Annotated in this window: 55 protein-coding genes (2 of these 55 only partly in view); 32 read left to right on the plus strand and 23 right to left on the minus strand. The window is 49.4% G+C overall.

The features are described 5' to 3' along the window. Both MHH82_RS07030 and MHH82_RS07035 read left to right on the plus strand, forming a co-directional pair. A protein-coding gene (locus MHH82_RS07030; RefSeq protein ID WP_251499305.1) for an N-acetylmannosamine-6-phosphate 2-epimerase crosses the window boundary here: on the plus strand, positions 1–366 show its 3' portion. The gene continues 342 nt to the left of window position 1, outside the view; the window shows 366 of its 708 coding nt (coding positions 343–708); the start codon falls outside the window, past its left edge; it ends in the stop codon at positions 364–366. Positions 367–537: 171 nt separating this feature from the next. Beyond that, positions 538–2,457 carry a DUF4855 domain-containing protein gene (locus tag MHH82_RS07035; protein WP_340964665.1) on the plus strand — a complete coding sequence of 640 codons (1,920 nt, stop codon included), beginning with the start codon at positions 538–540 and terminating at the stop codon, positions 2,455–2,457. A gap of 176 nt (positions 2,458–2,633) precedes the next feature. On the opposite strand, the gene MHH82_RS07040 is transcribed toward MHH82_RS07035, so the two are convergent. The 5 genes from MHH82_RS07040 to MHH82_RS07060 all read right to left on the minus strand — a co-directional run bounded on the left by MHH82_RS07040 (position 2,634) and on the right by MHH82_RS07060 (position 8,350). Next, a complete protein-coding gene (locus MHH82_RS07040; protein WP_036662501.1) occupies positions 2,634–3,728 on the minus strand; it encodes an ArsR/SmtB family transcription factor in 1,095 nt (364 codons plus the stop codon). 12 nt (positions 3,729–3,740) lie between these two features. After that, positions 3,741–5,006 carry an MFS transporter gene (locus MHH82_RS07045; RefSeq protein ID WP_340964668.1) on the minus strand — a complete coding sequence of 422 codons (1,266 nt, stop codon included), beginning with the start codon at positions 5,004–5,006 and terminating at the stop codon, positions 3,741–3,743. 167 nt (positions 5,007–5,173) lie between these two features. Further along, on the minus strand, positions 5,174–6,355 hold the full coding sequence (locus MHH82_RS07050; RefSeq protein ID WP_015733907.1) for a MalY/PatB family protein: 1,182 nt from the start codon (positions 6,353–6,355) through the stop codon (positions 5,174–5,176). Between the two features lie 33 nt (positions 6,356–6,388). Next, positions 6,389–7,312, minus strand: a complete 924-nt coding sequence (locus MHH82_RS07055; RefSeq protein WP_015733908.1) for an AEC family transporter — start codon at positions 7,310–7,312, stop codon at positions 6,389–6,391. Between the two features lie 318 nt (positions 7,313–7,630). Further along, positions 7,631–8,350, minus strand: coding sequence for a 3-ketoacyl-ACP reductase (locus tag MHH82_RS07060; RefSeq protein ID WP_015733909.1), 720 nt, complete (start codon positions 8,348–8,350; stop codon positions 7,631–7,633). A gap of 172 nt (positions 8,351–8,522) precedes the next feature. Between MHH82_RS07060 and MHH82_RS07065 the strand changes: the two genes are divergently transcribed. Then, entirely contained in the window at positions 8,523–10,631 is a 2,109-nt protein-coding gene (locus tag MHH82_RS07065) for a class I SAM-dependent methyltransferase (RefSeq protein WP_340964675.1), read from the plus strand. A gap of 181 nt (positions 10,632–10,812) precedes the next feature. Here MHH82_RS07065 and MHH82_RS07070 read toward each other — a convergent pair whose 3' ends face one another. The 4 genes from MHH82_RS07070 to MHH82_RS07085 form a co-directional block, all read right to left on the minus strand. Next, positions 10,813–11,535 carry a peptidylprolyl isomerase gene (locus tag MHH82_RS07070; protein WP_036662507.1) on the minus strand — a complete coding sequence of 241 codons (723 nt, stop codon included), beginning with the start codon at positions 11,533–11,535 and terminating at the stop codon, positions 10,813–10,815. 271 nt (positions 11,536–11,806) lie between these two features. Beyond that, on the minus strand, positions 11,807–12,199 hold the full coding sequence (locus tag MHH82_RS07075) for a hypothetical protein (protein WP_340964678.1): 393 nt from the start codon (positions 12,197–12,199) through the stop codon (positions 11,807–11,809). 96 nt (positions 12,200–12,295) lie between these two features. After that, a complete protein-coding gene (locus MHH82_RS07080) occupies positions 12,296–12,472 on the minus strand; it encodes a hypothetical protein (RefSeq protein ID WP_015733913.1) in 177 nt (58 codons plus the stop codon). 281 nt (positions 12,473–12,753) lie between these two features. Beyond that, on the minus strand, positions 12,754–13,452 hold the full coding sequence (locus tag MHH82_RS07085; RefSeq protein ID WP_145038698.1) for a hypothetical protein: 699 nt from the start codon (positions 13,450–13,452) through the stop codon (positions 12,754–12,756). A gap of 341 nt (positions 13,453–13,793) precedes the next feature. Here MHH82_RS07085 and MHH82_RS07090 point away from each other — a divergent pair, with 341 nt between their 5' ends. The 3 genes from MHH82_RS07090 to MHH82_RS07100 all read left to right on the plus strand — a co-directional run bounded on the left by MHH82_RS07090 (position 13,794) and on the right by MHH82_RS07100 (position 19,485). After that, positions 13,794–15,245 (plus strand): SulP family inorganic anion transporter, encoded by a 1,452-nt coding sequence (locus tag MHH82_RS07090; RefSeq protein ID WP_340964683.1) that lies wholly within the window; start codon positions 13,794–13,796, stop codon positions 15,243–15,245. Positions 15,246–15,527: 282 nt separating this feature from the next. Next, positions 15,528–17,441, plus strand: a complete 1,914-nt coding sequence (locus tag MHH82_RS07095) for a sensor histidine kinase (RefSeq protein ID WP_015733916.1) — start codon at positions 15,528–15,530, stop codon at positions 17,439–17,441. A 154-nt stretch (positions 17,442–17,595) separates the two neighbouring features. Next, on the plus strand, positions 17,596–19,485 hold the full coding sequence (locus MHH82_RS07100; RefSeq protein WP_015733917.1) for a sensor histidine kinase: 1,890 nt from the start codon (positions 17,596–17,598) through the stop codon (positions 19,483–19,485). A gap of 91 nt (positions 19,486–19,576) precedes the next feature. Here the strand turns inward: MHH82_RS07100 and MHH82_RS07105 are convergent, their stop codons facing one another. Both MHH82_RS07105 and MHH82_RS07110 read right to left on the minus strand, forming a co-directional pair. Continuing rightward, positions 19,577–19,816 (minus strand): NHLP leader peptide family RiPP precursor, encoded by a 240-nt coding sequence (locus tag MHH82_RS07105; RefSeq protein WP_015733918.1) that lies wholly within the window; start codon positions 19,814–19,816, stop codon positions 19,577–19,579. Between the two features lie 72 nt (positions 19,817–19,888). Beyond that, positions 19,889–20,842, minus strand: coding sequence for a hypothetical protein (locus tag MHH82_RS07110; protein WP_015733919.1), 954 nt, complete (start codon positions 20,840–20,842; stop codon positions 19,889–19,891). A 235-nt stretch (positions 20,843–21,077) separates the two neighbouring features. On the opposite strand from MHH82_RS07110, the gene MHH82_RS07115 reads away from it, so the two are divergent. Then, the gene (locus tag MHH82_RS07115) at positions 21,078–21,755 is read left to right on the plus strand and encodes a general stress protein (RefSeq protein ID WP_009591703.1); all 678 of its coding nucleotides are present in this window, start codon (positions 21,078–21,080) and stop codon (positions 21,753–21,755) included. A gap of 103 nt (positions 21,756–21,858) precedes the next feature. Then, entirely contained in the window at positions 21,859–22,137 is a 279-nt protein-coding gene (locus MHH82_RS07120; RefSeq protein WP_186326487.1) for a hypothetical protein, read from the plus strand. Between the two features lie 292 nt (positions 22,138–22,429). On the opposite strand, the gene MHH82_RS07125 is transcribed toward MHH82_RS07120, so the two are convergent. Beyond that, the gene (locus MHH82_RS07125; RefSeq protein WP_036662518.1) at positions 22,430–23,539 is read right to left on the minus strand and encodes a GNAT family N-acetyltransferase; all 1,110 of its coding nucleotides are present in this window, start codon (positions 23,537–23,539) and stop codon (positions 22,430–22,432) included. 212 nt (positions 23,540–23,751) lie between these two features. On the opposite strand from MHH82_RS07125, the gene MHH82_RS07130 reads away from it, so the two are divergent. From MHH82_RS07130 to MHH82_RS07140, 3 genes are all read left to right on the plus strand, one after another. After that, entirely contained in the window at positions 23,752–25,200 is a 1,449-nt protein-coding gene (locus MHH82_RS07130) for a potassium/proton antiporter (protein ID WP_176502489.1), read from the plus strand. A gap of 205 nt (positions 25,201–25,405) precedes the next feature. Continuing rightward, entirely contained in the window at positions 25,406–25,879 is a 474-nt protein-coding gene (locus MHH82_RS07135; protein WP_015733923.1) for a Dps family protein, read from the plus strand. A 196-nt stretch (positions 25,880–26,075) separates the two neighbouring features. Then, positions 26,076–26,981, plus strand: coding sequence for an EcsC family protein (locus tag MHH82_RS07140; RefSeq protein ID WP_340964696.1), 906 nt, complete (start codon positions 26,076–26,078; stop codon positions 26,979–26,981). A 112-nt stretch (positions 26,982–27,093) separates the two neighbouring features. On the opposite strand, the gene queF is transcribed toward MHH82_RS07140, so the two are convergent. The 6 genes from queF to MHH82_RS07170 all read right to left on the minus strand — a co-directional run bounded on the left by queF (position 27,094) and on the right by MHH82_RS07170 (position 31,101). After that, on the minus strand, positions 27,094–27,591 hold the full coding sequence (gene queF, locus MHH82_RS07145; protein ID WP_009591586.1) for a preQ(1) synthase: 498 nt from the start codon (positions 27,589–27,591) through the stop codon (positions 27,094–27,096). 68 nt (positions 27,592–27,659) lie between these two features. Then, entirely contained in the window at positions 27,660–28,397 is a 738-nt protein-coding gene (gene queE / locus MHH82_RS07150; protein WP_049788788.1) for a 7-carboxy-7-deazaguanine synthase QueE, read from the minus strand. Between the two features lie 49 nt (positions 28,398–28,446). Next, entirely contained in the window at positions 28,447–28,938 is a 492-nt protein-coding gene (gene queD, locus MHH82_RS07155) for a 6-carboxytetrahydropterin synthase QueD (RefSeq protein ID WP_340964700.1), read from the minus strand. Further along, positions 28,935–29,612 (minus strand): 7-cyano-7-deazaguanine synthase QueC, encoded by a 678-nt coding sequence (gene queC / locus MHH82_RS07160; protein ID WP_340964702.1) that lies wholly within the window; start codon positions 29,610–29,612, stop codon positions 28,935–28,937. Before queC ends, queD begins: the two co-directional genes overlap by 4 nt. A gap of 277 nt (positions 29,613–29,889) precedes the next feature. Then, positions 29,890–30,594, minus strand: coding sequence for an AIM24 family protein (locus MHH82_RS07165; RefSeq protein WP_009591651.1), 705 nt, complete (start codon positions 30,592–30,594; stop codon positions 29,890–29,892). 54 nt (positions 30,595–30,648) lie between these two features. Continuing rightward, on the minus strand, positions 30,649–31,101 hold the full coding sequence (locus MHH82_RS07170; RefSeq protein ID WP_015733928.1) for a cell division protein ZapB: 453 nt from the start codon (positions 31,099–31,101) through the stop codon (positions 30,649–30,651). A gap of 221 nt (positions 31,102–31,322) precedes the next feature. Between MHH82_RS07170 and MHH82_RS07175 the strand changes: the two genes are divergently transcribed. The 6 genes from MHH82_RS07175 to MHH82_RS07200 all read left to right on the plus strand — a co-directional run bounded on the left by MHH82_RS07175 (position 31,323) and on the right by MHH82_RS07200 (position 39,118). Then, positions 31,323–31,481, plus strand: coding sequence for a hypothetical protein (locus MHH82_RS07175; RefSeq protein WP_009591751.1), 159 nt, complete (start codon positions 31,323–31,325; stop codon positions 31,479–31,481). Positions 31,482–31,741: 260 nt separating this feature from the next. Further along, entirely contained in the window at positions 31,742–32,467 is a 726-nt protein-coding gene (locus tag MHH82_RS07180; RefSeq protein ID WP_340969846.1) for a hypothetical protein, read from the plus strand. Between the two features lie 185 nt (positions 32,468–32,652). After that, positions 32,653–33,384 carry a hypothetical protein gene (locus MHH82_RS07185; RefSeq protein WP_340964707.1) on the plus strand — a complete coding sequence of 244 codons (732 nt, stop codon included), beginning with the start codon at positions 32,653–32,655 and terminating at the stop codon, positions 33,382–33,384. A 114-nt stretch (positions 33,385–33,498) separates the two neighbouring features. Further along, positions 33,499–33,897 (plus strand): helix-turn-helix transcriptional regulator, encoded by a 399-nt coding sequence (locus MHH82_RS07190; RefSeq protein ID WP_015733931.1) that lies wholly within the window; start codon positions 33,499–33,501, stop codon positions 33,895–33,897. 324 nt (positions 33,898–34,221) lie between these two features. Then, positions 34,222–35,424, plus strand: coding sequence for an S-layer homology domain-containing protein (locus MHH82_RS07195; protein WP_340964713.1), 1,203 nt, complete (start codon positions 34,222–34,224; stop codon positions 35,422–35,424). Positions 35,425–36,301: 877 nt separating this feature from the next. Further along, positions 36,302–39,118, plus strand: coding sequence for a DUF5704 domain-containing protein (locus MHH82_RS07200; protein WP_340964716.1), 2,817 nt, complete (start codon positions 36,302–36,304; stop codon positions 39,116–39,118). Positions 39,119–39,169: 51 nt separating this feature from the next. Here the strand turns inward: MHH82_RS07200 and MHH82_RS07205 are convergent, their stop codons facing one another. After that, positions 39,170–40,273, minus strand: coding sequence for a YheC/YheD family endospore coat-associated protein (locus tag MHH82_RS07205; RefSeq protein WP_251499255.1), 1,104 nt, complete (start codon positions 40,271–40,273; stop codon positions 39,170–39,172). A 283-nt stretch (positions 40,274–40,556) separates the two neighbouring features. Between MHH82_RS07205 and MHH82_RS07210 the strand changes: the two genes are divergently transcribed. From MHH82_RS07210 to MHH82_RS07275, 14 genes are all read left to right on the plus strand, one after another. After that, a complete protein-coding gene (locus tag MHH82_RS07210) occupies positions 40,557–41,702 on the plus strand; it encodes a glycosyltransferase family 4 protein (protein WP_015733935.1) in 1,146 nt (381 codons plus the stop codon). Positions 41,703–41,774: 72 nt separating this feature from the next. After that, a complete protein-coding gene (locus MHH82_RS07215) occupies positions 41,775–42,356 on the plus strand; it encodes a WIAG-tail domain (RefSeq protein WP_251499250.1) in 582 nt (193 codons plus the stop codon). Positions 42,357–42,710: 354 nt separating this feature from the next. Next, on the plus strand, positions 42,711–43,415 hold the full coding sequence (locus MHH82_RS07220; protein WP_015733938.1) for a glycosyltransferase family 2 protein: 705 nt from the start codon (positions 42,711–42,713) through the stop codon (positions 43,413–43,415). 84 nt (positions 43,416–43,499) lie between these two features. Then, on the plus strand, positions 43,500–43,856 hold the full coding sequence (locus tag MHH82_RS07225; RefSeq protein ID WP_015733939.1) for a hypothetical protein: 357 nt from the start codon (positions 43,500–43,502) through the stop codon (positions 43,854–43,856). Between the two features lie 29 nt (positions 43,857–43,885). Continuing rightward, positions 43,886–44,206 carry a hypothetical protein gene (locus tag MHH82_RS07230; RefSeq protein ID WP_235201757.1) on the plus strand — a complete coding sequence of 107 codons (321 nt, stop codon included), beginning with the start codon at positions 43,886–43,888 and terminating at the stop codon, positions 44,204–44,206. Beyond that, positions 44,203–44,505 carry a hypothetical protein gene (locus MHH82_RS07235; RefSeq protein ID WP_340964729.1) on the plus strand — a complete coding sequence of 101 codons (303 nt, stop codon included), beginning with the start codon at positions 44,203–44,205 and terminating at the stop codon, positions 44,503–44,505. The genes MHH82_RS07230 and MHH82_RS07235 overlap by 4 nt, the downstream gene beginning before the upstream one ends. 20 nt (positions 44,506–44,525) lie before the next feature. Then, entirely contained in the window at positions 44,526–44,822 is a 297-nt protein-coding gene (locus MHH82_RS07240; protein WP_015733941.1) for a hypothetical protein, read from the plus strand. Positions 44,823–45,012: 190 nt separating this feature from the next. Then, positions 45,013–46,098, plus strand: coding sequence for an aminoglycoside phosphotransferase family protein (locus MHH82_RS07245; protein WP_015733942.1), 1,086 nt, complete (start codon positions 45,013–45,015; stop codon positions 46,096–46,098). A 238-nt stretch (positions 46,099–46,336) separates the two neighbouring features. Further along, positions 46,337–47,518 carry a phosphotransferase gene (locus MHH82_RS07250; protein WP_340964732.1) on the plus strand — a complete coding sequence of 394 codons (1,182 nt, stop codon included), beginning with the start codon at positions 46,337–46,339 and terminating at the stop codon, positions 47,516–47,518. Positions 47,519–47,612: 94 nt separating this feature from the next. After that, positions 47,613–49,325 carry an HAD-IIIC family phosphatase gene (locus MHH82_RS07255; RefSeq protein WP_340964735.1) on the plus strand — a complete coding sequence of 571 codons (1,713 nt, stop codon included), beginning with the start codon at positions 47,613–47,615 and terminating at the stop codon, positions 49,323–49,325. Continuing rightward, positions 49,322–49,552, plus strand: a complete 231-nt coding sequence (locus tag MHH82_RS07260; RefSeq protein WP_015733945.1) for an acyl carrier protein — start codon at positions 49,322–49,324, stop codon at positions 49,550–49,552. The genes MHH82_RS07255 and MHH82_RS07260 overlap by 4 nt, the downstream gene beginning before the upstream one ends. Then, positions 49,549–50,136 (plus strand): GNAT family N-acetyltransferase, encoded by a 588-nt coding sequence (locus MHH82_RS07265; RefSeq protein WP_340964742.1) that lies wholly within the window; start codon positions 49,549–49,551, stop codon positions 50,134–50,136. The genes MHH82_RS07260 and MHH82_RS07265 overlap by 4 nt, the downstream gene beginning before the upstream one ends. Positions 50,137–50,381: 245 nt before the next feature. Further along, positions 50,382–51,758, plus strand: coding sequence for a nucleotide sugar dehydrogenase (locus MHH82_RS07270; protein ID WP_340964744.1), 1,377 nt, complete (start codon positions 50,382–50,384; stop codon positions 51,756–51,758). Further along, complete coding sequence (locus MHH82_RS07275; protein ID WP_340964747.1) at positions 51,751–53,271, plus strand: glycosyltransferase; 1,521 nt, start codon at positions 51,751–51,753, stop codon at positions 53,269–53,271. Before MHH82_RS07270 ends, MHH82_RS07275 begins: the two co-directional genes overlap by 8 nt. A gap of 48 nt (positions 53,272–53,319) precedes the next feature. On the opposite strand, the gene MHH82_RS07280 is transcribed toward MHH82_RS07275, so the two are convergent. The 4 genes from MHH82_RS07280 to MHH82_RS07295 form a co-directional block, all read right to left on the minus strand. Beyond that, the gene (locus tag MHH82_RS07280) at positions 53,320–54,267 is read right to left on the minus strand and encodes a phosphotransferase (RefSeq protein ID WP_015733948.1); all 948 of its coding nucleotides are present in this window, start codon (positions 54,265–54,267) and stop codon (positions 53,320–53,322) included. A 47-nt stretch (positions 54,268–54,314) separates the two neighbouring features. After that, positions 54,315–55,331: a glycosyltransferase gene (locus tag MHH82_RS07285; RefSeq protein ID WP_340964750.1), complete on the minus strand. Its 1,017-nt coding sequence runs from the start codon at positions 55,329–55,331 to the stop codon at positions 54,315–54,317. Positions 55,332–55,446: 115 nt separating this feature from the next. Further along, positions 55,447–56,361, minus strand: coding sequence for a right-handed parallel beta-helix repeat-containing protein (locus tag MHH82_RS07290; RefSeq protein ID WP_015733950.1), 915 nt, complete (start codon positions 56,359–56,361; stop codon positions 55,447–55,449). Positions 56,362–56,613: 252 nt separating this feature from the next. Then, on the minus strand, positions 56,614–57,015 hold the full coding sequence (locus MHH82_RS07295; RefSeq protein ID WP_041621942.1) for a CHRD domain-containing protein: 402 nt from the start codon (positions 57,013–57,015) through the stop codon (positions 56,614–56,616). A 185-nt stretch (positions 57,016–57,200) separates the two neighbouring features. Here MHH82_RS07295 and MHH82_RS07300 point away from each other — a divergent pair, with 185 nt between their 5' ends. After that, positions 57,201–57,671: the 5' portion of a glycosyltransferase family 2 protein gene (locus tag MHH82_RS07300; protein WP_041622119.1), read on the plus strand. It continues 336 nt past the right edge of the window; the window shows 471 of its 807 coding nt (coding positions 1–471); it begins with the start codon at positions 57,201–57,203; its stop codon lies beyond the right edge, outside the window.

Raw genomic sequence — 57,671 nt, forward strand, 5'->3', positions numbered from 1 at the left:
GATGAGCTGATTCGTCGGGGAATCCATGTGATGGCGGATGTTTCCACCTTGGAGGAAGGACTGTATGCGGCCGATTTGGGCGTTCATTATATTTCCACAACGCTGTCCGGGTATACAGCCTATAGTCCGGAAACGACAAAGCCCGATATCGGGCTGGTCGCAAGGCTGGTTCAGGAAACGCGGCTGCCGGTTATAGCCGAAGGCAGGTTTGCCAGCGCGGACGACATGATTCAGGCTCTGAATGCCGGCGCCCGGTTTGTCGTGGTAGGCAGCGCCATTACGCGTCCCCAGGATATAACCGAACGATATCGGAAATCGATTGAAGCGCAGGTGGATCTGAACGAAGGAAAGGGCAGGGGGGTTTGAATATAGGATTGGAGGCATGAAGGCAGACCATGACTGGAAGGGGGTGAGATGACGAAACCATGGCAATGGAGCGAGTTACGGCGTCGGCCCACGATTGCTGGAGTTCGTAAAGCTGAAGTCCGGTGAAAACCGGCGAAGATCAGGAAGCATGATAAGAGGAGGTTAATTTATATGCGTTCTATGAAACAACGGGTATCGTTAGCCATGATTGTGGCCATGATGTTCTCGATCATTCCTTTCGCTTATGCTGATGAGGCTCAATCGGAGGTGCGAAACCTGGCAAGAAATGCAACCTACTCGTGGTCGGAGGCCCCGGAAGCCAATTATCCCGACCCTGGCCATAAACTGAACGACGGAATACATGGAACGCGGAATGTACTGGATCCCGCATGGGTCGGTCATATACGCAAGAAGACGCGTGAGGTCGTATTTGATCTTGGCGAGGCCAAATCCATCTCGGGCATCAACGCGCGTTTTCTGCAGGATTGGCCTGGCTCGGCGATTCTGTTTCCGCTAACGGTTTCGATGTATGTCTCGGACGATAATGTTCATTGGGCGAACTTGACGAATAAAGCGACCCAGACGTTATGGGTGGACGGTCCGCCCGTAGACGAAACGTACGCTTGGGATAGCCAGACCGATGGCGTGCCGGGCTTCGAAGATGGGGAGTTCGCTTACGCGCGTTATGTGAAGGTAAGCTTCACCATGCATACAAGGGCCTGGACCTTCATCGACGAAATCGAGATCATGGGGACTGATGGCAAAGCCGCTGGGGCGGTGCAGCTTCCGCCGCAAGAATTTAAATATTTACAGCCGGGAGAGGCTACGGCCGGCATTCATGATTTGTCCCTTCTATACAATGGTCATTATGCCAATGGGGATGGAGACTGGAGCAAAGAGGAGATCATTCCTCAGATCAGCTACGTGGACCAGAACGGGGAGCCGGTGGATTGGTTTTTTGACGGCGTGCTTACGCTTGGGTTGATATCCCCGGATGGTCGCGACTTTGGCGGCGGCGCGAACCTGCAGGACTGGAAGTGGTACCTCGACAAGACTTTTGATGCGGACGGCGAGATGCACCAGCTCAATGAAGCCACCAAGGAGGTGGGAGCCAAGCTGGGGCAGCCTGACCATAAAACCAAGGTCGTCGTGATGATCCCGGATACGGGCGAGTATCTGACCGACTTCGGTGACGTGGACGGAGATGGAATCTCCGAAAATTTTAACGCCGGGGCCGTTGGTGAGGAGTCGGCCATGGCGAACAGGCAAAAGGCGATCCGCTGGTGGATGGACGAAGTGCTGCAGCGGTGGGAGGCTAACCATTATTCCAATCTGGAGCTTGTCGGTTTATACTGGCTGTCCGAACAGGTAAGCACGAGCGCTTCCGGTCCGGATATGCTGAAATACGTAAACGGCCAAATTCACGTCGAAGGCTTAAAGTCCTTCTGGATTCCTCATTTCTTGGCCTATAAGAGTTATATGTGGGAAGAGGTCGGATTCGACGCGGTCGCGTTCCAGCCGAACTATTTCTTTGAAGACATGAGCAGCGAGCGCCTGGACGATGCCGCATACACGGCCAAACGATTCGGGATGGGCGTCGAGATCGAGTTTGACGGACGGATGCTGACCGACGAAGTATTCCGCAACCGGTATAAGGAGTACCTGGATGGCGGCGTGAAGTATGGTTATATGAACGATACCTTCAAAGCGTATTACAAAGGCTCCGGGCCTGTGTTAAGAGATGCAGCGGCAAGCCAGGATCCGGATATCCGGATTATGTATGACTGGTTGTATCAGTTTGTTACAGGAACGTACCAGCTGGAGAATACAAGCTCCCTGCACCTGAAACGTCTGGTCGATCAGTTGGAGCAAGGAGGCGGGTTTGCGAACCATGGGGCTGCCCGCTCGCTTACGGCGCACCTGGATTCGGTCATCCGCTTCGAAGAGAAGGGGAACAAGCAGCAGGCGGCCCACCACATGGACGGCTTTATGAAATTGCTTGAGAGCCATAAGGAGAGCGGGGCGGTATCCGGCAAAGCCTATCCCATGCTGAAGGCAAACGGCGAATATTTGGCGAAGCGTTTGCAGTAGCATACAGACGGAAAAGAGTTCGCTCAACAGCTATTTGCGTTTGGCGAAGCGACTAACGGCTGTGGAAGAGAAAGAGTTGCATAAGAAGGGTGAGCCAAAGGAGAGACCTTGGCTCACCCTTCTTTTTCCTTATGCGGAGAGGATAAATCCCGTACCGGGCATGCAAGGACGACTGCTCATTCCTGCTGCAATAAGCTGGATCGCAGCTGTTCCAGGTAAGTCTCGACAGCCGTCCGATTCATTCGGTAGTAGATGCGGTTTGCCCGCTTTTCCATCATGACAAACCCCTGGTGTATAAGTGCGTTCATATGATGCGAGATGGTAGCCGTGGTTAGATTCAGCCGGTCGGCCAGTTCCGAACCGTATGCCGGCTCACGGTAAATCGACTTCAGAATTGCAAATTTGCTGGCATCGCTCAGCATTTTCAACGTTTTGCATATCTTCTCGTCGGAGATGACCCGGCTAACCGCTTCTTGAAGAGCTTCAAAGAGAATGCCGATATAAAGCGTTTCTATTGAATTCTCGTTTTGTTGTGGATGGAGCGTGACCATATTGAAACCCATGATTTGCGGAACGATTCGGATTTCCTTATCATCCATGAGGTGGATTTGGAATCGGTTATTGATGTACTCCAGCGGTTCGGTTTGAACCACCTGATGGTATCTTTCCGCAAAGCGCTCCAGCAGAGGTTCTAGCAAGGGCAATTGTTCCTCGTACAGGGTCACGGCCTGTTCAAGGATGCTCTGCAATTCCTGCATGTACATATCAAAGTTCTGATATAAGAGATGTAGTGTCCATTTCTCCTGAACGTCCAGTTCGAGTCCGTCAATCATGTTGGTCAGATCGGCATCGGTATGAGTCGATGGGCATACGTGGCTTTCGGCATCCCCCATAAATAATCGGAAGAGAGACTCCGCGTATTTGCGCCGCCGTTCATCCTGCATGACAGGGGATAGCCGAAGAATATTCGCATTCGTACCCGCTGAGCGGAGATATTCATCCAATAGCAGCTTGGCGCAGCACCACCCCGCTTGTCCCCGGCTTTCGAAGAAAAAAGCCATGCGATCAGGCGCTGCTTCCAGTTGGCCGTAAACCAGCTCACCTATCTCGATGATGGGGTCGAAGGTTCGCAATAGGTCCGGCGAGTCCAGATTATATTTCATCGTGAGTTCATTCTTCACGGACCGGGTGTCTTCATGATTCGTATACCGATAGAGCAATTCGATGCATTCACGGAGAATATCCGGCCTTGCCAATACCGTTATGTTCATGGGATTACTCCTTTACAGCTGGCGTAATGTGTTTATGAAGAGCATACCAACAAACAATATAATTGTAAAAATACCAGTAGCGACAAATAGCTGTTCAAGGGTTATAAACGTCATCGCGGTGGCGACGATCAGCGAACCGAGCGGAATGGTTGAGCTTGCGATCGCGTTAAAAATAGCACCGGCGCGAGACAAGTAGGATTCCTCAATGTGTTCCATGAAGGATACCCCGATCACTGTTTCCACGAAGGAAGCAAAAAAACCGAATATCAGCATGGTAGAAGCCAACATGACATAGGTCAGCATGACTTGTCCGGAATAGTGCGATATCCAGAACCATACCAGATAACAGATTCCAATGAACGTCCCGCCAGTGATGAACAGAATGCGTGCAGAGAAATGTTTTCTTAAGTAAGGGAACAAGAAGGCACCGATGCCAAGACCGATCGTTGAGGAAATGCCAGCAACGGACAACCCCTTGGCGGACAGTCCTAACACTCCCGTCGTGTATGGAGCCATCATGGAGTTAATGGGAATCAGAAAGATGCCCATGATGCCGCCTAATATGCAGACGGCGAATACGACTTTTGCCTTTTTTAGATAGATGAATCCCTCGGCCAGCGCATGGAGATAGCCTTTCAAATCCAGCCGAATCGGGCTCCGCTGCCATGTTTCCTTGCTGTTGATGCCCAGAATGAAGAGGGCGGACAGTAAAAAGGTGACGGCGTCGATCAAAATAGCCACCCCAAGGCCGAATAATCCGATGATGGCTGCGGCAGCGCCAAGACCGGCTAACTCCACGATTTTCTTGATGGTTGAATTTAAGGATATGCCATGGGTATATAAGGCTTTATCAAGCACTTGGGGAATGATGGCTAACCCGGCGGGAATGCGAAGGGATTCCAGTGTGGAATTCATGAACGTAAGCACAAGCAGAATCCAGGGCTGAAGCAGATCAAGCATAAGCAGGACGGCAGTGACGCCTACAATCACTCCTCGTCCGATATCCGCAAGGATCATGATGGTTTTCTTGTGAAGTCTTTCAACGATGGCGCCTGCAAAGGGCTGAAACAGGATGGAAGGGAGTGCATTGATGCCGAAAATAACGGCTACCCATGAGGCGGAACCGGTAAGCTGGTATACCAACAAGGAAAAAGCAATCATGTCGATGGAATCGCCGAACCGGTTCACGGCATTGGCCATCATTAACTTCAGATACTCCTTTTGGGATGACAGATCCCGATAACGAATATCTCGAGCGTTTTCTTGTATCACCATCATCTAACCACCTTTCTAGATAGAAGTAAAACATAATTGTTAGATGATGGTCAATAATAATTTTAGATACTTATCTAATAAAAGAGCCGTTATCGTAAAATAAAAAAATAAACGGAGTCAGCCATGGGCTTGACTCCGTTTATCATTTCATTCCGGGATCTTGTATGTTTTTAAGCCTTCCGCCATTCCCCGACAGCTTTGTTCAGGCGGGACAACGCCTCCTGAACGGTGGCGCGCGTGCAGGCCAGGTTCATGCGCATGAAGCCTTCGCCTTCCTTGCCGAAGGCGGCGCCGCTGTTCAATCCGAGCTTCGCCTCTTGAACGAGGAAGCGGTTTAGCTCTTCGTGGGACATGTCCATGCCGCGGAAATCAATCCACAACAGGTAGGTGGCTTCCGGCATAACCACCTTCAGCTCGGGCAGATGTTCCTGTGCATATTGGGCTACCAGCTCCATGTTCCCGCGGATGTAAACCAGAAGCTCATCCAGCCACGGTTCGCCCTCACGGTAAGCAGCCTCGGTGGCGGCCGCACCCATCGGCGTGATGGAGCCGATGGCGTAACGGTTCAATATTTTGCGGAACTTGCTGCGCAGCTGCGCATTCGGGATGATGATGTTCGCCGTGTTCAGGCCGGCGATATTAAACGTCTTGCTAGGAGCGGTACAGATGATGGAACGCTCAGCGGCATCCTCGGACAGCGCGGCGAACGGCGTATGCGCGCCGGGTTCAAACACCAGATCCGCATGGATTTCATCCGATACGACAAGCACGTCGTATTGCTGGCAGAGGGAAGCCAGACGATCCAGCTCCGCTCGGCTCCACACCCGGCCCACCGGGTTGTGCGGACTGCACAGAATGATCATTTTGACATGGCCGGTAGAAAAGCTCTTCTCCAGGTCCTCGAAATCCATCGTGTAATCCCCCTCTTCGCTAAGAAGAAGCGGATTATGCACCAGCTCACGGCCATGGTCCTGAACGACGCTGTAGAACGGCGGATAGACCGGCGTCTGGATGACGACTTGATCGCCCGGCTCGGTGAACGCATCCACGATAAGGCTGAGAGCCGGGACGACGCCCGGACAGAACTGAATCCACTCCTGCTGAATGCTCCAGCTGTGGCGTTTCTTCATCCAATCGCTAATCGCTTCGCGGTAAGAGTCGGACGGGAACGTATAGCCGAACACGCCATGCTCCACCCGTTTATGAAGCGCCTCTACAACGGCGGATGGTGCGGCAAAATCCATGTCGGCCACCCACATCGGAAGCGCGTCCGGCACGCCGAAGACGGTGGGGACATTGTCCCATTTCTGACAGTTGGTGCAGGTGCGGTCAATCGCAAGATCAAAATTCATATGTAATTCCTCCTAGCTGAGTAGAGTTGGTCTTTAGGCTATGAATTTGGCCAGCGTGATCAGGCCGGTAATCGTAATTACGTTTAGTATGGTCGATATAAGGACAGTTTGTGCAGCAAAATCAGGCTCATTCTGATATTCTTCCGCCAGGATGGACGAATTGACGCCGACGGGCATGCCGGAAGCGATGATGAGCGCTTGAGCCGGAACGCCTTTTAGCCCGAGCAGCAGCACGATCAGAATGCCGATAGCCGGCGCGACCAAAAGACGCAGCAGGACGCTGAGGTAAACATCGAGCCGGCGCAGGCGCAGCGGATATTTAATAATCTGTGCCCCGAGCGTCAGCAGGGCGATCGCCACCATGGACTGGTCCGCATAGGTCAGCGGCTGCGAGATAAAGACCGGAAGCGGCAAGGCCAGGGCATGCAGCACAATGCCGATGACGAGGGCATAGGGGACGGGCATTTTCAGAAATCCGATAATGGCCTGTTTGTATAATCCCTCCGTCTTGGCTCCCTGAATGGAAATAACTCCGTACGTAAACGTAAGGAGGCTTTGAAAAGACATGATCAGCGCTTGCACCGAGCCGGCCATCGGATCTCCCTTGAAGGCCAGATCATTGATCGGAAGGCCGTAGTTTCCCGAATTATCCAGCAGGAGGCTGTTGGTAAATGCGGCTCTCATCCCCCGGTTGAACTTGCGCTGTCTGGCAACCAGCATGCTGATCAAGTAGAGGACGCCGATATAAAGCGCATAAAATAACGCCACCATGCCCAGAAGCTGCGGTGACATCTTGGATTCGTACATACTCATAAATACGGCTGCAGGCGTAATGTAGTAAAAGTTGATTTTGGCGAGTGTGTACAAATCGAGCTTAAAGGCATATTGCATAATAATGCCAAAGCCTATCAGGACAAAGATGGGAAGTACCACTTCAAGTAAAATGTCGGCGATCATGCTGTTGTCATCTTCTTTCCATGAGTATAGCTTGGTAGTGGTCTGGCTGTGCGTATGACGCCATGTCATTATATCATGACAACGGATGGTTGACACTTGATTCCGCATGGAAAAAAGAACAAAGCACACGCATCTTGCCGGCCTTTAAGCGAAACGTTCTTGACTTCATCGGAACTTTGGGGGAAGGGTTGCGCAGGATTCGCTGGCGCAGACCACCGCGTTACACGCCGGCTGCACGCAAAAAGGGTGTTCCTTGGCCCCTGACCAGAGAACACCCTTGAATTGGTTATTGCAATGGGCGCGTCTGTCGGCGCGTCCTTATTGCGGGTTGGTAGTCCAAATCCCGGCGGATTTGACGAATACGCGCTGCGGCAGCTTGAGCGCCGCCAGCACTAGCTCGGCTACGTCTTCCGGCTGCATCATCCGGTCCTCGTCGCCGATCTTCAAGCCGGCATTGACGGCGAGATCCGTGTTCACGGTGCTCGGGGTCAGCGCCGTCACGCGGATGTTGTGCTTGCGGACCTCCTGCAGCACGGCTTCGGTCAGTCCCATCACGGCAAATTTCGAAGCGTTATAGGCTGAGCCCGTGGCGAATCCGCGTTCTCCGGCCGTAGAAGAGATGTTGACGATGTCTCCTTGGTTGTGCTCGATCATGCCGGGCAGCGCTGCGCGCGTCATATAGTAAGTCCCCATCAGATTCACGTCGACGATACGCTTCCAGGCTTCCGGTTCCATTTCCAGCAGGTTGCCGAACTGGGCGATGCCCGCGTTGTTGATCAGAATGTCCACCGAGCCCAGCTCCATGTTTACCGCCGCGAAAGCAGCCTCTGCCTCGCTCTGCACGGAAACGTCGGCCACCGCCGCGACGGCTCTGACACCATATTGCTCGGCAACCAGGGCGCTCAGCGGCTCCAGGTCTGCTGCCGTACGGGCGACGAGACCAACGTGCACGCCTTCCTTGGCAAGTGCGATGGCCAGGGCGCGTCCAATTCCTTTGCCTGCACCCGTGATGAGGGCTGTTTTATTTTTCAGGCTCATGTACATTCACTCCTTCACATTGATAAAAAAATATGGTTTCGTTGACCAGTATACCCTGTACCATCCGCAACTACCAAATGCCCGCGATCCACCCTAAACAATTTGTTATAATCGTAGCAGCGAAACCAAGATAACCTTTGTTCATTTTTAACAGGAAGTGGAGGAACAACCTATGCTGCAAGCGCTGAATATCATAACCGCGTTTCGTCAGGGGGATGAATCGGCTGCGGGAACGCATCCATGGCTAATGAAGCTGATATCGGCCGAGGAACGAATCGTCAATCTGGAACGGATCACGTCCATCGGGCAATTGACCCATGCCAACCCCGTGCTGGATTATGTAGAACGCACATTGAAGATACTGGATTCGCTGCCTGTTTCCTATTGGATCAAAGAGCTGCTGGAAGAAGTCCTGGTGTGGGCGGAAACGGCCAAGGGCGGAACGATGAGGGATCGCCTTCGCTGGCAGCAGTCGGGCATCCAATTGTTCCTGCATAATATCGGGTCCGCGCAGCTGTATGAAAGACATATCCGGCAAGGCAGGGGAACCCTGTCACCGCACGAAGAGATGGTACATACTCTCATACATACCCATGGACTGCTCGGGCAACACATCCGGGGGGAAGTCGCCTTCGAGGAAAACCTGCCGCTGATTAAGCTTACGGAGGAAGGACGGCTGACCGAAGATGAGCTGATCCGGCTGCTGATCCCTTTGAATCACTGCATCATTGCTGCCGTATCGGAGGAGCTATGGCATTCCGTTGAGGAGGAAATCAAACAACTGATTCGCAAGCTTGCCCAAGGGAGCGTCCCGGATCGGTGGACTTACGAGGAAAGGCTGCGCCGCCTTCGGACCGCTTCCATTGCCCGGGGAGAAGATTTCGACAGGCAGTTTCAGGAGATTCGGAGGCAGACGGATCTGCCTGCTGCCCTGCATGGGTTTCAGGACATGACGCTTTGGTATGTGGAAGCGGCCCTGCAGGATTTCTCGTTGGAAGAGTTCGTGAAGGTATTGCTGCTGGCTCTCCATCCGGAGAAACAGAGCCCGGAGGATCAATGGTCTTCGGATTCGGTGAGCCACCTGAGCTTTGAGCCGCTGATGAACGATATGTATTACGATTACAAGGGCGTCAAGAAGCTGAACGTGTACAAGAAAAGAATGATCGAGCAATATTTGCGCCAGATGGATTGGGAGGCCTGCCTTCAAGGTCAGGCGAGTGCCAACCCGCATCTGCGCCACCGCATCGAACGAAAGCCGGAGCTGCCGGATACGGTATTCTTTACCTTCGAATTCTCGCAGGCCGCGGAGAAATTAATCGATTTTTGCATCGAGGCGGAGAAATCCCCGCTTTACGAGAAGGCGGTGCTGCTGTTGTTTGATCTGTTTGGCCTGAGGCGGGATGCTTATGACCGGTTTCATAACGAAGAGAGTTATTTAAACGATATGAACAGCACGGGAGATTACAAGAAAGTGATTCTGGATTATATCACGGGAACGGCGGTACTGGATATCGGTCCCGGTGGAGGCGTGCTGCTTGACCTGATCGAGGAACGGCTGCCGCACGCGCGCCCCGTCGGGATCGATATCTCCTCGAACGTGATTGAAGCGCTGGAGAAACGCAAACGTTTGGAGCACAAAACATGGGAGGTCCTGAAGGGGGACGCGCTGAATCTCAGGGACTATGTGAACCCCGGAAGCGTCGATACTGTCATCTTTTCCTCGATACTGCATGAGTTGTATTCGTACATTGAAACAGACGGTGCGCGCTTCAATACGGCAACCGTGGAGGCAGCCTTGCTCAGTGCTTATGAGGTGCTCGCACCCGGGGGCCGCATTATTATCCGTGACGGAATCATGACCGAGCCCGAGGATACCTGGAGAAGGATTCGTTTCCTTGAGGACGATGGCATGGAATGGCTGAACCGGTATGCCTCGGATTTCAAAGGCCGGGTCATATCCTACGAGCAGCTGGCAGACGCGGAGGTGCGCATGCCTGTCAACGATGCGATGGAGTTTCTGTATACCTATACTTGGGGCCCCGAAGCGTATGTTCATGAAGTGCAGGAGCAGTTCGGATATTTCACGCCTACGCAGTATGCGGAGTGCATCCGCCGAACGCTGGGCTCCGAAGCGCTGATCCGCGTGCAGCAGCATTATCTTCAGGAAGGATATGCCGAGGCATTGGCTGACCGCATCGAATTCATGGATGAGGATGGGAAGGCGGTAACTTTGCCGGACAGCACCTGCCTTTACGTGATCGAGAAGCCGGCCCGTCCGTAAAGGCCATACCCTGCTGTAATCTATAAAAAAAGAGGACCGGAACGCAGCTATATTTCAAGCGTGCTTCGGTCCTCTTTCGCATGTTGTTTGGTAAGCCGTCCGGATTCTGTGCTCATTCACAAGCGAGGAAGGAAAATGGTTCGCTGACAGCGCTTGAGCCGCAGCGCTTATCCCAAAAAAGCTATTCCTGCTTTTCGGGATCCGGATAATCCTTCCCGAGCGTATCGACCGTCACTTTCTTCATGACGGGCACTTCAAGCGGCTTGTCCATCTGATCCCGCTCCAAGCCCACGATTTCCTCAGCCGTTTCCATGCCTTCGATGACCTTACCGAAGGAGGCGTACTGGGCATCCAGCGAAGGCGCATCCGCGACCATAATGAAGAATTGCGAACCGGCGGAGTTTGGATCCGGCGCGCGCGCCATGGATAATACGCCTGTCGTATGCTTCAGGTCATTCTGAAACCCGTTGGACGTAAATTCTCCGGCGATCGCGTAGCCGGGTCCCCCCGTGCCCTTTCCGTCAGGATCGCCTCCTTGAATCATGAAGCCGGGGATGACGCGGTGAAAGCCTGTGCCATCGTAAAACCCTTGTTCCACCAGGGAGATGAAATTGTTCACCGTATTCGGCGCAACCTCCGGGTAAAGCTCAAGCTTTATCGTTTTGCCGTTCTCCATTTCAATCGTGACGATGGGGTGGCTGGCGTTCGGGTCGGGCACGTTCTGCTTGACCTCGGTTTCCTTCGGCGGTTCCGCTTCGGGCGCCGCAGCACCGTTCGTCGAACCTGTTCCGCCGCCTGCGCCGCTTTCGGTTTCCTTGTCATTCTGGCCGCATGCCGTCATCACGAACAACAGCCCAAGAATGACGAGCAGGGCCGTCATCCAGCGTGTTCTGCGTTTCAACATCATTGACTCCTCCTGTGCTTTGCCTTATCAGGTCTTAAGCATGTAATCTGTATCATATTTTATCACAGGTTGGACAAGTACTGAAAATCGAAATAGCGGAGTATACATTAAGGAAACCGTTATCAACGTTATGTCACAGAAGACCGACCGCGTATAGAGGATGTTTTCCTTGCGATTAACGTATCAAGGCCAGCGGCTCAGAATGCAAAAAATAAGCTCCCGAACCTGTACAAGTCCGGAAGCTTCAGGAAATGGGGAGCATTGTACGTCTTTACTTGGCAGGAAATATGCCCTCCACTTTGTTTAAAGGGAGCAGAATCCGCGAACGGTTCTTGTCCTTGGCAAGCAATTCGATGAAATCGGCTCCGATTCTGACAAGCCGGATCCGGTCGAAGGCGCCGCGCGTCGGGAAGGTGGTCCGTACCCCAACCCGCACCGTTTTGCCCGGCGGCTTGACATCGAATACCCGAACCGAGTTGAGACTGGACGGCACAAAAAGCTCGCCCTGCACCTTGATGAAATTTTTCGGGAATACCCGCTGCAGCCGTCCGGGTTCCAACCCGGTGTTCGGCGCGTTGATTTCCACCAGATGTCCGGTCAACGAGGCCAGTCGCTGCTGCAGGGTGATCTTATGTCTGCAGGGTTGGATCGGCAATCCTTTCATATGAGGCATCATCCTTCCAGGGTCGTATGGTGTAGTGTATGTTGGAAGGTATGGCATGGGTGAAAGAAGAGGATCACGATTCCTGCCCGGTGTTGTTTAGGATGACGGAGGATTTCCGCGGTTACTCGTACCACTGCCATCCGGCTTCTCGTGTTTGATGCTGTCGGGTATCGGAATGCTGTCCGGATAGGAATCCTCGACAAACAGGCCGAATTCCTCATCGATGTCGCGTTCGGTCACTAAACGGTGCTTCTCGTCAGGTTGTTTCTTCATCGGCTGTTCCTCCTATGAAATCGAATCTTTGAAATGAACGGCTGGTATAAGAACTGATAGCTTGACCCATACTGTTTTACTATAAAGACGGTTGTATGGGAGGCGTAGGCATGGAAAGAAAGGGCAACATATTAACGGCACTCATATGGGGTACCCTGATCGGCATCCTGTTGTGGATGTCATTTCTCGGCTGGCTGGATATCATATTCGGAAAATAGAGGGATCATACAGTGCTAGTATAAGACCCGCCTTCCTATAAGGAGAGGCGGGTCTTGCAGGTTTTAGTCGTCCTCGCCATTGCTGCCGTTCAGCAAATCGGTTCCGTGCATCTGTTCCGTCGGAGGCGCGGCGGGATCCACCGGGCTGTTGGCCGCAATCGCGTCCGCGTCCGGCACATCCTCCAGCGGCGTATACTCCTCTTCACCCGAAGGGTAATTCATAAAAATGTCCTGATTCAGAAAGGCGGTACCGCTGCCTGAAAACGCGGCGTCGGCTGCGACTCTCTGCTCCGTATCGCCGGTGTACTCGGCGATGACCTCGTCACCCGGACGAGTTGGGGGCTCACCCTCGATGGCCCGCCATTCCCGGTCCGTCTCGTCGTCCGCGACATCGCGAATAACCGTTTCGTCGGCGGTACGGTCCAGCCGCACCTCGTCGGCTTCTCCGGCATCGGATGACAAGGATAACCGCTCATCGGCAATGGTCCGTTGATCCGGATCGGCACCTGTAGCTTCCCATGCATCGATGGCGCTGTGATCGGGGTTCATCCGCTCCTCCGGTTTTGCATCCGCAGGAGCCGCTTCATTCTGATCGTACGCGATATGATCCGCGTCTTCGCTGCTTAGGCTTTGCTCCGTATAGGTGTTGACGTCTCTCAGATCGTCTTGCGGAATCAAATCCGTATCCTCGACTTTCCGTTTGGCCTCGAATTCCAAATATGTCAAATCTGCCAGCGTATTCCGATTGTTTTCGTCTCGCATCGTGTCCATCTCCTTCCTTGTTTTCAATTACAATAGGTTTCTATACTTCGACTTTACCCGCTGAATCAAGAATGAATCCCGAAACATTCAGGATATGGTAAACCAAGCAAGCTCTATCTTTCCCTGTCGGTTGACGTATTATGAAAATTTTTAAATAAGGAAAATGGACCAAACACAAGATAAATGAGAGAAAATGAATGATTTCGTGGATTATTTCCCTTAAATTGAACAATGAAATTTTAAAATGATCCCGTTATAATCGAAAAAGCGACTAACGGACCGGGACAATTCTGAGAGTGGATTGTCAACAACCAACAACAGAACAGGAAGTGATCAGGACTTTGTTTCAATGGATTAGACAAGGCTTCTTTGGCAACTCGCGCAAAGATATTTTATCGGGTCTGACGGTAGCGTTCGCTCTCATCCCGGAAGCGATCGCCTTCTCTATCATGGCAGGCGTTGATCCGATGGTGGGACTCTATGCGTCCTTCGTGATTGCCGTCAGCATTTCGTTTTTCGGCGGCCGTCCCGGCATGATCTCAGCGGCGACAGGGGCCATGGCGTCATTGATGGGACCGCTTGTGGCTATGCACGGGATCGAGTATTTGTATGCGGCAACGATTTTGACGGGAATCTTGCAATGGTTGATGGGAGCGCTCAAGTTCGGACGTTTTATCACGTTTGTTCCCCAGCCGGTCATCACCGGCTTCGTGAATTCCCTGGCCATCATTATTTTTCTGGCCCAGCTTCCGAATTTCAAGGGCGAATCGTGGCCGATGTACTTGATGGTGATCGGCACGCTGCTGATCATTTATTTATTGCCGCTGGTAACCAAAGCGGTTCCGTCGGCACTCGTTGCGATCATCGTGATGACCATCGTTGCGGTTTGGTTCAAAGCTCCGGTGCAAACGGTCGGGGACATGGGCAACATTACCCAGGCACTGCCGTTCTTCCACATTCCGAATGTAACCGTCAGCTTGGACATGATCATGACGATATTGCCTATTTCCCTGGCTCTTGCTGTCGTCGGGATGACGGAATCGCTGCTTACCGCGTCGCTCGTGGATGAGATGACCGAGACGGGCAGCGACAAGAACCGGGAAATCCGCGGTCAGGGCGTTTCCAACGTGATCACCGGATTCTTTGGCGGCATGGCGGGCTGCGCCATGATCGGACAGACGGTGATTAATGTGAAATCGGGAGGGCGCACCCGGTTATCCACCTTGGTTTCCGGCGTGTTTCTGCTGTTCCTCATCATTGTGCTCGGGGATGTCGTGAAACAGATTCCGATGGCGGCGCTTGTCGGGGTCATGTTTATGGTTTCGATCGGCACGTTTGAATGGGGATCGCTTCGCACGCTTCACCGCGTGCCGTTAGGGGATGCCATCGTCATGCTGGCAACGGTCATCATTGTGGTAGCGACTCATAATCTGGCCGTCGGGGTCATGATCGGGATTATCTTAAGCGCCCTGAATTTCGGGTGGAAGATGGCCAAAATCCACGCCGTGCCCCATATGCAGCCGAACGGCACCAAGGTATACGAAATCCGGGGACAGCTGTTTTTCGGAACGATGATGTATTTTGTAAATCTGTTTGACGTGAACGATGATCCGGAACATGTCGTGATTGATTTTTCCAAATCCCATGTATGGGATCAGTCAGCCACGAATGCCATTTCGAAGGTATGGCATAAGTACAAGGAAGCGGGGAAAGACCTCACGCTCATAGGGTTGAACGACGAAAGCCAGCGGATGGTCGATAAAGTCGGCCTTGCTTCAAACTCTACGCATTAGAAGCATTAGTCATTCTGTAAGCAGGTGTGCTCAATAGAGGTAAGGTTTGTCAGATGAAAAACATGCCAAATGAAGAAATGGCGGTGCTCAAGGATATGATCCTTGCACCGCCATTCTTGCTTTTCGGCCTGTTGTCGCAATGAACGTAAATAAAATTTTACAAACGATACATGGCATTTCATGTTATATTGATTGTAAATGAACTCGAAGTTTGTCGAATCGGCAAAGGATGGAGAAGAAGGCGGATTTATATTGACAATAACGGTTAGAGGTGCTGACTAGATGAAGGATATGCCCAAATCCATATTCCTGCTTCTGCTGGTCGTGCCGCTGCTGCTGATTATATCGATTTTATCACCGGGACAATCGGATGCTGAGCGTGCTCATACCGTGATACCTGATTGGCAGTTTATGTGGGATAACGAACAACAGGAGGTTGTTTCGCCGGCCGGCATTCGGAATTCAAGCGGTTGGCTGACAGGGACACCAGAGAACAAAGAACCCCCAAAGTCAGATGGGGTATCTTCAGCATGGAATCGTTTTACCCTGCCCGACCTTCCTTGGAAACAATCGGCCATTATGATTGACCGGATCAAGGGGCAGGATGTTCTGGCTTTCTTGAACGATGAACCGGTGTATGAAGCCAAGCGGGACTATATGTATACGAATCATTCGCTGCTGCTTCCTTTTCATCCGGATGATGCCGGCAAAACCGTTTATATATGGACAAACGGTTCTAGCGATATGACGTTAGGCATCGATAGCGAGATCATGCTCGGCGAGTATGATGATCTGCGTAGAGGTTTTATCAAGAAGGATTTGGAGGATTTTATATTAGGCAGCTCCTTTTTGTTTATTGCGGTGGTCATGTTCTTCTGCTGCTTGTTCCTTCCGAAGCATACGGTATCCAGCTGGCTGTCCCTGAGCGTGATCATTCTGGCAAGCGGAGCCTTGCTAATTACGTACTCGCCGTTCCTGTACACCTTTTATGGCGAACTCGGCAGCGTATGGGTCTCGGTATTTGATATTTCGCTTTTCACCGTTTTGCCGGCGCTGTATTTCTATTTCGAGAAAATCTACGGACCCGGTCCCTACCGGATCATTCGCTACGGCCGAAGAATTCAGATGGCCTACTCCGGGATCTGCCTGGTTTTCCTTGCGGTACATGTTCTGAGCCATCATTCGTTTTATGATATGTACTATTTCTTCTCCGTGAAGATTCTCGGCATCCTGATTATCCTGCAGATGGTGCTGCTGATCGGTACCACGATTCTGTACGCTGCCAAGCGCAACAAGGACGCTTATATTTTTACCGCAGGCTTCGGCATGATGGCGATAGCGACGCTCGGAGATATGCTGGCCTTCTATTACCATGACGGGCATTATGAGCTCTTTCTGTGGAAATGGGGCGTTATCGGCCTGATCGTCTCCCTGATCATATTGCTGGGGCGTAAATTCGCCCGAAGCCATGAGCAAGTGCTGCAATATTCCCGGGAGCTGGAGATGTTTAATCAAGAACTTCAGCGATCGGAGAAAATGGAGATCATCAGCGAGCTCGCCGCTTCGGTTGCGCACGAGGTTCGAAATCCGCTGCAAGTGACGCGCGGCTTCATGCAGCTTTTGGCCGAGAACTCCAAGCAGACGGAAAAGGAGTATTTTGGCTTGGCGCTGAAAGAACTGGACCGGGCTTCCGGGATCATCACGGATTTCCTCACGTTTGCCAAGCCTGAATTGGAGCATGAGACCAGGCTGAACGTGTATGAGGAGCTGAAGCATGTGAAAGGCATTCTGCTGCCGCTTGCGAATCTGAGCGGGGGCACGATCGAACTGGATGACGCCAAGGAATTATACATCAACGGTAATTCATCCAAACTGAAGCAAGCGATGATTAATATCGTCAAGAACAGCATCGAGGCACTGGATGGAGAAGGCGTTATTCGCATCTGGGCCTATGCCGAATCAGGTGAAGTCGTGATTCACATCCAAGATGACGGCATTGGAATAGAGGCTGGGGATCTGGAGAGGCTGGGCGAGGCGTATTTCTCGAATAAGTCGAAAGGGACGGGGCTTGGCCTGATGGTCACCTTCCGAATCATCGAAGCGATGCGAGGAACCATTCATTTTATCAGTGAAAAAGGAAGCGGCACCGAGGCGATCATTCGCTTTCCGTCCGTTCCTGATTCATTGGAGGTTTAGATTTCCAATCAAGAGAGATGCCGCGCTGCATCTCTCTTTGTTATATCAATAATAGAAAATTTTATCATTTTTCCGAAAATTAGAAGGTGGAAGGTTTTGCCGCAGCGAATAACACAGTAAGAGAATCACCCATTATAATGTTTGAGGTGTGTTCATGAGGTCTGGATGGAGAATCGCTGTGTTCCTGATCATCGTTATAGCTTTTAGCCAGGGGTTACCTGGGCTTGTCTTTGCCACCGAAGAAACGGCAGCTCGGGCAGCGATTAAGGAGTGGAAAATCCTTTGGTCCGAAACCCGAGGGGTACCGGACAGCGTACCGGCCCACAGGGATGACTGGCTGGTAACTTCGACCGGAGCTTCGACGCCTTCCAAGCCGCATGCCAAGGCATCCGCATGGATTCAAATGAAGATTCCCGAAATATCATCGGCATCCCCCGGCATTTTGATTGACAAGCTGCACGGACAGCAGGTTGCGGTATATGCGGACCATGAGAAGATTTACGAATCAACCCGTACGTACAATTATGAGCTGAACTACATTTTGCTTCCCCTTCACCAGGACTTACTCGGGAAGGATCTGTACATCTGGCTGGAAACCGCGCGAGATCATGTGACGATGGAAGGGAAAATACTGGTCGGCAACTATCATGATCTGTTGAACCAGTTCGTGAAGTCGAATCTGGTGGATATCATCCTCGGGAGCGCCTTTGTTTTTATTGCATTGGTGATGCTGATCTGCGCCGTGTTTCTGAACAGAAAATATTTGATTACCGTCCTGTCATTATCGTTTATTATTTTATCCGTTGGCATACTGGTATTTACATACTCCCCGTTTCTTTATACGATTTTTGATGAATATGGAAATTTATATACTCAGTTATATGACATCTCATTATTTATTTTACTTCCTTCGTTCAGTCTCTTTTTTGAAAAAATCTTCGGCCCCGGCTGGAGGGGCGTGCTGCGCAAACTTCGGAAGTTCCAGGTATTCTATTCGCTGTTCTGCGGCCTGTTCCTGATCTTCAATCAATGGGCCTTTAATCAATGGTTCGACCTGTATTATTTCTTCTCCGTTCAGGTCCTGGGTTTTGTCATGATTGTTCAATTCGTACTGCTGGTCGGAAGCTCGATGTACTATGCCGTTAAGGGAAATAAGGACGCCATTATTTTCAACGCTGGCTTTGCGGTGTTTGCCATTGTGGGTTTGGGCGAGCTGCTGCAGTTTTTCCTGACCCGGGGCAGCTACAATCTGTTCCTCTGGAAATGGGGCATCGTCAGCTTCATTATTGCGCTCATCGTTATTCTCGGACGGCATTTTGCCAAAAATCACGAACAGATGCTTCAATACTCCAAAGAGCTTGAGATGTTCAACAATGAGCTGCAGCGTTCGGAGAAGATGGAGATCATCAGTGAGCTTGCGGCATCGGTCGCGCATGAGGTTCGCAACCCGCTGCAAGTGACGCGGGGATTCCTGCAGCTCCTCACCGGAAAAGCCCAGTCCACCGAACGGGAGTATCTGGATCTGGCCTTGGTCGAGCTGGACCGTGCCTCGGGCATCATTACGGATTTCTTAACCTTTGCCAAGCCGGAATTCGGCAAAGACACGGTGCTGCGGATATCCGAGGAGTTCAAGCATATCGAAGGCATACTCGGCCCGCTGGCTCATCTGCAAGGAGGCAGAATTACCGTCGATATTCCGGAGGATATTACGATTCGGGGCAATTCCTCGAAATTCAAGCAGGCCTTCATTAACATCGTGAAGAACAGCATTGAGGCGCTGGGCGACGAAGGGCTGGTTCATATCCGCTGCTATCGCCAGCAAGGCCAGGTGTTTATTCATGTGGTGGATAATGGAGAGGGGATGGGGCCGGATGTGCTGGCACGTCTGGGAGAGCCCTATTTCTCTAACAAAACGAAGGGTACGGGCCTTGGCCTGATGGTGACCTTCCGAATTATCGAGGCCATGGATGGGGACATTTATTTTACGAGTAAACAAGGAGTGGGGACCGATGCCGTCATTACGCTTCCCGCAGCTTGCGAATGATTCGCTAAGCTGCGGCAGCGATGGCGGTTACCGTCCCCACTCTTTTTACCTATTCATCTATTTATGAAATGTCCAGGCTGTTATGTAGTCTTTACCAGATGGCTCTTTCCTTGGCTTCCGATTTGATCACGCTAGTCGGATTCGGAGGGATGACCAGATACAGCTCGCCCGGATTCTCTTCAAGCGTTCGAATCTCGATGTGGTCGGGAATCCGTACACCAAGAACTTCCTTGATCGCGGACTTTGGATCGCTCAGCAGTCTTGCCTTAAAGCTAGGATCCTCCCAGGCTTTTTGAATCAATTGTGTTTGAAAGATGGCTTCTGTCGTCATAAGAATCACCCTTTCAAATAAATTGGTTATTTTTTACTCTTAAAGAATACCATGGAACAAATATAAAATCTATTATTTTTTGTTTAGAATAGACAAATGGTAATTTAACCCGCCAAAAGACAAGGTTTTTTTACTATTTTCGATATGATTCGCTTCGTTCTGAAGTTCATCCACCATGGTTTGATGGAAGGAAATCAGATGCGGAGCCTCTATATCAACCGATAAGAGATGGGCATGGGTGGCAGCGGCAATCTCTGCATAAGGCTTCAGCATGTTGTTGATAAAGATGGCTTCCTGCACTTCGGATATCGTTAGAACAGCGTCCTGCGGTTGCCCCCGTTCCGATTTAATGAGGGAGAGCAGGCAGTTGTAGCTGCCATCTGCAAGATCCTGCTTCCAATCGGTCCAATCGTCCATCATCTGCAAGGTAAGCAGCACATGATTCATCACATCGTTCGTTCGTGGAATAAGGTCTGCTTGATCCGATAGAAGCAGTGCGGCGGTGCTTCCCAGCTTTACGGGAGCCGCCTTTTTGGCAACCATGGCCCTGTCGTGCTTGAAGTAATCCTCCCGGGTTTCATGGATGACGCCTTCCGACCATTCGTGCGTATAGTGTTTGAGATAAGACCAGAATTCTGAATTTGCCGGGAAGTAGGGTTGATAGGATGTGAGAAATTCGTAATACAGCAGGTTGGCAAGCGCGAGATGGTGTTTCGGATCGATAGAGGACTGGCCGTCATGAGGCGAGTCCATGATGTCGTCTTGAATGAAGTAGTATAACATGCCGATAATGTTGGCCGTGGAGAGATCACGGTATATCTCGGCAGGGAGTGCGGTCCGTTCTTTCATCCAGAAGGGAAGCAGATAGCAGATGTAATTTTTGGAACTGTCCTGCTCAAAGACGTCAAACTTTCTGAGGTATGAAAGACCGATTTGGTTCAGGGGAGCAGGGAATTCGGACAGCCTTGCTTCGCAGGCCGAGAAAGCGGCGGCAAGATCGTCCTCGAAAGGCTTGAACCAGTTCATGGAATCACCAACCTATTCAATTTTTAAGGTACAAGTGCTTACTTGCTATATTAACATGAATGCTAATGGAGTTAAATATTACCAGTCCCAATCCATGGCGATATGTGGAAGTTTCGGCTCTGCGACGGGGTTCTTTACAAGCGGTTATTCGGTTTCCTTGTTTGATTATGGCGGCGGGCGTTTAATTTAGGGATGTACAGCGATAACCGAAAATGACCAAATAGGAGGAATTCATATGACTCAGAAAATTGTAGGAGCTTTTCGGACGGAGCAGGAAGCAACCCGAGCCATTGAGGAACTAAAGCAGCAAGGATTCAGAGCCGATGAAATCTCTGTCATTGCCAAGGATCGCGGCGAATCTTCCCATATTCAGGACGAGACCGGGACCAAAGCGCCCGAGGGATTGGCCTCCGGAGCGGCTACCGGCGGCGTGCTGGGCGGCGTCACCGGATTGCTCGCAGGTCTTGGCGCATTGGCCATTCCGGGCATTGGTCCGATCATTGCCGCTGGACCGATCGCGGCAACGCTGACGGGCGCCGCCGTGGGTGCCGGTGCAGGCGGGTTGGTAGGAGGCCTGATCGGCCTTGGCATTCCGGAAGATCAAGCGGAGGAATATGGGGGCTACGTCGATGAAGGGCATATTCTGGTCATGGTGGATGCCGATGAGTCGAACGGTGGCCAGGTATATGATATATTCCGCAGCAACAGCGCGCTCAATGAACATCATTACCGTGAAGAAGGTACCTACAGCGGTACAGGAGCACCGGTAGATTCGCGTTCTGAAGCGGCTGCTGCCACCGAGGATGCCGTGCCGGACCCTAACCTGTATCAAGGCTATGGCGATGGCAATGGCGGCGCCGTGAGTCCTAACATTGTTAGCCCGGATCGTGAAGAAACCACGAAGAGACGATAAGGGTTATTCTCATATGCATCATGAACGATGAACAAACCGCCCGGATTCTTCCGGGCGGTTTGTTTGCGGCGACAATCTGGCTTCACGGGGCTTGCTTGAAGTTGTGTTTAACGCTTGTTGCGCTGCATTCTCGCACCCCTCGGCCCGTACCCGGGACCGCCGGGGCCGTGCCCATGTCCAGGACCGCCAGGTCCACCGGGGCCATGTCCAGGTCCACCCGGATGCCACGGTCCTGGGCCATGTCCCGGATGCCAAGGACCGTGCCCATGCCCATGCCCATGTCCGGGGAATCCGGGATACCCCGGGTAAAACGGAGGAAACGGATAGACCGGATAAAACGGTGGATAGTATGGATAAGGATAGTAAGGGTATCCAGGGATGAGACCCGGGATACCGAGGCTTGTTTGGGATTGAAGCCCTCTTTTCGGTTGATGACTCAAGGCCTTGCACCTCTTTCTATCAGATCGGTTATCCCATTCTATGTGGAAGCGGAGAGGAAGGGCACTTATCCTGGGAAAAATAGGCGGACGGCCACTCCTCGGGATGCGAGTACCGACGCTGGTTCTGCTTGGGATGAACAGGTTCCAGGTTAGTCAATCTCAAGCGAAAGTAAAAAAGGCGCATATGACCTCTCCTGCTTAGGGAAAGGATCAGATGCACCTTTAGTTCTTCCATTATATATATTGAAGTCCGGTTGCGTAAGGGAGAGGGACAGGATCGAAGGTTACGCTCCCGTTAGCCCGATACGGGGATTCCGGATCGAACAGGATGGAAAGCAAACCTTCGTCATCCAGCTCCAACGTTTCATGGCTCAGGGTAAGACGGTACGGACCATGTTCGCCGTCCGCCTGGATCAACCCCTCCGGAAGCAGAGGAGCCAGCTGACGAAGCAGCTGCGGGCCGCTTACCAAATAAATGGTTCCCTCGTTGCGAATATACTCAGGCAGGGTACCGGCAGATTGGATTAAAGCGGCAAGCTCCTTATCCTGCCAAGGCAGCGGAACCGTAAGCTCCGAAAGGCTGAAGGACGCGACGGCATCGGCTATAATCAGTGCGGCTGCTTCAGGGCTTCCTCCCCACTCGACGAGGGTAGACTCCCTGGAAGGCGTCATCGTGTCTCCGGGTACGGCGATGATGGCAAAAGCGGTCAGCGCCCCGTCTTCTTCGGCGACAAGCACCTGCTGCTTAAGGCGGATCACGTTGGAGTATGCGCTTGCATCCAGCAGCTTGTTAAGCTCCGAAGCCGTCGTAACATATCCAGCCTCCCGCTGTTCCATCAGTCTTTGGATCTGGAACAGATCGTGCGGCTGCATGGCCCGGATGTTCACTTTTTTTCCCGTTGCAGCACGCAGCGGCTCCACGACGGCCGGAGATAGACGGAACCGGAGCGCCCGCCCGAATAGACGGCTGCCTGCCCGGGTATACAGGGATCTGCCGCCGGAAATAAGGATGAGGGATGCACCGGAAGCCTCGCCATGCCGCATGCACTGTTCCAGGAGATTGCCTGCAAGTCGCTGACCCCGGTAATCCGGGTCCGTGCAGACGGAGCCGATGGAGAAAATATTTAATCGGGCACCGCGAGTCTGGATGGTGAACGGCACGAATCCCATGAAAGACACCAGTTTGTCCTGATCCCAGGCACCGTAGGAATGGCTGATGCCCGGCGAGAATATCGGAGGGAAGGATACCCCCATTGAAGGCTGCTCCGGCTGCTTAAGAAAAATACGGTCAGACAGCTCGACGGCTTGTTGCAATTGATCGCTTTTCATCATAGAAATCTTCACTCGATTGACGCCTCCCCTATGTATGTCGCTTGTTATTACCAGTATAAAGTCATTGGGCGGGGAATTTCCAGTAAACGTTTTCTAAGGCTATTCGGAATTGTCCGGTTGGCGGAGTTAGCCAGCCCTGCAGCGAAGCGTTTTACGGTTTAGGCGCATGCGAAAAGGCGGTGTTTTTCGGGTAATAATAAATGAACGAATCTGACGCCGGAGGGATGAGCTTGCCAAGTTTTGTTGATTCCATGATTTTGCTGTGCGGCGCCTTGCTTCTGACAGGCGTATTGACCACCAAGTTCTCTTCCCGTTTCGGCATGCCCGCTCTGGTGCTGTTTATCGCGATCGGGATGATTCTCAGCCGTTTCATTTATTACGATAATGCGGAGCTCACGCAGTTGGTCGGCATATTCGCACTGATCGTCATTTTGTTTCAGGGCGGGATGCAGACCGACTTCAAAGAAATCAAGCCGGTTCTGGGTCCGGCCATTTCGCTTGCCACGATAGGCGTCCTGCTGACAACCGTTGTAATCGGACTATGCGCCTCTTTCGTGCTTGATATTTCTTTGAAAGAAGGGCTGTTAATCGGCGCTATCGTCGGCTCGACGGATGCGGCAGCCGTATTCTCGGTTCTTGGCGGAACGAATCTGAAGAAAAGGCTTCGAATGACGCTCGAGGCCGAATCCGGAAGCAATGACCCGATGGCGGTGTTTCTAACCGTGTCCTTAATCGAATGGATAGAACATCCGGGCCTAAATTTGTTCGGGCTTATTTTTTCCTTTGTCATGGAAATGGGATTGGGACTGGTTGTCGGCATTCTTGTCGGCATGCTGGCCGTGTATGTGATCAATCGCATCAACTTCGATTCTTCGGGGTTATACCCCGTGACCGCTTTAGGATTTGCCGTGCTGACGTATGCCGCCGCCGCATGGCTTGGAGCCAGCGGTTTGCTTGCCGTATACGTTATGGCCTTGCTGCTCGGCAATACCGAGCTGACGTACCGTAAGACGATTCAAGCATTCAACCAAGGTTTTGCGTGGATGATGCAGATCGTGATGTTTGTGCTGCTCGGGCTTCTTGTCTTCCCGAACGAGCTGTCGAAGGTCGTATGGCAAGGACTCCTGTTGTCCTTGATTCTCATCTTCATCGCCAGGCCGATCGGCGTGTTCAGCAGTCTGCTGTTCGCCAAATTTGCCGTCCGCGAGAAAATATTGATTTCATGGGCCGGCCTCCGCGGGGCCGTACCGATCGTATTGGCTACATATCCCGTACTGGCGGGAATCAGGCAGGGGGAATTGTTTTTTAATGTCGTGTTCTTTGTTGTTTTGACTTCAGCGGTGATCCAGGGCACCACAATCTCTCCGCTCACGCAAAGGCTTGCACTGGTGGAGAAGGATAAAGCAAAGGCTCCGTCCTTATTGGAGCTGATGGCACTAGGAAAAACGGATTCCGAGATCAACCACGTGCTGGTGGATGGGGATATGCCCATCGTCGGCAAGGAAATTCAGCAGCTGAATCTGCCGGACGACATCCTCTTTACGGCCATTATTCGGGAGAAGCGGATCATCACGCCGAGAGGAAACACCGTCATTGAGGCAGGGGACACGTTGTACGTGATGAATCCGAAGCAAAAACGGAAGGAAATGAAATCAATTCTGGGGTTATCCTAGGGATTTCGCAGCTGAAGCTATATGATGCCCATCACAGCAGACGGTCTTAAAAATAATTTAGGATAGGTATAAATCAGAGGTAATTTCTTCATCCTATCTTCATCCGAGAAGTTTCGATTTCCTTTGCAAAAGAGACAGGAATCTGTTATGATTAATTCAAGGATTTAGAATAAGTCTAAATACAATATCAAAGGAGACGATATAGATGAGTAACCTAACCCAACAAGCACAAGGAAATACGACCGATGAACTTCAACAAATTCTGAATACGCAGGTAGCCAACTGGAGTGTGCTTGGCGTGAAGCTGCACCATTATCATTGGTATGTGAAAGGTCCTCAGTTCTACGTGCTGCACGAGAAATTCGAGGAGCTGTACAACACGGCCGCTGGTTATGTGGATGAGCTGGCAGAGCGAATGCTGGCCATCGGCGGCAAACCGGCCGCCAGCATGGCTCAATATTTGAAGCTGACGACGCTGCAGGAGGTCTCGAATGAAAACACGGCCGAGCAGATGGTCGGACAGCTGGTTGCGGATTTCGAGAAAGTGGCCGGAGAGCTCAAGTCCGGTATCGAGGCAGCAAACCAAGAGGGCGACGATGCGACAGCCGATCTGTTGACCGGCATGGTGAGCGATGTGCAGAAGCATTCGTGGATGCTGAACGCATTTTTGGGCAAATAAAGTTCATATCCGTTGCTGCCGTTTCATGACGGCTAACATAAGCAAAGGGAGATCGACCTGATAAGGGTCGTTCTCTTTTTTTGTTCGCCTTGCGAATGCTGTTGCAAGATTCAATTTGAAATTTATTGCGCCTTTCTTCAATTTTATGCGTATAACCTTCATAGATCGTTTTAATTCGGATAGAGGAGTAGTGAGGATGGCAGAGATGGAATCACGACACCAGCTGGAGTCGCAGCTTCAAGAGATTTTGAAATGGGAGAAGGAACAGAAGGACGTCATGTTCTGGGAGAAGCTCGGAAGAATTCCCTTTATGTTGCTGGATCGCCTCACGCCCAAGGCTGTTCAAGAGAAAATCGGAAGCGCTTTGAACGAGGTAGGCGGATTTATTCAAAGCGGCGGGAAGCATCTGGTTCGCGAGAAGTCGGTCATGAATGTTCTGGCTCAGACCGCTGGATTGGAAGGTTCAGGCGCGGTGAACGACCCTTCCGCGAAATCCGGCGAGGCGGAGTCGGCTGGCGCTGGGAACGGAGAGGAGCAGGCGTTGGCTTCCGGACTTACGCTGGCAGCAGCCGCGAAATTGCCGCTCCAGGTCATGGATGCGGCAGCGGATACGCTGACGGTAAAGCGGGTCAAATTCGCGGCGGCCCAAGGGGCGGCAACGGGAATCGGAGGCGTATTTACGATAGCGGCCGATCTGCCCATGGTGCTCGGTCAATCGCTCAAGGTGCTTCAGGAGATGGCCCTTTGTTACGGGTATGATCCGAACGATCCCCGGGAGCGGGTGTTTATCGTGAAATGCCTGCAGTTTGCATCCGCCGACATCGTCGGAAAGAAAGCGGTGCTGGAGGAGCTTGCCAGTTTTGACGACGTCCAGGCGACGGAGCAGGTCTTCTCGCAACTGCAGGGCTGGCGTGAAGTCGTCCAGTCGTATACCGATAACTTCGGGATGAAAAAGCTGTTTCAGCTGATTCCGATCGCCGGGATCGTATTCGGTTCGATCAGCAACAAAGGCACCATAAGCGATGTGGCCGAAGCTGGGAAAATGCTGTACAAGAAGCGGCGTGTTCATTACCGTCTTCGGAGTATGGAATATCCGCTGTAATCAAGGATATACACGGATCGACACGACAAAAAGGGATGCCCGCCATGCGCGGACATCCCTTTACTTAATCAACATCGGAAAATATCATGACGCAACCCATAAAGGTGGTTTCTTACCGATTATCCACCTTTTCGGGGTACAGGTCATGGTTCATCAGACGATTCGCGGCGATCTCCTCGTATTTGGTGCCCGGGCGACCGTAATTGCAGTACGGATCGATGGAAATGCCGCCGCGCGGGGTGAATTTGCCCCATACCTCGATATATCTCGGATCCATCAGCTTGATCAGGTCATTCATGATGATATTTACGCAGTCCTCATGAAAGTCCCCGTGATTGCGGAAGCTGAACAGGTACAGTTTCAAGGACTTGCTCTCCACCATCTTGATATCCGGAATGTAACTGATGTAGATGGTCGCAAAGTCCGGCTGGCCTGTGATCGGGCATAAGCTTGTAAATTCGGGACAGTTGAACTTGACGAAATAGTCGCGGTAGGGATGCTTATTGTCAAAGCTCTCCAGAATGCCGGGATCATACTCGAAGGTGTATTTCGTGCCTTGGTTGCCGAGCAGGGTAACGTCTTCCATTTCTTCTTTTTGTCTTCCAGCCATTTATGATAACTCCTTCATGTATATGAATTCAAACTCAATCCAATCATCGGTATTTTCTTGATGCCGTACTAAACGCCGCGTTTATTCCCCCAGACGAGCGTGTGCAATTGCGGCAAGACGCGCACATCGTTTAACCGGTCGGATTGCATGACCGCATCAACAAGCGACTCGTACCGGTCCAGCAGATGGGAGACAAGCGAAGTCGTGTCCCCAGTGCCTACATCGGGATTACCGGTCTGCAAGTAAAATGGCACGTTCGGATATCGTTCATGGACCGTTTCCGCGTAGGTCAAGTCCTTATCGTCAAAGACCACAACCTTCAGGCTGAAGGTTCTGCCGGGCGGACGGGCGGATAAACGCGAGACGATATCGTCGAGCTTGCCCCAGTCCGTATCCATGCCCGAGCTTGGCGGCTTGGGGGAAATGGTGACTTCATCGATATGATTCAGCCAGTCCTGCCAGCGTGAGCCTTGGGTCTCCACGGCAACGGTAATTCCGTGCCGATGCAGCTCATCCACAAGCGCTCCAAGCTGGGGAAGAAGAGCTGGATTGCCGCCGGACAGGGTGACGTGATCGAAGCGTTCTCCGCCCAGACGGTACAGCTCTTGCCAGATCTCATCAGCGCTCAACAGCGAGATGGAGTCCTTTGCGGAACCGTCCCATGTGAATGCGGAGTCGCACCAGGAACAGCGATAGTCGCAGCCGGCAGTCCGAACAAACATCGTCTTGCGGCCAACGACCATGCCTTCGCCTTGAACGGTAGGACCGAAAATTTCCATCACGGGAATCGGACGGTCCACCGTCATGGCAGGGGAGGAGCCCCCGTTTGAATCCGTAACAGGCGTTTCATGCACATTATTCATGGATCATCCACTCCCGTCTGACCTCGGCATAGCTGGTCGGCGTCTCGAACAGGCGAACGAATTCCGTTCGCATGCCTTGTTCCTCATAGGATTCTCTGCTGCGGAGGGCCTCCTCCATTTTCTCAAACAACCAGACCACCATGTTCTCTGCTGTCGTATTCATCGGCGGCAAGGTCTCGTTCAGGTAACGGTGATCCAGGTAAGGTTCGATACTCGTTTTCCAGCAATCCTTGATGTCTCCAAAATCCACGGTAATGCCGACCTCGTTTGGAGTTCCGCTGATACCAAAAACCACTTTATACGTGTGGCCATGCAGGTTTTTGCATTTTCCCTCATAGCAATGCAGGTGGTGCGCAGCATCGAAGGTAAACTCTTTGGAAACAAGCACCCGCTTCCGATGGTAACGCAGGCTTCCGGCATCGATGTCTTCGCCAAGCTTCTGCAGATGCTTTACAATGCGGAAAGCCCCGGGCTCGCGGCTCATACCAGGCGCCCCCTCTCGGAGATGCCGCTGCGGCGCTGCATATACTTGTCGAGCCCCGCTTTTCTCAGCTTGCATGCAGGACATTCCCCGCAGCCGTCTCCCTTGATGCCGTTATAACAGGTTAACGTATGATCGCGAATATATTCGAGCGCATTCATCTGGTCGGCAAGCTCCCAGGTTTCGGATTTGTCGAGCCACATGAGCGGAGTATGAATGACGAACGGGTAATCCATGGCCAGGTTCAACGTAACGTTGAGCGATTTGATGAAGCTGTCCCGACAGTCGGGATAACCGCTGAAATCCGTCTCGCATACGCCCGTGATCAGATGCTTCGCTCCGACGCCCTTGGCCAGCACGGCTGCAAAGCTGAGGAACAGCAGGTTTCGGCCATCCACAAACGTCGTAGGCAAGCCGTCGCCTTCGGCGATCTCGATATCGCTGCGCGTTAATGCATTCGGTGCCAGCTGATTAAGCAGGCTCATATCAAGCACCGTCTGCTTCACGCCTTGCTCCTTGGCAATCTGTGCCGCGCATTCTATTTCAAGCTTATGGCGTTGGCCATAATCGAATGTTACGGTTTCCACCTCGGCGAAGCGTTCCTTCGCCCAGAACAGGCAGGTGGTGCTGTCTTGCCCCCCGCTGAAAACAACGACTGCTTTTTCATTTTTAAGCATAAAAAAACCTCTCATCCTTCATAATTTAAGAGCAGCCCCAGAGGGCCGATCCCGTAGAAGAAAGAGAAGTTCATTGAACTGAATCCGTAAAAAAACAAGCCTTATTCTTAGGGTGTAACACCGAATAAGACACGATAGTTTTTTATAGAGGGAGTTCACGAACCTCTCCCACGCACCGATGCAGGCGCATGGATTGTCTTCTGTTGTCCTTGTGACCGCATGGAGAGCCGTGACCGGCATGCAGTCCGATTACGCCCTCCATTATAACACGGCCGGATTATTTGATAAACACTCCGCCGAAGGGAATTGCTTCCCGCAGGAATCGCTTGATGATGCCTTCGTCGTTTAAATCGTTCACGAGCCGCTGATTCTGGCGTCCCGCTTGAAACAGCACATAACCGTCGCCGGTCAGCTTCCAGTGATAGTTCATGTGCTGGCTGGCCAGATGATTGCCGTATACGGTCAGATCCAGCTTAGCGGCTTCGGGGTAGGCGATGATGCTTCCGGCGTCCACATACAGCGGCTCGGTAGGATGCAGCTTGACTTTGCATACCGGGCCTTGGGTCAGAATGCCGATGCTGCCATTCCCGGAAAACTTCATCTTAATGGCATCTCGCGTGACCAGCATGTTTTTGATTTTCAGTATTCTTGTCTGCATCGTAACAAACCGGGTGTAAAAGAAAACATGACGAAAATCATAGAGCATGTCCTGTTCGCCTTCCAGCTGAATTTCATGCATGTTGAAGCCCGGGGGAAGCGCAGCCGTAAACTGGCTGGGTCCCGTAATGTCGGCACGGATCAGCTTTTTTTTGCGGTAGATGCCCTTCACGTTCATAAGCCGATCGCTGCGCCCGGAGGAGGGTCCCCGATAGGCAACGATCTGCTCGGGATGAAGGACATGCGCCGTGTCCCCCTCCGTCAAGGAGAACGTAACCGCTTGACCTGCTCCGCTGCCGGCCGCATCTTCCATTCGGATAATCATCGCCGCGCCTCCTTTTGCCTGGTTGAATGGTATGGAACTGGATAAGAGCTTGTCCTATCTCGAACGGTTCGTTCGGCGCATGCCGAATCGCAGGACGCGAATGATGACAAAGTATCCGGCAGCTAACGCCACGGCGGTGATCGCTACCGTTTTTAAACGTTCCGCCCCGCGCTTTCGTGCGGCTTCAGCCTCCTGTAACTGGCTTACCATTTGGGTTAATTGCTGGTTCTGCTCTGCAAGATTGGAGTTCTGTTCCGCCAGGGTCAGATTTTGCTGCTGCAGCCGTTCGGAAGCGATCTTGGCTTTATCAAGCTCTTGCAGGGCTTGGTTATAGTTGCTCTTAAGCTGGTTTATTTCATCGGGGAGTCCCGTGAACTGCTGGATATTATCGTACATATTATTGAAATAATTGGCGCTGGCGGTCCGTCCTCCGGCCGGCAGCGCGATTCCTGCCACCAGCAGAATAAATGAAAGTTGGATGAGCCTGGATTTTGACGGCTTAAACATGCGGGGTCACCACCATTCGATTATTTATAGTAAATACGAATCAGATTTCGACAGGTTTCTATTAATATATATTACCCACATTCGCATGGGAAGTGAATCCATTCGCAGCTAAGTTGTTTAACTTGCCAATGCGGCGGGTAATGTATTCAAGCAAGCGCATAGAGGCCATCCCATACGAAATGAACATAAAATGATCTAGCAGATAAAAGGAGATTGCGATTATGATGAAAGATAACAACGTGAAGAAAATTATGATAACGGTGAATGGAAAGCCCGTAGGCAACGGCTTATTAATCGATAAAGTCACGTACGCGCCCATTCAACGCACTGAAAGATTTATGGGAGATACGAAGTCCGCTTCGGCAGCGGTAATAGGTTAGTAGATCCCGTATATTCAAATAAGCAGCCTTTAAAACCCGGAGAACGCTCCGGGCTTTTTTGCGTTGGTTGGCGTTAATCTATCGAAGTCGTTTTCATTTTGCTGCGAGATGGGAATATCCTAAACAAACAGAAAATATCGTCTGAATATGACGTTTTATGGCAGAAACAGTTACAAAATAATACATTTATCCTTTATACTAGGTCGTAACTTGAATCAGTATATATAAACCATAACAGGAGAAAAGGAGTTTTGAAGAAAATGGGCTTTTGCATTCATTGCGGTAAAGAATTAACGGATGGCGTCGCACATCAATGCGCTAACGACATCTCGGCGAAATACACGGCGGCAGCGGCGGAGCCGGAACATGGGCGTCCCGATTCCGCATCGGCCGGAGGCTCGCATGCCAAAACTTCATCGGCCGTTCAAGTCGATGGTCAGGTGCTGCTGAATCTATTGAAAAATCCGATGAGCGCCCTGAACATGCGGGGGGATCAAACAGGCATGATCTATGGCCTGATCGGGATGGCCTCCAGCATCCTCGGTTTTTGGTTGTTCGGCCTTGGAGTCAAGCGGATGTTCTATTCCGGACTGGGCATGATGTCCGCCTTGTTAAGCGATTTCGGCATGGGGAGCCGTTTTCTTTTGCTGGGATTGTTCTCAACCGTCATCCTGCTGGGTTCGTTCTGGCTTGCCGGGAACGTAATGACCAAACAAAAGCTCGACATGAAGGATTACATCGCCAAAATGGGCTCGTTCCAGCTGCCGTTCGGAGCGGTGCTAATTGTTAGTGGACTGCTCAGTTTCTTGTTGGTAAAGCCGGCTTTCTTCCTCCTTGTATTTGCTCTAATGACCGGATTGGCAGCAAACAGCGCCGCCACAATCGAGTTGTACCGGATCGGCTCAACCCAGCTGGTCAAATTCATTGGGATCGCTTTAGGGATATATGTTGTGCTGCTTGCCGTCGTCAACACCATTTTATTGTAAAGGAAGGGCATTCCGAGGTTAGCCGCAGTTTTCCTTGTACGCGAACTGACATAAAGCATATCCACGAAAGACCGCAGCTCATAAGGGCTGTGGTCTTTTTTTGTCGAAATTAGGATGGGAACATATGTTCCGTGACAGTAAGATGTCCCTCTCTATTGGTACATTATTAGAAGAAGAGGAAAGAGGTGGATGTATTGCAGTCAGGCTTGTATTCGGATTATACATGGAGCCACAGCCATGTGTTCGCTGGCGGCACTAGTCAAGTCTTTCTGCTGATCGAGTGGAGGGCTGGTGTCCAGAAGCAGAAAACGCAGTCCAATGGACTTCGTCGGCGCATAGCCGAAGAAGTCCAGCTGCACCTTCAATTAGGAGAAGGCGTTCAAGTGGAACAGATGTATGGCTGCCAAGGGGAGATTCTGAATGATCGCAACATCTCGTTGTCTTTAGGCTCTTTGTCCGAAGGGAGAACCAAGCAATTGGTTCTTGAGCTGAGTGTCGGTGCTCGTCAATCGGGGGTGTATCCGATCGTTACTGCTTTATGGACCTATATGGATGTTCTAAAGCAGAAGGTGGTTTTGCAGCCGTCCCGAACGATACCGCTTCAATTCAGCAATCATACGACATTGAGATACCGAAAAGCAGATTACCGGGTAGAGAAAGTACTGAAATTATACCAGAATGCTTTCATCCTGGAACAGGCAAGAGAAGAGCTGGAACAGGGGAATTTGACTCAAGGTGAAGATCTGATTCGTAGACAGGCAGATGAGATGCTTTTATACGCAACCCGATTTCGAGATCCGGAATATTTAAAGGAGGCCGAAGTCCTTTATAAACTTAGTGTTCTATATAAGAATACATATCAGCAGTTTTATTCTGAAAATGCGAACTGGAAAAGGGACTTTAGACTTAATTCATAACCAGGAAACAAGAATCCCTATATAAAAAAGGAAAAATGATATCAGGGTCGAATGTACTATTTAGCAGTCAACAAAAATATGTCTAATTTACTAGAAAGATAGGGAGAATGCCATATGACAGACCGACTGATCCGACTAATGAGAATCATTACCCTTGTACAAGCAAGACCAGGAATACTTGCTCGGGAGCTTGCCGAACGCTGTGGAACCAGTGAAAGAACCATTTATCGGGATATGGATGCCCTCAGTGCCATGCATATCCCCATCACTCACCAAGGCCGCGGCCGCGGCTATACTTTCATTGGACATTTTGCAATGTACCCCCTTGGTTTAACGGAAGAGGAGGTACAGGCATTATTTAAACTGCTGAATGTAATGGACAAAATCAAGCCGATCCTGCCGGATGAATTTGAAAGCGCTTATGAAAAGGTGTTGGCTGCTGTATATAAGCAAAGCGCGGAGAAGGCTGAAATTCAGGCCGGGGACCGGGAAGAATCCACTACCGGTTTATAACACTTCCACTACATGTAACAATTAAACCTCGAACGAATGGACACAAATTCATGTGACTATCGTCGAGGTTTTGTCATGTTCAGGGTGCAACTGCGGTCGTGAATAGAGATGATGAATCAACTAGTCAACTAGAATCAGGTTAGGAATATTATACCAAAATAGTGGATTATATGATAAAATAAATACAATTTCTCTCATCCATACAAAACTGTAAGCATTGTGTAATTGTGAGAGTCTCGGTAGATGTCCCTAAGCAAGGGCGTAGAAAGGAGATATGAAGCAATGACATAGGGTTTATCTATAACGATTTTCAGGAGGATATGCATGAAAAAGAAGATTTTGATGAGTGTATTAACGGTGCTAACCGTGATCGTCGGAAGCTTGAATTCGGCCGTGGCGGAGGCGGCCCAAGACAATAGGATCGGCAAAGCGGTGGAGTCTCGTGAGACCCCGGTTGTCCAGTTTACGGATATTCAGGGCCACTGGGCCCAGGCAGCTATTCAAGATGCGGTACAACGAGGTTATGTGGATGGGTACCCGGATAAAAGATTTCTGCCTAACCAACAGGTATCCCGAGCGGAATTCATCAAAATGGCGGTATCGGCCCTGGAGCTTGAGTCACCTTCTACAAGTTCAGGTTCCTGGTATGCTCCTTACGTGACGGCGGCCGAATCGGCAGGGATCTATAAAGCCGGGGATCATGCCGACGGTAACCTGACTCAACGGATGACGCGTGAAGAGATGTCCAAGCTGGCGGTAAAAGCACTGGGGTACAAAAATGTGGAGGACAAGCAGTGGATGTATCTTGCATCCAAGGATGGCATCATATCCGGGACCGCCCCGGGCGTAATATCACCAACGGGCGCTACCACAAGAGCTCAAGCGATTGCGGTCATTGAGCGACTGCTTCAGGTAAAAAGCGGCAAGGAGCTACCCGTGGATAAATATGCAGTAGCTGCAGCTGAGGTGTATTGGCACAAGACGAATATTTTCTCGGTGGCACCGGAGATTTTTAATGGGCCGGATAATCATAACAAAACAGGAATAAATTCTTGGAAAGTCTCTAATCTAAAATTCTCTGGTAAAGATGGTACCACAATACAGGTAGAAGAGCTTTTAGCAATTGATTGGAATGACCCAAGAGATCCAAATAGAATCAAACTTCCATCAAAAAATAAACTCTCATATAGAACTTATAATGGGGATTGGGTAAAATTTTCTGATGATCTCAAATGTTATGTTGTTGTTGTTAAAGCTCGTATAGTAATTAATAAAAATCCAAAAGGTTACCCTATTTCAGATCGTGTAAATCTTCAAATTCATGGTTACAATGGTGTTCCTACTGGAAATAGTCTCATAGTACCTTCAGTTATTCAATCGAATGATTCTAGCAAAAAGATATATGGACTTGTTATTCCAAAAGAGAAATTCAGTACAGACGGATCTATCAGAGTTTCAATAGAGTCTATTTCAGCAGGAGCACCGATCATAAGTCAAGTCCTTTCTAGATCAATATTGATAAAGTAGGAGGACTTTGAAGATGTTGCGAGCTTTTTCATTATTGGTGCCATTTATTTTGTTATTTAATATTATTATATTTGATCCCATTGAAATAGTTGCGGCCGGGGAGATATCAGAGAGTATCAATTATGAAATGCTCAAAGATCCTGATGATTATGAATACGGGGGGTATTTATTTTCGGATAAAAAGCAGTTATCTACAAAGTCCATCTCTGTTACTGCTCCTCCAGGAAAAATAATAAAAAAATTAGAGTGGGTTGATAAGAGTACTGGGACAACTATACGTTCATTTGTAGATTTTACCCCGGGCGTAAACAAATGGATAAATAAAACTGATACTTTAAGTGGCAGTAAAACAAAGGTCCGATCAGAAGAAAACACAAATTATGGAGGGGTATATTATTGGGATCGTTGGTCCATTTTTGATGCAGGTAACTGGTATGGGAAACATTGGAGGGCATCGGGAGGTGCTGTAAGTAAGAGAGACAGTAGAGGTTGTGATGACTCAGCTGCAACTGAAAATGTTCAAGGTAACTTACTTCCGAAGTATCCAAACTGCACAGATGATGCACTTGAAGCAAAAATCCCCCGAACTAAACCATTTTATGTTATTGACGTTAACTCCCCCTTCTATAGTCAATGGATTCGAGATGGTGGGATTTCAAAAGAAGAGGTTGAGGCTACTAATGTTAAGGTTGATAGAAATTCTTTAATTGTTAGTGGGGGTGTCCCTACTGATACAGGCTATGCTGATGTAAGTACTTTGCCAAAGTCAGGCGCGCTTGTAAATGTTACTGATTTAAATCTAATAACTATTAATTTTAGTCAATCATTTAACAATGATAAATATCATCATTATTGGGCAAATCCTGGTGCCAAGCAGGTGTTTTATTTTAACAAGTTTTATGCAGATTTCACATCTTACACCTACGTGTACAAAGACAAACTCCTCCGAGCCACCTTTGCAGATGGAACATCAAGCCTGGAAATTACCGGCCCCACCTGTGTTCCGCCGGCCGGTACCGTTCAACTTACAGCGAAATTAACGAAGGTAGACGGAAGTACATACAATCTGCAAAGACACGATAAGTTGACTTGGCGAAGCTCGGATAACAGCATCATGTCCGTGAACGCTTCCGGTATGGTTACAGCCGTGGCAACGACGGGGCAAGCGACGATTACGGCTCATTTTAAGGACACGGCCCAAGCCTTGGACGAAACCGACGATGCCATGATTCAGGTGGGGGCAGGGTCAACGTGCGGAAATAACGGAGGAGGGGGCGGCGGTGGAGATGGAGGCTCAGGCGGTCCGCCCAACACATGTGAGATCCAAATCGGTGCTGCTAGAAAGGGAACTGTTACTTCGCACACGGTAATGGACCCCGTGGCAACGGGTGTCATTAAGGCGGATAACCGGGATTCAGAAAAGTTTGATGTTCTTGACGGGATACCGACTTCGGAATCCCTGTACGTCAATGTGTTTGGCCTCAATTATCTGTACAAGAACCAATGGGCGAACATGACGGGGGAGATCACCTACACCGTTCCCGTCAAAAAAACATACCTTCTCACCTGGACGATCCCGGGAACGCCAAGCTCAGGACCGGATGATCCCGGCACGCCCGATGAACCTATGGAAGAAGAGGTTCCGGTAGAAGAACAGGTGACGATAACGAGGCCGTACTCCTACTGGCAAATCGATAACCTGGAGGTTTATAAGCTGTCCAAAACGACTGTCAGCAACTATGCTTTACCAGGCGGTTCGGTGAGCCTCACTCCAGCCGGTTACACACCTCCCGTTCTTACGTCCGATCACAGCACGAGTCTTGACGATCATGTGGAGCCTGCTTCATGCGAAGAAGTGGATTTAGGGACGGAAACCGTTTCAGGCGGTTCAAGCAGACCGGCGGTGCCGACAACGGATTTTACGTCCGCAGCCGAGTCGGCCGTGGGCCAAAACCAGGTAAGAAACGACAAAGTCCTGTTTAACGGATCTACCGTCATGAGTGACAGCTGGGCACAGGGAACGGCGCCATCTCCAGGGATTATCCCTCCGGCTGCGACGATACAAAGAGACGTATTGTACGGCAGAAACTATCTTATCAGCAGTACGCTGTTGAATAAAGCAAATACGGCGAGCACCGGTACGATTGATTACGAGCTCATCCCGGGCAACATCAATGGCGGGTCCCATCAATCGTTCCCGGTCAACGCCATAAACACCGTCACGGTCCACACCCCGGTCGTCAACTATTCCTCCGTAACGGATGATCAGGCCCACAACCAGAAGACGACCCCCAATCCGAATCGGTCCGCCTTCATCTTGGATCGGCCGTTTACGGTACGCATCCCTACCTCAGGCCAGCATCGGAACATTCAGGGATACGGAAACCGGGACTATGCGAAGTATGTAAGATCGAAGCAGGTTTATTTTCCGTTCGATGTGTACAGCAGCGACAAGCGCACCTTCTATCCAAAAGACACCTGGATCACGATCCCGACGGCACAGCTGGACACGGAGTTTTTTCTGCCGGTGTGGGTAGATGAGGGAGATTACCAGGTGTACTTCCGTACGATTGCGGAGAACGCGCCGCCCGACTATACGACGCAGCCCGATGCCAACACGAATTTATCCCACCATGTGGCTACGGATATAGAACCTGTAGAAGTGATCGGGCGCGTGTATGATTTTCATATCACGGATATTGCCGATTATAACTGGGAGACGGTCTTCCGCAAACAAAAAGGGAATGCGTCACCAAGCGGGGCGTCCTATTGGACAGGACTCCGCGGCATTGACGGCGAGGCCCGGGGGAACGCGCTGCCTTATACGCTTCCCATCGCTCCGGGCAAGCATCCGGCACAGGGGTATAAGAATGCGGCCGTGAAGACAGGATACCACTTCAAATTCGATTTGAAGACTAAGGGCAATATGTTCGGGGCGCAGGACGGCATTTCGGTTACGCCGAGCTTTTATTTCGTGAATAAAGACGGCAGCGGACGTCAGCCTGTCGATCTGTATTACCACAGTGGAAACCGGAAGTTCATTCGAATCGGTTCCCCGCAGGATACAGAGAAGCGTTACGTCATTCTGAATGAAAGGCTGCGCAATGTACCCCAAGAGGAACTGCAGGATACCGCTTCGTATCTATACAACCACGGTGGGGCACCGGCGGGAATGTCCCCGGCGGCCTACGCGAAGCAGTACATGGAGAAGATCAGCAAGAGCAAGACCTGGGTAGGCCGGCTCGACTGGATGCTGCTGCCTTCCGGCATTCGAACATTGATTGGGCCAAAGTCGGGGCTGCCAACCTCCGTTGACGGAGAGCGGGCCAACGCCGCTGTTCAGCGCTGGTACGGTGAATACAGTCTTCCCGCCGACGTCTATGTGGTGAAGAAAGGAACGGATCTGGCGGCTTATGGACGGAGTAACCGATTGGACGAGAAGTCCTCTGTATTTCTGAAGAAGGGGTATATCGTGGTCAATTTCAACATCGAGACGATCCGGGAGGGCAATACGGCCAAGTCCCATCTGCAATACATTCATGCACCGCTCATGAATCAGTGGCAGCTTGAAGGGTACAGCCGAACCTATACCGATCCGTATGGCAAAAGATTTACCCTGCTGGATGGGGATGTCGTATTTTATCATGCGGATCAATCCAGTAAAGGGGATTTCAACTCCCAGGTTCCCCATTAAAATCGTCATGAACCAGCCTCTCCCGTTCTCAGGAGAGGCTGGTTTTTCCATTCAATAATGCGGCCAGACCCCGTTATCATAAAGATACCGGGCAAAAGCCATCGGATTGTAGTATGAGTATTTCCAAACTTCCTCCATTCCGGCTTCCCGAAATCCATAACGTTGATCGCAGCCATTGCATTCAATGAAATAGATCTTTCCATTCTCGGTAATGCCGACATCCATTCCAAAATCAGCTGCGTACGGAATATACAAGGACAGCGTCTTGGCGACATGGAGGGAAAACTCAGCAATTCGTTCGATGGTAAGTCCTACAGGCAAGTAAGGCATACAGCGGGCGAGTATGTCCGGGACCCGATAGGCTGAGCCGCCTTGAGCAATGTTGGAGACAAACGTTCGTGGAGCCGATGTTTTGGCGAACATGCCGGCGACTTCCCAGCGCCCGCTTCCCCCGCGCTGAACGGTAACTCGGATATCAAAGGGGCGGTCATCATATTCGGCAAGCGGTATGCGCTGCTGTACAACGAATGGAGCTTGCCTAATCCGCTGATAGATCAGAGGATGGAGCTTTCCGGGCGGCAAGGTAACCGTTCGCCAGCCCTTGGCCGATGGGGATGAGCGGGAGTAAGTGAATTGACTGCGTAAAGAGTTACCTTTTAATCGCATGATACCAACCCCGATGCTTCCATTGCATGGTTTTAGAACGAGATCCCCGTGCTGGCTCAGCATGGAGCGAATCGAGGCAGGGGTAGCTTCTACCGTATGAGGCAGGGATGGTAATATCCCCTGGTCCTGCTCCAGCATATGATGTATAACGTTTTTACCGTAACGCGTACGCCCGTTATAAACGAATACCCCGCGCTTGATCAGTTGATCAATCAGCGCCTGCTCCTGTTTTTTATGATAAATAGCCCGCATATGAATAACGCGTGGGATGGGAATATGCACTTGCGAATATCCAGCTGGAGCCGGAACAAAACCAGTCACCTTTCCAGTCTCTAGTGAAATATGATGGATTGTAAAAAAACAAGGAACCAACCCATTCATGGCAGCAGCTTCTTCGTAGTTGGCCAGTGATTCAGTGCCGATTCCCCCGCTGGAAATTCTGCGATACGTATTGTTGTTGAGCAGAATGCCGACATATTCCAGATGCATGGTCACCCTCCTTGTCACCATAATCCTGTAGTCTTTGTACCATATCGTATGCGTGAGGATGATTGTCCCGGATGGACGGGTGTCGCCCGTGGTTGGCCTATTCTTTGTCGGGAATTAGTCACCAACAGGCCCTGATTCGGTATATGTTAAGGTATCTAACCATACAAATGAACAGGTATGCGCATTTTGGATATGGCAACGAAACACTACGGATCAAGGGGGAACCTTTGATATATCAGTAGGTGTTTTTCATATAGATAAGATGTGAGAAGGATGTGGAGTTATGGGTTTGCGGAAGGTGGCGGTTGTGACGCCGGGATCGTTTGTCATTCCATCGGGGAGGAGCAGCTCCGTCGAGCGGGTAGTAGAGCAGACCATTCCATTAGCGCAGGGTGCCATGGATGTGCGCATATTCGGAGTACTGGGAAAAGGGCTCCCTTCAAAAGACACGATCAACGGCGTTCCGTGCTACCGCCTGCCATCTGGAACGAATTATTATCCTTCCTTGCTGCGGAGGCTTCAGAAGTGGAGACCGGATATTATCGAAGTTCACAATCGGCCGCTGCTGGCGCAGCGCCTCAAAATGCATCTGCCGGATGTGAAAATCGTATTGAATCTTCACTCCAATACATTTATTTCACCTCCGTATATGAGCGAGCAGCGTTTTGGGACCATTGCTCGCTGGATGGACGGCATTGTGGTGAACAGCCGTTTCCTGCTGGAGGATATCACTTCAAGACATGCTGGGCTTCTGGAGAAGATCACGATTAATCATCTTGGTGTGAGTCTTGATCATTTTACTCCTGCTTTCAGTCCTGCTGCCAAGGCACTAAGAGAGGCAAAGCTTGCTCATTACGGATGGAGCGGACGGCGAATCATTCTGTTTGCGGGACGGCTCATCCCTGACAAAGGGGTTCACCATCTGATTGCCGCATTGCCTCATATCATTGACAAGCATCCGGATGTTCTTTTGCTTATCATCGGGAGTGCAGCCTACGGATCCGATCGGGAAACCGCATATGTACGGGAACTGAAAAGAACGGCCGGACCTTATACCCAATGGGTATTTTTCCGCCCCTTTATCCCTTATCCCGCAATTGCAGACTGGTACTCGCTTGCCGATATTGTGGTTGTCCCCTCAGCGCCGAGGGAAGCCTTTGGGCTCGTGAACGTGGAAGCCATGGCTGCAGGAGTTCCCGTCATCGCTGCGAATGCAGGCGGTATCCCGGAGATCGTGGAGAACGGCGTGACGGGCTACCTGGTTCAAAGGGATGATTTTCCTGGCGGGCTTGCCGAACGGATTAACGGATTGCTTCAGGACGAGAATCTGCGTACCCGAATCGGGATGGCTGGCCGTGAAACGGTACGTCAGCGTTTCAGATGGGATCATACGGCAGAACGATGGGCTAACCTGATGCAAACCATCTAACCGACTGTGGCAGTAGCCCCTTCTCTTGAATAGGATGAAGGTAACGATTAGAAGCAGAGGAGAGAGCTGACAGTGAACAAAGCCAGAAGGATCACCAGGATAAGAAGGGGAAGGCCCTTTCGGCGGTACGATGGCTATAATAAGAAGATAGCCATCAGAGGAACTTCCGGCAAGTGGTCAGATTTAGATAATGATGTGATGGATCACGCGTTGGCTGATGATGTAATCAGTGCTTCCCATCTGCAGCATCGCAGCGTAAGAAGTGAAGCGATTGAGGATTATGCCGTACACAGTATTCATCTGTCATCCGAATCCATTATTTCTTCCAAACTAGCGCTTGAATCGGTTCAACCGAGTCATCTTTCCTTTAATCCGGTTCAAGGGATTCCTGATATGCCTTTACTTCAGCAGTTTGGATATTTCCCCTTCATCTTTTCTGATGAACAAGAAACGATCGAAATTACAATACCGCTTCAGACCTCCTATCAAGATGAACATTATGTAGTGGTGGCATCGTGCAGTGATCCGGTGTTTCAAGCTGGCATTCGAAAACGGCAGCATGCGGAGGTGGCCATCGGAATTACGCGGCCGGCAGGCACTGTGATCTCAGAAGGCTGGCTGTACTGGATCTCAATAGGCCGGATGGCAACATAATGGAGGAGAAGGATGGGGGAAGCGAGATTCCACCCATCCTTTTTAGTAACCGTGGGAGGTCCCATTCGTCAACATGATGAAGATGCCGTTCCGAAAGAGCCTCAGTGCAATCATCCGCGAAAGTGAATACTAAGGAGTTCTCCGAATGACGCTCATTTACGAACATGTTACTCCAATCAAGTGTTGTTTACATATGGAAGATGATCATACGTATAGAGAATGGAATGGTCCCTGTGGATGCCGTCACGAAGCGAGAAAGTCAACATACAATAGAAATGAATTGCCAAATGATTATTCGGTCCTCACGCAGTGATGAGAAACGGGAGGCGGAATGTATATGAAGGACTTTTTACGATGAAGAGACGCGGCACTCGCTTACGGACATCTTTATCGGCGACTCTTCCCAAAGCTGATCCGGTTGAAGGACGGAAGGATGGATTTATCGTTGGCTATTCTTATGGCGTTCAACACGGACAAAAAAACGGAGAAGCCTCATTTGAGGGCATCAGCATCATCATTCCCATTCATGATCCAAACGAAGATGCCATTGGCAAGATTAGAAGAATCGAAGCCTTAACGCCGCATCCATATGAGCTGCTCATAGCTGATGCCGGCTCCTCGGAAGGAACCAGGCAATATGTGCGCGGCCGGATCGGAGCGGTACGACACATTATGGAGAGAAGTGGTCAAGGCATAGCGGTTGTTCTTAATAAGGCACTTCGTGCTGCACACGGGAAGAAGTTAGTTATTCTATATGGCTGTACACCTGTTATGGATAACTGGATCGGCGGTCTGATGGATGAGCTGGAACATGCACCCGCTATCAAAACGGTTTGCGTTAGTTTTGCACAGTCAGGAACCCCCGTACTTTCCGGGGACGAAGCGGATATCCATAACCGGTTAAATGCGTGCTGTGCTCTGTTCCGCCCCGAGCTGTTAACGGAGGTTGGAGGACTAGATGAGGGGCTTCCATCATTACAGGAAAGCATAAGCGAATGGTTAGGGCGAGTTCCGCAGCAATATAGAACGATGCTGCCAGCTAAGGATCTATTCACTTGATTCGAAGGATGGCATTATTGATGGCACCAGGAAGCTTGTCGAAGCATATGTTGAAAAATATGATGAGCGAAGGAGAGTTATGTCGTGGAGAAAAAAATAGATGATATGGTCGAATACCTATCGCACTCCCAGCAGCAATTAGCGCGCATTCTAGAAGCTCAGCGTCATGCAGCAGTCCGCATGGCTCAAATTATACATTCCTTACCGAATCATGAAATCCAAGCCTCCGAAGAACCGAATTCACGAGGAGGATCATCGTTAGGAGGACCATCGTTAGGGGGACAATTATTAGGTGGCCGGTCGTCAGGATCCCAGGTGGAACAAGTCAATAGCAGCATTGCTGCTTATTTGAACGCCATGGCCGACCTGCAACAAACATCGGCAGACAGTTTGGAAATCGTAATGAAAGAGCTTAGAGCGAACGAGCAAGGCGAAGAATAATGGGATCCGACTTCGTTGGTTAAGGGGGAATGTATGTGAGTAAAGAGGAATCGTTCATGCGGATTCTCGATGCATCCGTGACTATTCAATATAATACCTATCTCATTCTTCAAGGGAAAGCGGTAGAAGCCGAAAAGGTTTGTCAATGGGTCTTGACTCAATATCCTCGTTCCAAGGGAGAGTTGAAGGATTCGTTATCCATTCACGAGCAAATTGTCGAGCAAATCGAGGGCTTGACGAAAATAGGCTCCGGTCTGTGCCGGAATCTGCGGATTATTCTCGGAACGGACGCTGAACAAGATGATGCCATGGGATTTGATGCATTCGATTTCGGAGATACGGACTCATGATCGCGCGCATACAACAGGAACATGAGGCCAAGATTGCTATGGTATCATCCATTGCTAGAAGCCAGCAAGCGCTGGCAAGTATTTTGGAAAGTATCGCAGAGGTTACGGCACATTCCGAAACAACCGCGCGCACGCTTGCGGAGAATATTCGGCTGCTTGTCGGCTATCAATCCGTGATGGCTGAAATGTTGACAGGCATTCCGTTAAATCGGTACAAATTAGGCAGTCCGGCATCGCCCTGGATAACATCCGAGTGCCAGCTATTTTACAATGAGGCCGGGTTAGAAGCTACGAATTGAACCTTGCAGGAGGATTCGCCATGAACACGGCATTAACGGTCAGGAATCATCGTAAGGCTTCACCCATGGCACGGAAGAAGTCATTCGCAAAAGGGCTGAGAAGCCTGAAGTCATCAGTTACTAAACGCCGCCATGGCAAGCCAGTCAAGCGCCATCGAGCCGGTGGACGCTACAGCTCCAGGTCTGAGGCCGGCAGATCCCGGCCTTTATCCCACCAAATCCATGACAAAGGGTATGATCATTCCTACATGGAAGATTTTAAAGCCGGATTTGCGAAAGGGTATGAAGATGGGAGACAGGCTGTTACCTTAGCCTAGACGACACAGGTAGCATTCTATATAACTAAGGCTGAAGAACGATCCCGTTTACCGAATCAAAATTATGTATGGAAGAACCCCGCGGACCAATTTGAGCCAGAGCACATTTCCGTTTGGTAGGCGAATGAATGGATTTGTATCGCTATGTTCGACATACGATGGTTAAAAGCAAAAAATGGGGTGAGGACTAATGAGTCGAACCAGCAGAATAGACAAGCGATTCATTCGAAGAACATGCCGTAAGATGGGTTTCCCCAAATCATTCAAGTCCTTTGGCACCGAAGCGAGATGGGTTCATCAAACCATGGAATGTTTAAAAGACTCCTACAAAAGCAGCATATGGAAACTTGAAATCGAACATGACCAAAAGCGCGTCCCCGTCATTCTTAAAATTTCGAAAGCGCTCAAAAAAGACCGGCCGGAAAGCACGGTTGAGAAAAATATCTACCGTAAAGGAAGAACAGTGCTTCAACCGTTCATGCCACTGGTCTATAAGACCAAACGAAATATGAACGGACGCGATTTGTGGGTATTCATGGAATACGTTGAGCCTCTTAAAGGGCGAGTTCAGTATAATCCGGATCATTTTGACAAAATCATTCCGACACTAGCGAAGCTCCACTCCTCTACGATGAATGAACGCTTTATACAATATGAGGGACTATTCGGTGATTGGCTGCCTCGATATAATTCCAATGTTATGAGACAAGAAAGAAAAAACATAAATAAGTTAACCTTATTTTATTTAGATGAAGCGATGAAAAACAACAAGTTGAAAGATATGATTAATCCATACTACTCACTCGTAAAGGGCCTGCTGCAGAGAGGGCCGGATTATTTCCCGGAGGTCGTTCATGAAGGCTGCTGCATTATCCATGGAGATCTTCACACTGCAAACATAGCGACCAACAATGTTAAGGAGAAGTCGTGGAAAATCAAGTTTATCGATTGGGAAGGCGCAAAATATGCCCCGTGCTGGTTTGATCTCGTCAATTTGATCGGGGTTTTCTTGGCATACCGCCGAGAATGGGGGGATCAGGAAGAGGATATAACCCGCCGCTGCGTTCAATTATATTCGAATGAGATGAGAAAGCACGGAGTTATCTTTAATACGGATCCACTAAAACTGTATCAGATGGCATTTGCAAAACGAATACTCGAGAAAGGGCTGTATCTGCAGCTGAATTGGGCTGTTACCGGAAAAAAAGAGGCGAAGCTGCTGCCGGCGTATTTAGAAAAAATCAAGGTCTTAGGAAAAAATTTGGAGCTTTATTAGCGCTAGAAACATTCGGTCCTATGAATACGAAGTTGAATACTACACGGTTAACCCGCGTGTTCTGCGGGTTATTTTGCGTTGCTTTACAATGTTTATCCAGCGCCCATCCGCATAAAGATCCAATTATTCGCAGGATGTAAAATCGTGTACACGGAATGTTAAATCGCGTTTTTTTAATGTCATGTCGGAGGTCCTCCACATAGGATATAAAAGGAATATGGAGTGGAGGATCGCGGATATGGTGAAAACAGGAAATTCGGAAGGGTTCGAGCAAGGTCGTGCGGATGGATTTAAAAAGGGAAAAGAAGATGGATATAATAAAGGGCTTGAGGATGCACAAGCCTTATTGGCAAACCCGCCTCTTAACGATATAAGTCTGAAGTGGCGGGAGCTTGGATGCGCTGATCAGATTGCAAGCCATTTCGGATCTTCCGTTGTTTTGAACGACGGAAATATGGAGTGTTTGAAAGAAACATTCAAGAGTGCAATCTGGAAACTCGAAATTACGGCAAACGGACAAAAATATCCAATGATTTTAAAGATATTCAAAGCACCCGTGAACGAACAGAAACTTATCGAGTTAAACATGTACCGAAAAGCAACCCATATTTTATCGGATCTGATACCTAACATATATCTGATCGTGGAAGGTATGAATGGTGATGATGTATGGGTATTCATGGAGTTCGTCCCTCAAGTAAAGGGTCAGGTTATCTTTACACCTGATTATTTTGACCGGATTATCCCTTCCTTGGCGAAACTTCACGCGCTAACCTATAACGACAATTTTTATAGTCATTGGGAAACATTCGAGGAATGGCTCCCGCTTTACGATTCCCCCACTTCAACGCAAGAGCGCCAGAAGACGCATCAAAGAACTATAGAATATCTGGATAAAGCAATGGAACGTCCCGAATTAAAGGCGAGGCTGGAGTCTAGCTACGCTAATGTCCGTACCATGTTACAAAAAGGACCTATTTATTTTCCCGAGCTTCTGCAGGCAGGTAAAAGCATCATTCACAATGATCTGCAAACACCGAATATCGGCTGCCACAATGTAGCCGAAGAGAACTGGAACATTAAGTTTATCGATTGGGAAGGTGCACGTTTCTCACCTTGCTGGTTCGATATGTTTAATTTAATGGGTGTGTTTTTTGCATACCGCAAGGACTGGAGAGGCGACGAAAATGCCGTAATTGAACGCTGTGCGCCTTTATATGCCGCAGAAATGCTCAAATATGGAATCCGGTTCGATACGGACCCGGTTACGTTGTACAAAATGGCCTATTTGCAGCGCGTTTTGGAACGCAGCTTGTTCCAGCAGCTCTATTGGGGCGTGGAGGATCTGAAGACGGTTCATTTATTGGATCATTATTTAGAAAGAATCAATGTGTGGGGTAAGGAGCTCGGGTTATATTAATGCCAATGGCTTTAGCGGGATAGGCTCCGGGAGTATCAAGAACATTGGCATGATGGCCAGGTCAAAGCTCTGAAATCAGGAGGGAGGTATAGGAATGAATCATGTGTTAACCCGTTTAGATTTAGCGGATTCTCTGCTGTGCTCCCTTCCCTCCAGGGGTCGGATTGCAGGAAGCCCGAAGCTTCCAAGCATTCGAACCTTCCGAATACGAGTTGACAGAACGATGCCCTTTGAGTTTGTTGCCAATTTGATGTCTCCGTTTTGCGGATTATGGGAGGCTGATGTCTGTTTTGATTACTCAGATTATGATAGCGCTCTGTCCGGTATTGGAGGGGAAGCTCAGGCGGATGTATATATCATCTGGTTAGATTGGCGGATTTACGCCCGCTCTATGAGTGCACAAGAAGCTGCACAATGGCTGAATGAACGGATCGTTAAACTGCGAATGGTAACGGATAAACCGATCTGGATAAATAACTGGCCGGAGTCCTTGGAAGATGCCGATAGGGTGCTCAGCTTCCGTGCCAGCGACCGTGGATGGTTCCGGAAGTTAAATTCGTTTTTGTTGGGGGCGGTTGAGAACAACACGGGCTGTGTTCTGATCGATTTAGCCCAATTGGCCCATGAAGGCACCGAATCCTTCTATGATTATCGGAACGAAGAAATCAGCAACTACCCATTTTCCAATCAGGCAACAACGATTATTTCCCGTCACCTTGGCGTCCAGCTCTTGCCCGCTTCCTTGGTTCCGAGGCTTAAAGCGATAGCCCTGGATCTAGATGATACGCTATATCACGGAGTCCTCGGAGAAGAAGGAGCTGAAGGGGTAACGTTAACGGAAGGCCATCATCGGTTGCAAAGGCTGCTGCTTCAACTAAAACAATCAGGAATTATGCTTACCTTGTGCAGCCGAAATGAGGAGGAAGATGTTAAAGCACTGTTCGATGCGCGCACCGATTTTCCGCTGAGATGGGACGATTTTGCCGCTGTTCGTGCAAATTGGCAGACAAAAGCAGAAAATCTGAATCGGCTCTCTCAAATACTGAATATCGATCTGTCTGCCTTCTTGTTTGTGGATGACAATCCGGCGGAATTGGTGAAGATGGCTGCAGAACTACCGGAGGTACGCCTTCTACGTGCCAAACGAAACGGTGAAGAAACGATGCTGGGTTTATGTCATTTTCCCGGATTGTATCAACTTCACCGGGATGACATTGCCGTATCCCGAACAACGGATATCCAGGCCAATCAGGCAAGAGAGAAGATCAGGCAAACCGCATCGGATTACCATTCCTATTTAGACAGCTTGAACATGGTCATTACCATTTATGAGAATGAAGCTTCCCATGTCAAGCGGCTGTATGATCTAAGTCATAAAACAAATCAGTTTAACCTAGCTTTAAGGCGTATGACAGAAAATGAAGCAAATGACGTTATGGACGCCTTCAAATACGTTACGATTACGGTTGGCCTATCGGATATACTGTCAGACAGCGGAATTATCGGCACCTTTGTATGCAGGTTGGATGGCGAACAAGCGCATCTCATCGAGACGCTTTTTAGCTGCAGGGCGCTTGGACGTGACATTGAAACGGTAGCCTTTGCCTGGATCTTGGAGAAATTGATGGATCGCGGAGTGCAGCGTATCCACATTGAGATGTCCCAGGGGCCGCGGAATGCCCCCGCCTTGGACTGGATAAAGCGTTTTGTTGAGGGCTCGCCGGAACAGCTGCCGCTTAGGGATCTCTATGCACGTGTAAAAGCTGCTTGCGGGAACCATCCTGCCAGAGTGGAGGTAAATCGATGACGGAAATACGCAAACAAATTGGGTCGATCTTATCCGAGGTGTTGAACACCCCGATTCCGCCTCAAGGTAATCCAAAGCGGGGAGAATTGCCGAATTGGGATTCTTTAAAGCACATGGAGCTCATTCTTCGCCTTGAAGAGCAATTCGATGTTCGCTTTTCCATCAGGGAAGTAGCGGGTATTCAAAGCTTGGATGACATCGCCAGGATCATTGAGGTGAAGTCGTGAACCACAACATCACCGTTGAACGTTTCGGCATTCGATTAAGACCGATTACGATGGACGACGCCGAATTTATTTTCAAGCTGAGAAGGTCCCCTGAGTTATCGAAGTACATCGGAGAAATCGACTCTCGTTATGCTGTGCATGAAGCATGGTTGAAAGAATATTTTCATAGAGAGGGCGATTATTACTTCTGCATTGAGCTTCTCTCGGGAGTGCCGATCGGAACCATCGCGATCTATGATATTGATGGTCAAGCCGGCAATTGGGGAAGATGGATCATTTCCGATTCGATCCCAGCCGCTCCTGCCAGCGTATGGCTTATTTTTCACGTTGCGTTCGATATTCTGGGTTTGTCCAGTGTGTTTTCCAATACGGTTATCGAGAATGCGAGCGTCGTTTCTTTTCATGATCATTGCGGGCTGCCGCGAACCGGAATCGAACGCAATGGCCTGACGATCAGGGGGGTCCCTTACGATATGGTTATTCATACGGCTACGAAGGAGAACTGGCCAACGGTACAACAACGTTTAGAGAAGCCCGCCATTTTAGCGGAGCGTCTGCTCGGGGAGAATTCGGAAAGTAATTAATATGCATTCGGGATGAAAGAACAATATGGCTTGTATACTACGACAGCGAAACCGTTCGCTGTCTTTTCTGTATGTACCGGACGAATAGGAATGACATGGGTAATATGTCTGGTGAATTCGCCGTTGCTTCTCTCAGGCGTATTTCATATTTTATCAGGAGAAGGAAATTCATGATCGCCCGGTAATTTCATCATGGGTGTTTTTTGAACAAGGACTTACTCTTCAAGAAAGGATGGACAACCAGGATGAGCGAAATCTTGCATAAAATAAAAACCAAGACGGCAACGGTGGCCGTGATCGGTCTTGGTTACGTCGGACTATCTGTGGCAGTGGAGGCGGCAAGAGCCAATTACAGGGTGTACGGAATTGACATTGATAAGAATAAAACGGAACAGCTGCAACGCGGAAAATCGTATGTTACGGATATAAAGGATGAAGATATCGATTCTTTGATCCATCAGCGCCTGTATGCCGTTCATGAGTTTTCAGCGCTGGCTGAGGCAGATATCATCGTTATTTGCTTGCCCACCCCGCTTAACATCAACAGAGATCCTGACGTTTCCATGATTCGGTCAGCGGTTGATTCCATCATCCGGTATGCTTCGAGAGATACGCTCATTATTTTGGAAAGCACCACCTATCCCGGAACGACCGAAGAATTAATTAAGAATGTGATTGAGGCCAATACGCCATGGGAAGTGGGTAAGGATGTTTTTGTATGTTATTCTCCGGAAAGAGTGGACCCTGGAAACCGTAAATTCAATGTAAAAAACACACCTAAAATCTTAGGTGGAATCACGGAGGAATGTGCACATCTCGGCATTCAATTTTACCGTTCTTTTTTGGATAACGTGATTCCCGTAAGCTCAACGGCAGCGGCCGAGATGGTTAAGCTGCTCGAGAACACGTTTCGAAGCGTAAACATTGCGCTCGTGAACGAGCTGACGCTCATGTGTGACCGAATGGGGATTAACATCTGGGAAGTGATCGACGCTGCTTCGACCAAGCCGTTTGGTTACATCCCCTTTTTCCCGGGGCCGGGGATCGGCGGCCACTGCATCCCGATCGATCCGACCTATCTGTCATGGAGAGCTAAAAAGTTCGGCTTCTATAACAAATTTATTGAATTGACCAGCGATATCAACAGCAATATGCCCCGCTATGTCATATCGCAGATTACCGACATACTCAATGACCATGAAAAGCCGCTAAAAAACTCCAACATTATATTGATCGGCATGGCTTATAAAAAGGATGTCAACGATATGCGGGAATCGCCGTCACTGGAAGTGTTCAGGCTTCTACAGCAGAAGGGGGCTGCGGTAACCTATTATGACCCGCTCATTCCATGGTTTATGGACAACGGCCACAGGATCTCCTCCATAGAACTTTTGCCGGATCTGATTGCCTCCGCCGACCTGGTCGTTATTACTACCGATCATAGTACGATCGATTACCGATTTATTGCTGAGCATGCCGCTTTGCTGTATGACACGAAAAATGTGACCCGGTCGATTAAAGGAAACATCGTCTTGCTCGGCGGACATAAGCGATTGGAGAAAAGCTCATCCCCGATTGTGTCGATCAAAGATAACGGGGAAGGGAGGGAAGGGATTGATTGATGTTGTCATTTGTGTGCATAACGGTTTGAACGCAGTAAAACAATGCTTGAGCTCCATTCAAAATAACACGACACAAGAAATTAATTTAATTATCATAGATGATGGAAGCGATCAAACCACAAAGCGATATCTGGAACAGTACACACGACAATTTCACCATAAATTAATTCGACACGATAAACCGCAAGGCTATACGGCTTCAGCGAATCAAGGATTAAAACAGTCAACATCACGATACTGCGTCCTCCTCAACAGCGATACGATCGTAACCAGTCAGTGGTTGGAAAGGCTGACGGAAACCATGGAATCCGATCGCAGGATCGGTATCGTCGGTCCGCTGTCAAATGCAGCCAGCTGGCAATCCATTCCCCATCGGGACTGGAACCGTAATGGATTGGAGCCCAACTTGACGATCGAACAAATGGCCGAGCTTGTCTATCAAGCCTCGGATAAGATTTTTCCGAGAGTCATGTTTTTAAACGGCTTCTGTTTAATGATCAAGAAAGAAGTGTTAGACAAAATCGGATATTTCGATGAGAAGAACTTTCCGGTAGGTTACGGGGAAGAAGATGATTATTGCCTTCGCGCACGGGCTGCCAACTTTAAATTAAAGGTAGCCACCCATTGTTATATCTATCATCAAAAGTCGGCAAGTTTTGGAACCGATAGAAGAAAGAAATTAGTGCAGAATGGAAAAGCTGCTCTCTATCGCAAGCATGGCGAGGAAAGGGTTCAACGATCGGTACAAAAAATGGCCGTGCATCAATCGCTCAGAGAAACAAGGGCAAAATTAAAGTGGCTCTTAGCGTGCAGACGACAAATCATCACAAGTAATCAACGAAAAAACGTAGTATACACAGCGATAACCGGCAATTACGATAAGCTGCAGGATCCTTTACAAATGAGCAAATATTGTGATTACTATTGTTTTACGGATAATCCTAAATTAAAGTCCGGAACCTGGAAAATGATTAAGTTAGATAAAATATTCGCTGATTCGGCCCGTCAAGCTAGATGGGTAAAAGTTATGCCACATTTATTATTCCCGACCTACAAACACAGTGTTTGGGTTGACGGGAATATCAGAATCGTCGGAGATATCGATCGGTTTATTGAAAAATATAGCGCCTCACCGCTGGTGTTCTACAAACATTCACATCGGAATTGTATTTATAAAGAAGCTGAGGCTTGTATTGCCTTGGGGAAGGATAACAAAGAAGTCATACTAAAACAAGTAGCTTTGTATAAGAATGCGGGATATCCGAGGGATAACGGACTGATTGAGTCCGGCGTGATCCTAAGACGCCATAATGATCCTATCGTTATGGGAGCAATGACCACATGGTGGAGACAAATTATAAGTTATAGTAAAAGAGACCAAATCAGTTTTAATTACGTTGCCTGGAAGAATAAGGTTCCTTTTACCGCGATCAATGGCAATATCCGTAATAATGAATTTTTTAATTGGAGCAAGCACCACAATAAGCCGGTTATGAAAAGATTGAAACGTTAATATGTATCTTAGGGGCCGTTGTCGTACAACGGCCCCTTCGGTATTCCCTTATTTAATGCCGCCCAACTCCTTGCTTATCATGTCATCCTTCGCTAGTTCGTCTGATACAATCTCTTGTACTTTGGTACTCTTCAGCGGAAGTTTCATTTGCCTGATCGATCCGCCGAGGTAGAAGTGGAGGCTGTGAGGAAATATCGCATCTATATAGTAGAGTTCTTTATAAGACTTCCCTTCAGGAAATCTCGTAAAGTACTCTTTATAGTGGGAAGATAACACGACCCTCGGTAATAAATAACGGATATCCTTGATGGGAGAGTCAATTCTTGAATGCTCCAGATCAATGATCCATAAATCTCCTGATGGCGTTTTTATTACGTTTAAATGGGTTAAATCCCCATGTACAAGCCATCTCCTATTGTTTAGGGATGTGAGATGATCAGCGAGGAGGGGGGCTCTTCGGGAAGAAACTCTTATACATTTCTCAGCTAATTGTAAACAGGGTTGAATATACGGCAAGGAGTACTGGTCTTTCCATTTCATCAAATCTTTTAATTTTAATTGATATTCAGATATCCATCTGTTTATTCCATTCTTCAAGGCGCTCGGTTTTTGATTGGATGAGAGTGAACTTGGCCATGTAGCGTTTTGATGAAAATCCCCAATGACCTTTACGCGGTCAATTATCGATGCAGAACCGCCAGAAATATATCTAGATAAATAATAACGATGCTTACCATGCTTCGTACATAGTTTCCGTTGATTCGTGGCGATTACCTCCGGAACCTTCAACCCCTGTTGGGATAGCTCGTATTGTAGAGTGATAGAAGGGGTGAAGGTTTTGCTTGATCTGTAATCCGACTTAAGGATATAGGTTTCTTTGTTATCGATTACCTTCCACACCGCTTTATCCGGTTCGTCCTGAATCCATTCGATTTTCGGCTTTTTGATGTCATAATGCTGGTTAAGAACCAACGCTGCCTCTTGAATAGTAGGCATGCTATCACTCTCCATTCCAGATAATAGGTCATCATCTATTACAGGTTCTATGGTATGTCGAGCAGGCCTTGAAAAAGAGACTTCCAATTTTTCGCACACTGTTTGACCGTAAAGTTCTTGGCCACGGCCTTTGCGGCCTTTTGTGAAATTTTTTTTCGAAGTTTGGGATTGTCGATCATTTCTCGAATTCCGACGTACCAGCCCTGCTCTGTTTGAGGAACAAAATAACCCGTTTTTTTGTGGAATACGCAATCACGGTATATGGGGGATAATGAATAAATGCCGGGAATGCGGCAGGCAGCATAGTCGCGGAACTTCACATTGCTTTTGCAGCGGTAGAACAGACCATCATCCATGGGTGCAAGACCGATATCCCAATTGGCCCGATACAGCTGCTGCATGAACTGGCTGTAATTTTCATTATGTTTCCAATGGGAGATATTAGGATGCCCCTTCAATTCTTCAGGACAGTACCCGTAGAACTCCAGTCTAACAAAATCTCCGTATTCCTTAAGTATGCGCTGCAATGCAGGAATAACCGGGCGGAAAGAACTTTCCTTTTTGGCACCTTCATATCCGATCACGAGTCGATCTTCCTTTTTCGGACTGTTGGACAATTGTGTATAGGTAACATCAATGCTTCCTGGAAAATAGACCACTTTAGGAGTGAAGTGCATCTTAATCACATCGCGAAAGACGGGTGATTCTACTTTGACTGTGTGTACGTTCTTTAGAAAGTAAGTATAGGTTTCTTTATAAGCGGGTTTTGAGTATATTTGTCCAAGACGGGTGGTTTGAGGAATCGCGAGAAAATGGTCGTCAATGACGTATACGGTCTTCTTTCCCTCACGGTGTGCCCATTCTAAACATTGGAGCGCTGCAGGCTCAATGCTTCTCAGAAACAAAATAATATCATATGAAGAAATGATAGATCGGGTTACTTGCTTATGTGGAAGGATCTTGAAACTGCAGTATCCTTGTCCTTCCAGATAACGGAGAGGGGGAAGAAGAATGATTTGGTATGATGCGGTTTCCTCTGAGCCGACCACAAGAATTTTTCTCATCAAATGACCTCCAAACCATCATGTTTACGGGATGCCCTTGCGGGTAACTCAGTTGAAAAATAGTGCTTGCCCTCACGAGGAGAGCAAGCGTAAAAGCCTTACATACACAAGGAATTTAGAACAAGTTATTATCTGTACCTGTTACGGAGATTTGAGTTGGCGTGTTACCGGTGAACCGATTTCCGAATGCGGTGTTTTCATCGCCGGAAATGAGGAGTCCAAAATTCTGGTTGAACTCCATTTCGTTGAATTCCACACTGTTAAAATCGGTGGCAATTGCGATACCGGTTTGAGTGTTACGATTCGAATCGTTGGCTCCAAGATATCCGTTATCGCCGGTTGTGATCGAAACACCGGTACCTGTGTTGTTTTCCACGTTATTGCGTATCAGCACGTTGTTTGCTGCTGCAACGGTGATTCCGCTTATTCCGTTTTGCGTGACCGTGTTGCCGAATAACAGATTGTTCGCTGCGGTGCTCGAGATGCCGATTGTGCCGTTTTGAGAGACAGTATTACCAATAGCCGCATTATTGGCGCCGGCCAACAAAATACCCACACTTGTATTGCTGAAGAATACATTCTGTACGATCCAGCTGTCGGTGCTTACTACGTTGATTCCTGCAACGCCGCCTGCATCTTGAACACTGTTTCTCCAGGCTACATGTCCGGTACCGGCCGCTAAATCAATACCAATACCAAGCGTGTTGTTAATGGTATTGCCAATGATGCGGTGATTGGTACCAGCGGTAACATCAATCGCATCGGCCGTGTAGTTTTGAATGGAGAATCCGTTAATTTCAACCCCCGTAGCTGCTGTGACAATGAACGCACTTGCGGCAGCGTTGAGTCCTTGGCGTATCGCCGCACCTTCATTTTTAGCTATAACTTTTACGTTGGAAGTCGCTACAGTCACCGCCGGCTCAGGATACGTTCCATCATTAACCAATACGACGTCACCAGCGACAGCTGAAGCTACCGCAGTTGCAATTGGCGTCCCTGTAGGTGAAGGGAAGACCGAAATAATGGCCATCACGTCTACCTCCTCATATAGAATTGATTAAGGTTTTTGTATTCTTAATCTAGTAACAGTTAATGCAATGGGAGAGATGAATGTAAAGGCAGATGGATGAGATGAAACGCACATTTTTGAGAGGTTGGAAGAACAGATAGATTAAAACCTACGTTCCCGCTGCCAAAGCCGACCAAGTGTAAAACCCTCCGCTCTATGCACAGTTGGAGGGTTTTCTTCATAAAACGTATATACAAATAAGATGATGTGATTTTATCGCCGAACCTGCCCGCGAATTTCACCATTCGGATTTTGGATCGTATGAACGTTCACATAGGCATTGCCACGCTCGAATTCACGGATCAGATCTCGAATCGTTCTGTCTTGCAGAGGACCGATCAAATCCTGATTCGTCAGGACACCCTGAATAATCCCGCGTCTTACGGTTATACCGAATTTTGACGGACCGAACAGGAATGCGACAATGGGGCCGTTTTGTCCGACTCTTCCGAGATGGATATGAGCTTGGGTCACTTGGCTGATATTTCGAATAACAAGTCTGAATCTTAGCTGAGTGCCTGTGTTGTTGAGCTGAAAAACAATATTCCCCGTGGCCCGCGTTCTAACAGCGGGTACCTCGTTTCTGCCTAATAATGTTGCCCTGAATGTTCTGATAGGTCTTCACTTCCTTTCTTTTTGATGTTCTAGTTTATTCGATATCGATAGAGTTGGTATGTTTATTGGTCCATCCGCTCAACCCAATTTTATTCGGTGTAAGGTACGAACGCCGTTACAGTAAATAAACCTATACATAAAATGAGGAGGAAGTGTCCTTAATCCCAACTTGGCAGGTGAGAAACATGTCGAAACGAAGTCCTGCGAGTCCCGTTAACAGAAAAAAGAGGGGAAGATCCCTGTCCCGGATCATAAATGCCCAGTCTCCGAAGGTATCCGTCATCATTCCTGCCATGAACGAAGCGAAGACCATTGCGGCAGTCATTCGGCAAGCCAGCCAAGTGCACTCCGCCACAGAGGTTATCGTTGTTGCTAATGGTTCAACGGACGGTACGGCAGATATTGCTCAGAGCATCGGAGCGAGGGTGATCCACTTGCCCTTTCCGCTTGGTCATGACGTGGGACGAAGTATCGGCGCTGCAGCGGCTAGAGGAGACATCTTGCTGTTTACCGATGCAGACATCGTAATAAAAACAAGTGATTTGACCCCTTTAACGAAAGCTGTGGAAGAGGGGGTGGACGTGGCTTTGAACAAGTATTTGGGTCCGATCGATAAGCATCACGTTCACAGCGTTATCCTCGCTAAGCATACGTTA

This window comes from Bacillus sp. FSL K6-6540 (genome assembly GCF_038007545.1).

Bases quoted from the DNA above. Each gene is read 5' to 3' on its own strand.
- MHH82_RS07035 (WP_340964665.1), top strand. From the start codon at position 538: ATGCGTTCTATGAAACAACGGGTATCGTTAGCCATGATTGTGGCCATG.
- MHH82_RS07040 (WP_036662501.1), bottom strand. From the start codon at position 3,728: ATGAACATAACGGTATTGGCAAGGCCGGATATTCTCCGTGAATGCATC.
- MHH82_RS07045 (WP_340964668.1), bottom strand. From the start codon at position 5,006: ATGATGGTGATACAAGAAAACGCTCGAGATATTCGTTATCGGGATCTG.
- MHH82_RS07050 (WP_015733907.1), bottom strand. From the start codon at position 6,355: ATGAATTTTGATCTTGCGATTGACCGCACCTGCACCAACTGTCAGAAA.
- MHH82_RS07055 (WP_015733908.1), bottom strand. From the start codon at position 7,312: ATGATCGCCGACATTTTACTTGAAGTGGTACTTCCCATCTTTGTCCTG.
- MHH82_RS07060 (WP_015733909.1), bottom strand. From the start codon at position 8,350: ATGAGCCTGAAAAATAAAACAGCCCTCATCACGGGTGCAGGCAAAGGA.
- MHH82_RS07065 (WP_340964675.1), top strand. From the start codon at position 8,523: ATGCTGCAAGCGCTGAATATCATAACCGCGTTTCGTCAGGGGGATGAA.
- MHH82_RS07070 (WP_036662507.1), bottom strand. From the start codon at position 11,535: ATGTTGAAACGCAGAACACGCTGGATGACGGCCCTGCTCGTCATTCTT.
- MHH82_RS07075 (WP_340964678.1), bottom strand. From the start codon at position 12,199: ATGAAAGGATTGCCGATCCAACCCTGCAGACATAAGATCACCCTGCAG.
- MHH82_RS07080 (WP_015733913.1), bottom strand. From the start codon at position 12,472: ATGAAGAAACAACCTGACGAGAAGCACCGTTTAGTGACCGAACGCGAC.
- MHH82_RS07085 (WP_145038698.1), bottom strand. From the start codon at position 13,452: ATGCGAGACGAAAACAATCGGAATACGCTGGCAGATTTGACATATTTG.
- MHH82_RS07095 (WP_015733916.1), top strand. From the start codon at position 15,528: ATGAAGGATATGCCCAAATCCATATTCCTGCTTCTGCTGGTCGTGCCG.
- MHH82_RS07100 (WP_015733917.1), top strand. From the start codon at position 17,596: ATGAGGTCTGGATGGAGAATCGCTGTGTTCCTGATCATCGTTATAGCT.
- MHH82_RS07105 (WP_015733918.1), bottom strand. From the start codon at position 19,816: ATGACGACAGAAGCCATCTTTCAAACACAATTGATTCAAAAAGCCTGG.
- MHH82_RS07110 (WP_015733919.1), bottom strand. From the start codon at position 20,842: ATGAACTGGTTCAAGCCTTTCGAGGACGATCTTGCCGCCGCTTTCTCG.
- MHH82_RS07115 (WP_009591703.1), top strand. From the start codon at position 21,078: ATGACTCAGAAAATTGTAGGAGCTTTTCGGACGGAGCAGGAAGCAACC.
- MHH82_RS07130 (WP_176502489.1), top strand. From the start codon at position 23,752: ATGAGCTTGCCAAGTTTTGTTGATTCCATGATTTTGCTGTGCGGCGCC.
- MHH82_RS07135 (WP_015733923.1), top strand. From the start codon at position 25,406: ATGAGTAACCTAACCCAACAAGCACAAGGAAATACGACCGATGAACTT.
- MHH82_RS07140 (WP_340964696.1), top strand. From the start codon at position 26,076: ATGGCAGAGATGGAATCACGACACCAGCTGGAGTCGCAGCTTCAAGAG.
- queF (WP_009591586.1), bottom strand. From the start codon at position 27,591: ATGGCTGGAAGACAAAAAGAAGAAATGGAAGACGTTACCCTGCTCGGC.
- queE (WP_049788788.1), bottom strand. From the start codon at position 28,397: ATGACGGTGGACCGTCCGATTCCCGTGATGGAAATTTTCGGTCCTACC.
- queD (WP_340964700.1), bottom strand. From the start codon at position 28,938: ATGAGCCGCGAGCCCGGGGCTTTCCGCATTGTAAAGCATCTGCAGAAG.
- queC (WP_340964702.1), bottom strand. From the start codon at position 29,612: ATGCTTAAAAATGAAAAAGCAGTCGTTGTTTTCAGCGGGGGGCAAGAC.
- MHH82_RS07165 (WP_009591651.1), bottom strand. From the start codon at position 30,594: ATGATTATCCGAATGGAAGATGCGGCCGGCAGCGGAGCAGGTCAAGCG.
- MHH82_RS07170 (WP_015733928.1), bottom strand. From the start codon at position 31,101: ATGTTTAAGCCGTCAAAATCCAGGCTCATCCAACTTTCATTTATTCTG.
- MHH82_RS07175 (WP_009591751.1), top strand. From the start codon at position 31,323: ATGATGAAAGATAACAACGTGAAGAAAATTATGATAACGGTGAATGGA.
- MHH82_RS07180 (WP_340969846.1), top strand. From the start codon at position 31,742: ATGGGCTTTTGCATTCATTGCGGTAAAGAATTAACGGATGGCGTCGCA.
- MHH82_RS07190 (WP_015733931.1), top strand. From the start codon at position 33,499: ATGACAGACCGACTGATCCGACTAATGAGAATCATTACCCTTGTACAA.
- MHH82_RS07195 (WP_340964713.1), top strand. From the start codon at position 34,222: ATGAAAAAGAAGATTTTGATGAGTGTATTAACGGTGCTAACCGTGATC.
- MHH82_RS07205 (WP_251499255.1), bottom strand. From the start codon at position 40,273: ATGCATCTGGAATATGTCGGCATTCTGCTCAACAACAATACGTATCGC.
- MHH82_RS07210 (WP_015733935.1), top strand. From the start codon at position 40,557: ATGGGTTTGCGGAAGGTGGCGGTTGTGACGCCGGGATCGTTTGTCATT.
- MHH82_RS07220 (WP_015733938.1), top strand. From the start codon at position 42,711: ATGAAGAGACGCGGCACTCGCTTACGGACATCTTTATCGGCGACTCTT.
- MHH82_RS07230 (WP_235201757.1), top strand. From the start codon at position 43,886: ATGTATGTGAGTAAAGAGGAATCGTTCATGCGGATTCTCGATGCATCC.
- MHH82_RS07235 (WP_340964729.1), top strand. From the start codon at position 44,203: ATGATCGCGCGCATACAACAGGAACATGAGGCCAAGATTGCTATGGTA.
- MHH82_RS07240 (WP_015733941.1), top strand. From the start codon at position 44,526: ATGAACACGGCATTAACGGTCAGGAATCATCGTAAGGCTTCACCCATG.
- MHH82_RS07245 (WP_015733942.1), top strand. From the start codon at position 45,013: ATGAGTCGAACCAGCAGAATAGACAAGCGATTCATTCGAAGAACATGC.
- MHH82_RS07250 (WP_340964732.1), top strand. From the start codon at position 46,337: ATGGTGAAAACAGGAAATTCGGAAGGGTTCGAGCAAGGTCGTGCGGAT.
- MHH82_RS07255 (WP_340964735.1), top strand. From the start codon at position 47,613: ATGAATCATGTGTTAACCCGTTTAGATTTAGCGGATTCTCTGCTGTGC.
- MHH82_RS07260 (WP_015733945.1), top strand. From the start codon at position 49,322: ATGACGGAAATACGCAAACAAATTGGGTCGATCTTATCCGAGGTGTTG.
- MHH82_RS07270 (WP_340964744.1), top strand. From the start codon at position 50,382: ATGAGCGAAATCTTGCATAAAATAAAAACCAAGACGGCAACGGTGGCC.
- MHH82_RS07280 (WP_015733948.1), bottom strand. From the start codon at position 54,267: ATGCCTACTATTCAAGAGGCAGCGTTGGTTCTTAACCAGCATTATGAC.
- MHH82_RS07285 (WP_340964750.1), bottom strand. From the start codon at position 55,331: ATGAGAAAAATTCTTGTGGTCGGCTCAGAGGAAACCGCATCATACCAA.
- MHH82_RS07290 (WP_015733950.1), bottom strand. From the start codon at position 56,361: ATGGCCATTATTTCGGTCTTCCCTTCACCTACAGGGACGCCAATTGCA.